A 57,671-nucleotide genomic window follows, 5' to 3' on the forward strand; every position below is an offset into this window, starting at 1 on the left:
TGGTAGTTTAATCTCTTTTGTTTCACCATTAGCTGTTACATCAACAGTTAACATTCCCATTTTTGCAGTACCTTTAGTTGCTAACATATAGTTTTTATAGTCAACTACTACATTTTTGTCATTATAAGTAATTGTGTGAGAAAATTCATTAATAGATTTCATTAATGTAGCAAATTCCATTTGATACTCTTTAAAGTACGTTTTCCCATCTTCTTTGATAGTTACTTGTAAATATGGTTCTAAAGAAATCATTCTATTTTCAGTAGAACCTTCTTTAATTTGCATAACACCTTCATATCCAACATATCTAGTAACTCCTGCACCTATTAAAATAACTACAAATGCACTATGAAATAAAAATCTTGGAGTATTTTTCCACATTTTAAATTTGTATATAATACCTGCAAGATTAACAGTAGTTAAAACTAAAGCTGTTTCGTACCAAATATTATTATAAACTAGAACCCTAGCTGTAGATGTACCAAAATCATTCTCTATAAATGTGGCTACTCCAGCTCCAATTGCTAATATAGCAAGTAAAATTAGTGTTGTCTTAAAAGAAAATAAGACATTTAAAATTTTCAATAAAAATCCTTTTTAGTATATTGTTTTAATTATAATCCCAAGTAGTTAACTCAACGTTAACAAACTATTAGTATTTATTTAAATTACAAAATATTTTCAATAAATATTACTTATAACTGTTAAAAATGAGATTATATCTAAAGATGGGTTTATTTCTTATTGATTTAAGATAACATTTTAATTAAAAGCCTTATAATTACGCCATGGATTTAATTACATTACAAAAAAAGAAAAACGAGTGTAGAACTTGGAAAAATGTTGAACCTTGGCATACAAAAATTCAAGAAATTGCACAAAAGATTAATAAAGATAATTTAGAACTTGATTATGGTGACTGGTTTAGTGTAGGAAAACGTGAAGATTTAAGTGATGAAGAGTTTAAGCTACTTGAAGAAACTGCAAAAATATTAATACCTTGGAGAAAAGGCCCTTTTAACTTATTTGGATTAGAAATAGATAGTGAGTGGCAAAGTAATATTAAATATAATTTAATAAGACCTTTCTTTAATCTAAAAGATAAAGTAGTTGCAGATATTGGTTGTAATAATGGATATTATATGTTTAGAATGCTTGAAGATAAACCAAAAAAACTTATTGGTTTTGACCCAGCTCCATTAACACTTCATCAATTTGAGTTTGTAAACCATTTTGTAAAATCAGATATTGAATATGAAATGCTTGGAGTTGAGCATTTAGAGTATTATAATCATAAATTTGATTTTATATTCATGCTAGGTGTTTTATATCATAGAGCAGATCCTGTTGGAACTTTAAAATCTCTTGCACGCGGTTTAAACTCAAAAGGTGAAATTTTAATAGATACTTTTATGATTGATGGAGATGAAGAGATTTGTTTAACACCAAATAAAAGATATTCAAAAATACCAAACATATATTTTATACCAACAATACCTGCTTTAACAAATTGGTTAAGTAGAGCAGGGTTTGAAGATATTGAAGTAATTGCTACAACAGTTACAAGTAGTGAAGAACAAAGAAAAACTCCTTGGTCTTTTGATCAAAGTTTAGAAGATTTTTTAGACCCAAATGATAGTTCTAAAACAATTGAAGGTTATCCAGCTCCCAAAAGAGTTTATATGAAAGCTAAAAAGATACAATAGATTAAAATAAATCTATTGTATCTTCTTCTTTTAAGTCTGCAAATTTAAATAATTGACTTCTTCCAAGATTTTTTGCTTCATATAATGCAATATCTGCATTTTTAATAGCATTTGTGATTTCTTCATCTTTACTTATATGTAAAGTATCAAAACCAATACATGTTGTTTTCAATAAAGTTTGATTAGTTTCATCATTAACTATTATTTTTTTCACAGAAAAGTCTTTTATAATCTTTTCAGCAATTTGAATAGCTTCAAATTCAGAAGAAGAACTTACAATTGTTACTAAAAATTCATCAGCATTAAGTCTTGCTACCATATCAAATTCATTAATATTAGAATGAATAACTTTTGCTAATTCTATTAAAACTCTATCCCCAGCATCATAATCAAACTCATCAATTACAGCTTTAAAACGATCAACACCTACCATAAGAAAATAAATTTCATCTTTTTTATTTTTACTTAGATTAAGATGTTTTGTAAGATTTTCGATTAAGTAGTTTCTATTATAAACTTTTGTAACAGAATCTAAAGATGATGATTCTATAAAGTTCTTTTTTATAATTCCATTTTGAATAATTGGAGATATTTGAAAAAATGCAGCCTCTATAGTTGCATATTTAGATTGCATTATTTGATAATGTACATTTGAAGCTACACTAAAAGATACTGTAGCATTTAAATTTGTATGTGTATTAATGATGAAAAAACATGAATGTTCATCATCTAAATAAAAATCTTCACCTTCTACAAGTAACTCTTCTCTTTGATTTGTATTTATATCAAATAAAGCAAAAACTACATTATCAATATTAAACTCTTTTTTTAACCAAAGAAATATATCTTCTGCCATTTGATTAATATTAGTAGCGTATTGTAATTGTTCATGTAAATTAAATATACTATTTAAAGCATCAAAATCTTTTTCATTATTTGCTGATGATTTAATTAACTCTAAAATTTTATTTTTCAAAATTTCCACCTAAAAAAAATCAATTGTATTTACACTTTCTTCACTATATTTGTAGTATTTACTTCTTCCCATATTTCTTGCTTCATATAAAGCAACGTCTGCTTTTTTAATTGCATCATCGACATTTATTGCATCATCAGGATAGATAGACATTCCTACACAAATAGTTTTTTTAAGTGTCTGTTCTGTATCTTCATCAACTAAAACTTTTTTATCTGAAAAGTTATTAATTAATTTCTCTGACACTATTGTAGCATTATTTTCATTAATTACATTCAATAATATAACTAAGAACTCATCTTCTGACATTTTAATTACAATATCTGATATTCTTACACTTTCTTTTAATGTATCTGTTAATTTAATTAAAACCTTATCGCCAATAGTGTAATCAAACTCATCAATTACAGCTTTAAATTTGTCAACTCCTACTTTTAAGAAACCAACTTTTTTCTGCTCTCTATTTGAAATACTAAGTATATTATCAACATATACATCTAAGTAAGACCTATTAAAGGCACCAGTAACTGGATCAACAATTGATAACTCATGTATAGATTTTTCAAGATATTTATTATATAAAGATGAAGAAAAGAATTCTAAGGAAAGTTTTAATTTAGGCTTATTTTCAACAATAAAATCATTTTCTTCTTGTATTTTTGAATATATTATAAAATGTACTTGTGTATTTTCATTTTCTACAAATTTTAAATTATTTAGAAATTTATCGAAAATATTATCATTTGATTTAAATAGAGTATCTGTTTTATCAATTGTTTTTAATAATATTTCTAATTGATTTATTTTAAATTCTTTTTTTAAATAGTGAAATATTGATAAATATATATCTTCCAAATTACTTAAAAGTTTTAGTTCTTCATTTTTTCTTATTATATCTTCACAAGTTTTATTCAAATTTATCCCTTTATATACTTTGTTCCCATTGTCTTAATGTATGGATTTCACTTTTTAATGTAGTTTTATCTCCATGACCTGGATAAATATGAAAGTCCTCTTCCCATTTTAATACTTTATTTATACTTTGTTTCATTTTTGATGCATCTGACATAGGAAAATCAAATCTTCCAATAGTTCCTTTAAAAATAAAATCTCCTGTAAATAAATGCTCATTTATCTGAATAGCAGAGCATCCTGGTGTATGTCCTGGGAAATGATGAAATTTTATTTTTATTCCTTCAAGTTCAATCTCTTCATCAGGATTGATTAATACATCTGCACATGAAGGAGGCATACCCATTCCATACGGATCTTTTTGTAACATGATATTGTCATCTTTAGGAGTGTATATTTTTAAATTATACTCTTTTTTAACAGCAGTGTTTGACCATACATGATCAAAATGCCCATGAGTATTTAATATTGCTATTGGATTTTTAACTTTGGTTTTAATCCATCTTAATGCATCGACACCTGGATCAATTATTAAATCTTTTCCATCAATTGTTGCAATATAACAATTTGTTTGATAATCACCCATTGGCTGTACTTTTATATCCATTTTAAACCTTAGTTCGCTAAAATTACTAAATTATATCAAGAAAGAGGTTATGTATGGATTATTTTTTTACACTAGAAGAAGTTTTATTAACAAGTGAACCAAAAAATAAAATAGAGAAATTTGAGAAGTTTTATAAAAAGTTTTTAGATAATGATTTTACTTTTAATGATTCTTATGAACCTTGTGTTTTAGAAGTACCATCTTATGAACCTTTTTTAAAAATTGTAAAACCAACTAGTCTTCCAAAAATTAAAAACTTTAACACAGATGAAGGTAAAAAATATTTAATTCATACCGTTTTACATATTGAATATTCAGCAATTGATTTAGCTCTTGATGCAGCTTTAAGATTTAAGAATATGCCATTAAAGTATTATCAAGATTGGTTAGAAGTTGCTAGTGATGAAATTAGACATTTTTTAATGCTAGAAGATTTATTAGCACAACTTGGAGGAAAATATGGTGATTTTCCTGTACACAAAAACTTATTTGAAGCCTTACAAGATACACCAACTTTTTTAAGAAGAATGGCTGCAGTTCCTAGATATTTAGAAGCAAATGGTTTAGACCAAAACCCAAAAATTATGGAAAAATTAAAATCAAATAATGATCCTTTTAATAGAAAAATATTAAAGGTTTTAGGAACAATTTTAGAAGAAGAAGTCGACCATGTAACAAAAGGGGATGTTTGGTATAAGTATGCTTGTGATTTAGAAAACCTTCCATATGATTCTACATATTTAGAAATCATTGAAGATGTATTTCCTGGCTCTACAAAAAGAAAAATGGATTTAAATTTTGAAGCAAGAAAACAAGCAGGTTTTTCTTGTGATGTATTAAAAATATTATCAAAAAAAAGTGATTGTGCATAATATTAAGAGCTAAAGGATTTTAAATGATTACATCAAATATAAATGAGATATTGTTAAAAAATGAAATTACAGAATCAAATAATAATGTAAATTCTTCAAATGATTTTTTGAATACTTTGACTTCAACTAAAATAGAAAATAGTAGTGATATTACAAGAGATAATTCTTTAACTTATTCAAATATTAAAGGTATTTCATTAGAAGAGATTGATACATTATTTGAAGATGAAGAGTCACGAAACATGGCTAAGAACCTTAGGTTAGCTACATTATTTACAGAAGATGAAACCTTAGGACAAGCACTTTTTAACACAGTTATGGGTGAACCATTTGAGCTTGGTTATTCTTATCTTTATGATAGATATGAAGATAAAAATAGTTTTTTTAATACTGATTCATCTTTAGCAGAATTATTGCACAGTTCTATTTCAAATAAATTAGACACAGGCAATAAAAAAACTAGTGATGTAATATCACAAGATAGATTAGATGAAATATTAACAACAGTTAACTCATTTAATTTTGTAAGTGCATTATCAACAACATCTAAAGACCAATATGGTAAATACAAAGATGATGAAGACAATGATTATTCTTTTTTATATAACGACTATGCATTAAAATATCAAGAATTAATTTATAAATATGAAGAAATAGATTTATATAATAAAAATATTATAAAACAGTTTTAATTTAAGATATTAAAACTATTTCTTTTTTTCTTCTTTTTCTAGTTCTTTATAATATGAACTATGTAAAATCTCAACTTCTTCTTTTTCTTTATATCCATTTATAATACTTTGTAACGCACCTTTAATTGCAAACATTGACATATAAACATGAGTAAAAAATAATGCAGTTATAGCTAAACCAACAGCATTGTGTACAATTATAGACCATCTTAAAACTTCAATTTGAGTAAGTCCTAAAGTATGTAATATTTGTATATCTAGATCTTGTACATAAAGTGTTGCTCCTGTGTAAATCATAGCTACACCACCAATTGTACATACCCAAAACCATATTTTTTGGCCAGCATTAAATTTTCCAGCAGGTACTGGTTTTTTAATTTTTGATAAATAACCACCTACTATCATTAACCATTTTATGTCATCACCAGTAAAAAGCATATTTTTAAACCACATTATAAACATAGGAATAACACTTATTATAAATAAAATTGTAACAACGGCATGAATGTCTTTACAGGCAATTACAAAAGCTCCACCACCAAAATATGTACCAAACATCATAATTAAACCAGTTGGAATTAATAACATAAATGACACAGCTGCCATTCCATGAACAATTCTATTAAATAAAGTAAAAAAATAATACTTCTTACCTTCATGTGAGAATTGTTTTGGTCCTATAATTAAATAATGCACTAAAAAAACTAATGGAACAATTACTATAATTCCTAAATATGCATTTTTAAAAATCTTTGTCTGTAAAGCAACAAAAATCTCATCTAAATAAACACTACCTTCTTTTCCATAAGCTAGCATTGTATAAATAAGATCTTGATTTGCATCACTTACAGTTGTTGAAGCAAATGAAATTATACTAAACCCTAAAAAAATCAACAACGATTTTAACATCTTGTTCTCCTGTAATAAATTATATAAATTTATATCCTTGGAGAATGACTTTAGTATGACATTTTATAAAAAAGTAAAAAATATTTTACTAAAATTTTGTATTTGGTATAGGATGATTTTCTACAATAAAATCAATATCTTTATCCCCTCGACCTGATAAATTAACTAATATAGTTTTATCACTAGGTAAAGTTTTTGCTAACTTCATTGCATAAGCAACAGCATGAGCAGATTCAAGTGCGGGAATAATTCCTTCAAGTTGTGATAATTTATAAAATGCATCAATAGCTTCTTTGTCATCACATAATCCTACTTTTGTTCGTCCACTTTCATTAAGATATGCATGTTCAGGACCAACAGAGGGATAATCGATTCCTGAACCTATTGAATAAACTGGTGCTGGTTCACCTTCTTTATCTTTTAACATTATAGAGTTAAAGCCATGCATTACACCTTCTTCTCCATAAGTTAAACTTGCAGAATGTTCTCCAATTTTTTCACCTTTTCCCATAGGTTCAACACCAATTAAATTTACATCAGTATCATCAATAAATCCTGCAAATATTCCCATTGCATTTGAACCACCACCAACACATGCAACTACATTATCAGGGTTTTTGTTTTCATGCTCTTTAAATTGTTCTTTTGATTCAATACCAATAATACTTTGGAAATCTCTAACCATCATAGGGAAAGGATGAGGACCTACAACTGATCCAATACAATATATTGAATCTTCAACTTGCGAAACATAAGATTCAAATGCTGAATCAACAGCTTCTTTAAGAGTTTTTAATCCATGAGTTGCAGGAATAATTTTAGCTCCTAATATTTTCATTCTAATTACATTTGGATGCTCTTTAGCAATATCAACTTCACCCATATGTATTTCACACTCTAATCCAAAATATGCAGCAGCAGTAGCAAGTGCAACACCATGTTGACCAGCTCCTGTTTCAGCAATTACTTTTTTCTTTCCAAGATGTTTTGCAAGTATTACTTCTGCCATACAATGATTTAATTTATGTGCACCAGTGTGATTTAAATCTTCTCTTTTTAAATATATCTTAGCACCACCACAATAATTTGTAAGATTCTTTGCAAAAGAAATAGGAGTAGGTCTACCTTGATAGTGTTTTCTTACATATTTTAACTCATCAATAAATTCAGGAGATTTCTTTAGTTGTTCATAAGCATTTTTTATATCTTCAAATGGTTTTTCAAGAATAGGAGGAATAAAAGAACCTCCAAACTTTCCAAAATAACCATTTTTATCTGGCATTGTTTCTAAATATTCAGATTTCATATTTTTCCTTAGCAAGTATTTATGAAAGTATTCTACATTATTTTTTATGTAAAGAAAATAATAGATGTGATAGTTATAATTTAATAGGTATTAAAATATTAACTTTTGTACATTTCTCGTAGTTTTTGTAAGATATATTATTTATACTTATTTGTCCTTCTAAACTCTCTGTAATAATTTTATGTGTCATATATAAACCAAGACCCGTGCCTTGAGATTTATGTTTAGTAGTAAAGTAGGGTTCAAATACTTTTTTTATAATATCTTCTTTTATTCCACCTGCTGTATCTATTATTTCAATTAATGCTTTATTGTCTTTTTTTAAGACATTTATATAAATGTTTCTTTGATTTTCTTCTATATTTTTTAGAGCATCTTTTGAATTATTTATAATATTTAGAATAGCTTGATTTAATTCATTTTCATAAGAATAAAGCTCTATCTCTTCTATATCTTTTTCAATATTAATAAAATAGTTTTTTAAAGAACCTTTTACGATTGACAGCACGGTATTTATACTATTTTCAATAGTAAAGTTTTGTTTTATTTTATCTTTTCTCATATAATTTTGGAAATCATCAATGGTTTGTGATAAAAATTGTGTAGTATTTGTAATACTATCAACACTATCAATAAATATTTTATCTGTTAATAATCCAAACTCTTTTTGTACTTTAAGTCCTGAAGCTGTTGTTGTAATTGAGCTTAAAGGTTGTCTCCATTGATGTGCAATATTTGCAATCATTTCACCTAAGCTTGCCATTTTTGATTGTTGTATGATTAAATTTTCTTTGTTTTTTATTTCTGTTAAATCTACTACAGAAATAATATATGAAGATAAATTATCATAAACAATTTTTTTAGCATTTACAAGTAATGGCACATTTGTTCTATCTTTCGTTATTCCAATAACTTCATGTTCTTTGTCTTTTTCTTCTGTTTGTCTAATAATTTCAACTATATCTTTTTCTTGTAGAAGCATAGAAATATCTTTATTTACTAACTCTTCGTATTTAAAAATATTTAAGGTTTCTTTATTTGCATAAATTATTTGATAATCTTTGATAATTAATATACCAGCTAAACTTAAATCAATTACTGTTTCGAAGTTCTTTGTTGTATTTTCTAGTCTCTTTTGATATTTTAATAATTGATTGTTTTTATATAAAATTAGTAATAAAATAATTATAAAAATAAGAGCTACTTTCCAAAATAACGAATAATCAAAAACTTTTTCATATTCGATATTCAACCATTTATTATAAATAAGTTCTTTTTCTTCGGGAGTTATATTTTTAAGCACTTTATTTATTATTGATTGAAGAAGAGTATAATCATTTCTAATCAAGATATTCATATTAAAATCAATACCTGTTACACCTGTGATTTTAATATTATTAAAGCCCTTAGATTTAATATTATGGATTAAAACAGGCATTATATCTACAACAGCATAAACTTCATCTTTTGATAATAAGTCCAATGCTTCACCTATGTTTTTTACTGGTATTAGATTAATACTAGGGTAGGCTTCTTTTATTAGTTTATGTGCTGTATAATTTTCACCTACTGCAACTTTTTTACCAATTAATTTACTTGCATCAGGAATATAATCTTTATCTTTTAACGTTGCAATTCCTATTGGAGCTTTAAAATATGAATCAGAAAAAATAGCAAATTTTTCTCTATCTTTTGTTTTTGATGTTGTTACTAGAACATCATTTTCTTTTAGTTCTATTTTTTTTAATGATGAAGAAAACTTATCATCAAAATGATTTTTAGTTTTTAAATTTGCTTTATCTATGATAAGGCTCCAAAAATCATATCCTAATCCATAGGGTTTTCCATTATTTTCAAATGCAAAAGGAGCCCAAGTTTTAACTAATGAGATATTTATAATAGTGTTTTTAATAAAGTCAAGCTCTTTTTTAGTGAAATTAATATTTTTTGTATGATTGATCCACTTATTATTAAGATTTTTTTGCTCTTCGTCACTTATTAAAAGCATTGCTTTATTAATAATATCTTTTAATATTTTTGTATCTTTATGAACTCCCATTGACAACATTGGATTAAAGTTTTTAATATGAGCAGTACCTGTGATATGAAGTTTATGGATATACTTTGATTTAATATAATAGTTTGCTGATAGCTTATCTAAAATAGTAGCATCTGCATAGTTATTTGCAACTGCATCTAAAAATTCTGAGACAGTTTTATATTCAATTACCTTTATCTTTGGATGGTGTTTTTTTACAAGTTTTGTCATATTCCAATTTTTTGCTAAAGCAACAGTTTTACCATCTAAATCATCAATATTGATTAAAGAATTATTACTCTTTTTTGTAATTATTGACATGTTCTGATTAATATAAGGTTTTGAAAAACTTATATATTCTTCTCTTTTTTTATTTTTTGTAATTATGGGTAATATGTCTATTTTTCTTTCTTTGAAATCATTAACTAATAAAGACCACTCTTTTGCTTTAAAAATAGGTTCTATTCCAATTTTAGAAAAGAGTAATCTTATATAATCAATAATATAGCCTTTTGGCTCTCCTTCTTCATTGAAATCATAAGGTTTATAAGCCAATTCGTTTGCAATAACTAGTCTTTCATTTTTCTTTATAAAATTTATTTCTTCTTTAGTAAAAGTAAGAACTTTTTTATTTTCTATATTTCCTAACCACTTAGAAGATATTGTGTTTTTTTCATTTTGAGTTATTGAATCTAATGCTTTTTGAATAATATTAACCAAAATATTTGTCTGCTTATTTGTAGCCATAGATAATTTATTTTCAATATCATTTAAATGAAACTTTGGATAAATTTTAGATAAGTTCTGTTTATTTGTCAGATAATTTATAATTGGAATATTCGAGATTAAAAAATCTGCTTTTTTTGTATTTATAGCATCTATTGCTTCTAAAACATTTTTTACTGTTAAAACTTTTACTTTTGGATGATTCTTTTCTATATATTCTTCATGTGAAGACCCTTTAGGTATTGCTATTGTTTTACCTACAAGATCTTTTGTACTACTAATTTCTACATCTTTAAGTGTATAAGCATAAGCTCTAATTGTTAAATAATCACGTGTGAATAAAAGATATTTTTCTCTTTTTTGAGTTTTTTTTAAAATTGGAAGTAATTGAATTTTATTTTGTTTTATCTTTTTAAGTAAGTTATTCCATGAATCAATATCATATTCGAATTTTAATGAAGTTTTTTTCTCAATTATATCTAGATAATCTCTAGCTAAACCCTTGTATAAACCATCTTCTGCAAAATCAAAAGGTGCCCAGTTTTTTTCTGCTCCAACTTTTATAGTAGGATTGTTTTTTATATATTGTATTTCTTCTTCTGTTAAATTTATATTTGAATTAGCATAAGATATATTTGAGAAAAAAATTAAAAAAAATAATAGAGATTTTATTACAGACATGTACAACCTTTTTTATGATTATATCATTAAAAGGTTGTATATTATAATTTGAATTATATAAATTTTATGAAAACCATTTTTTTGCTTTTGCAAACATGCCTTCAAAACTTGATTCATGAGGTTTACTTTCAAGACCAAAACTTTCTTGTAGTTTTTCTAATAATTCTTTTTGTTCATCATTTAATTTTTTAGGATATTCAATTTTAATTTGTACTACTAAATTTCCTTTTCCATATCCTTGAACAGATTTTACACCTTCATCTTTAAATGTAAATTGTTGTTTATCTTTAGCTCCTGCAGGAATATCAAGTTCTAACTCACCTCTTAATCCAGGGATTTTAATTTTTCCACCAAGTGCTACTTGAGTGAAGAAAATTGGAGCTTCATAATAAATATCATCATCATGTCTAACAAAATGTGAATCTTCTTCAACAGAAACTTCTAAGTATAAGTCACCTCTTGATCCATCTGGAGCTATATTACCTTTATTTGATACTCTAATTCTCATTCCATCATTAACACCTTCTGGAATATCAACTTTAAAGTTATCTTTTATTTCATCATAACCAGTTCCACTACAAGATTTACAAGATGAACTTGCAGCTTGTCCTGAACCTTGACATGTTGGACATGTTTGCGCAAAAGTCATAAAACCTTGTCTAGCATGAACTTGACCTTGTCCTCCACATGTTGAACATGTTGACAGCTTTCCATCTTTAGCCCCTGTACCTTTACAAGGTTTACAAGCAGTTTTATATTTATATTTTATATCTTTGTTACATCCAAAAATTGCTTCATTAAACTCTAATCTAACTTCAACTGCAACATCTAAATTATAATTGTATGATTTTCTTTGTCTTCGTGAACTTCCTCCACCACCAAAGGCAGAACCAAACATTTCTTCAAAAACCGAGCCTAAGTCATCAAAACCACCTGAGAATCCACCTCTTTGTTGTCCATGACCTTCAAGTCCTGCTTTTCCGTGTCTATCATAAATTGATCTTTTTTCTGCATCACTTAATACTTGGTATGCTTCATTAACTGCTTTAAATCTTTCTTCAGCTTCATTATCTCCTGGGTTTTTATCAGGATGATATTGCATTGCCATTTTTCTATAAGCTTTCTTAATTGTACTTTTTTCAGCATCCCTGCTTACTTCTAATAATTCATAATAATCTATTTCAGTCAATTATTAACTCCTATATAATTATATTTAAGACGCGATTTTATCTAAAAGTAACTAAAATTTAAATGAATTAATTTTAGTTACTTTTTGTTATAATTCGCGTATGAAAAAAGGCTTAGAAAAATTTTATGATTTAGTTGAAGCATTTGAATCTTTACCTACAATTGGTAAGAAATCTGCTTTAAGACTTGCATATCATGTTGTTATGAATGATAATTATTGTGGTATTAAAATTGCGCATAGTATTGAGAATGCTCTAAAAAATATTACAAAATGTGTTAAATGTGGTTCTATGAGTGAACACGAAATATGTGAAGTATGCTTAGACGATTCACGTGATAATACAAAAATGTGTATTGTTCAAAGTGCAAAAGATATTTTTATTATTGAAGATTCAAAACAGTTTGATGGTAAATATTTTGTTATTGAAGAATTAGACCAATATGCAATTGATTCCTTAACTCAGTTTGTTGAAAATAACGAAGTGCAAACTGTTCTTTTTGCAATAACACCATCAATTGCAAATGATGCATTTATTTTATATATTGAAGATAAACTAAAAAGTAAAGATATAAAATTCAGCAAAATTGCCCAAGGTGTTCCAACAGGAGTAAGTTTAGAAAATGTTGATATCTTATCTTTATCAAAAGCAATACAAAGTAAAGTAGAGGTTTAAAATGAGTACTCAAAGAATTGTTTGCCAAAAATGTACTTATTATTATGTTACTTGGGAACAGGGTAAACCACATGGTTGTAATGCTTATGGTTTTAAATCTCAAACAATACCATCTATTGTTGTAAGAAACTCTAGCAAAATGGATTGTACTTTTTATAAACAAAAGCAAAGATGATTAACTTATGCAATTAAAAAAGCAAATTGATGATTTAAAAAAAAATAAATTAGTTATTATTCGATATTGGATTAATAATGAAGAAGTTAAATTTATTTTAAATACTCGTAAAATTGATAAAGAACTTTTTATAAAAAGATATGCCTTTGGTTTATTGGATTATTATATTGATTTAATATCAGAAAAGATAACGCTTAATCAAACTTCATCAATAAATGATTTTTTAAAGTATTTAAGTAAACAAGGTGTTAAACCAGAAGAACTTTATATCTTATTTATATCTTTAAAGAATTCAATGCTTGAACATCTAAATAAATCAAATGTTATTTCTTTAGAAATTTCCAATGAATTAAATCAGCTTTCTGAAAAAATATTTATAAAATTTTTAGAAATTTATAGTCAAACAGTAAAAGATATTGAAAAAGCTTTAAATAAATCAGCAGATATTGTTGATAAACAAGTGATTTTATCTAGAACTGATGCAAAGGGAAAGATTTTAAAAGTATCATCAGCTTTTTGTAAAATAAATGGATATAAAAGTACAGAATTAGTTGGAAAAACTCATGCTTTATTAAAACATCCTGATACTTCAAAAGAATTAATTGATAATTTATGGGAAACAATAAGTGCAGGAAACATTTGGACAGGTGAACTTAAAAATATCAAAAAGAATGGTGATTTTTATTGGGTTGAAACTAGTATTCATCCAAACTTTGATAATATGGGACAAATAATAAGTTTTGATGCAATCAGTCAAGATATTACTTCTAAAAAAGTAATTGAAAGTCAACAAAATTTATTAATTGAACAATCAAAACATGCAGCAATGGGTGAAATGATTTCTATGATTGCACATCAATGGAGACAACCTTTACAAGCAGTTTCAATTTTAGTTCAAAAAATACCACTTACAAAAATGATGGGTACACAAATAACTGATGAACTAATTGATAGTGTAGTAAGTGATGTTGGTGTACAACTTCAGTATATGTCTAAGACTATTGATGATTTTAGAGATTTCTTTAAACCTAATCGTCAAAAAGAAGTTATTGATATTTCTGTTGTTTTAAATAAGTCTGTAGATTTTTTAGGATATTTATTAAAAGCTAACTCTATAAAATTAAATATTGAAAACAAGATGGAAATTGAAGTTTATGTATATTTAAATGAAATAGTTCAAGCTTTAATAAATATTATTAAAAATTCTTGTGATGCCTTAAATGAAAAGGCTATTGAAAATAAAATTATAAATATTAGTACTAGAAAAGATAGTGAATTTATTTATATTATTATTGAAGATAATGCAGGTGGGATACCAAATAATGTAATAGGAAAAATATTTGAGCCATATTTTTCAACAAAAACAAATAAAAATGGAACAGGTTTAGGATTATATATGTGTAAAACAATAATAGAACAGCATAGTAATGGATTTATTTTTGTTGAAAACTCAGATATAGGCGCGAAATTTACAATTAAATTACCATTAAATTAGGAGAGTTAAGTTTGTTATATAAAGATTTTAAAACTAGTATTAAATCATTAGGATTTTTATCAATTGAAGATTTTATGAAATACATTGGAGTTACATCATCGGATGTTTTAGAATGGGAAGAAAAAGATGAAGTTCCTTATACTGTATCTTTAATTGTTCATTTATTAAAAGGTGAGGGTGAACTTCCAAATAACACCGCTTTAGATAGTGTTGTTGAAGAGTGTTTACCATTAGCTTCTTTACTTGAAGAAGCTTCATCTTTTCCTCATAAATTAGAAGAAATGTTTTTATTACAAAAAGAGTTAAATGACTCAACAAATGGTAAAAACTGGGAATTAGGTGTAAATAAGTTTGGAAAAGAGATTAATTGGCTTCGATGTATACATATGGAAGTTGCTGAGTTAATTGATTCTGCGCCTTGGAAACATTGGAAAAATATTTCAGCTGATCCTGATATGAAAAATATTCATGTTGAGTTAGTTGATATTTGGCACTTTTTAATGTCTTATATTTTACAAGAAACAAATGTTCCAAAAGGTGTATCTTTAGTTAATACTCACTGTATTTATGAAGCAGTTGAAGATGTTGATGTTAAATTAATGATTAAAGAATCTGAAAAGCTTTCTTATATTTCACTAGCTATTGAAACTGGTAATATGCCATCATTTTCAGGAATTGAAAGATTTATTGATCAATTCTTTAGAACATGTAAAATTTCTGGTCTTTCATTTACTTGGTTACAAAAACTTTATATTGGTAAAAACTGTTTAAATAAATTTAGACAAGATAATGGGTATAAAGAGGGTACTTATATTAAAGAATGGAATGGTAGAGAAGATAATGTTGTTATGATAGAAATTATTGATACTATGGAAAATGTAAGTTTTGACATCTTAACTGAAGAGTTAACAAAAGCATATAGCAAGTGTAAATAGTGTAAAAAATAAAGTTTAGTTTTAAAACTAAACTTTATAAATAAAATATATTAACTATAATCGTTTTTAAAATCTACATAATGAGCAGCATGATTAATCAAACCTTGCTCATCTTCACTTGTTAATTGTTTTACAACTTTAGCAGGACTTCCCATAATTAAAGAATTTGGTGGAAATACTTTTCCCGCAGTTACAAGTGAATTTGCTCCAACAATTGAACCTTTTCCTATAACTGCATTATCTAAAATAGTTGCACTCATTCCAATTAAACAATTATCTTCAATTTTACAACCATGAAGCATTACTTTATGTCCAATAGTAACATTATCACCAATAATTGTCTGAGTATTTACATCTGTATGAATCATAGATAAATCTTGAATATTAGAATTCTTACCAATAATCACTTTATTAACATCTGCTCTTAATACACATTGAAACCATACGGATGAGTTTTCACCAATACTTACTTGACCAATTACATCAGCACTTGGAGCAATCCAAGCACTTGATTCAATTTGGGGATAAAATTCTTTAAATTTTAAAATCATAGTTTTTCCTACTATTTTTTGTTTTGTGTTTGCCCTGCAATAATGAACCTTAATGCATTAAGTCTAATAAACCCTTCTGCATCTTTTTGATTATAAACTTCATCTTCTTCAAAAGTTGAGTGAGCTTCTGAGAATAATGATTTTGAAGATTCTCTTCCTACAACTGTTACATTACCTTTATAAAGTTTAAGTTTTACAGTACCTTCAACATTTTTTTGAGTTGCATCAATTGAAGCTTGAAGCATTTCTCTCTCAGGTGAGAACCAATAACCTTGGTAAATTAATTTTGCATATTTAGGCATTAATTCATCTTTTAAGTGTGCAGCTTCTCTATCAAGAGTAATAGATTCAATTGCTCTATGTCCTTTTAACATGATAGTTCCACCTGGAGTTTCATAACAACCACGAGCTTTCATACCAACATATCTATTTTCAACAATATCAATTCTTCCAATACCGTGTTTATTCCCATATTCATTTAATGTTTTTAAAATAGTAGCTGGTGACATTTCTTCATCATTAATAGAAATTGGATCACCGTTTTTATATCCAATTGTAATATATTCAGCTTTATCAGGTGCATTTTCAGGAGAAACTGACCATAGCCACATAGCTTCTTCTGGTTCTGCATTTGGATCTTCTAAGCTTAAACCTTCATAAGAAATATGTAAAAGATTAGCATCCATTGAGTATGGACTAACTGCTGGATTTCCATTTTCATCTAAGTGCTTTTTATCAATTGTAATTCCATGTTCACTTGCATAAGAAAGTAATTTTTCTCTAGAATTTAAATCCCATTCTCTCCAAGGAGCAATTACAGTAATTTCAGAATCTAAACCTAAGTAACCTAATTCGAATCTTACTTGATCATTTCCTTTTCCTGTAGCTCCATGAGATACTGCATCAGCACCCATTTTATGTGCAATTTCAATTTGTTTTTTAGAAATTAAAGGACGTGCTATTGAAGTACCTAATAAATATTCACCTTCATAAATAGCATTTGCTCTAAACATTGGGAAAACATAATCTTTTACGAATTCTTCTCTAATATCTAAAATAAAAATATTTTCAGGTTTAATACCCATTGCAAGTGCTTTTTCTCTTGCTGGTTCAACTTCTTCACCTTGACCTAAATCTGCAGTAAATGTAATTACTTCTGCATTATATTCATCTTGTAGCCATTTTAAAATAACTGAAGTATCAAGCCCACCACTATAAGCTAATACTACTTTTTTAACTTCTTTTTTACTCATGAATTTATCCTATGATTATCATTAATTTTAAGCGCATATTTTAACTAAATTTTGTTATAATCTTTATTATGAGAATAGATAAATTTTTAAATGCAGTTAATATTACTAAAAGAAGAGCAGTTGCTGAAGATATGTTACAACATAAAGTTGTATTTATCAACAATCAAAGTGTTAAAAAAGCTAAAGAAGTTAAACTTGGGGATATTATAGAAATTAGATATCTTGAAAAAAGTGACAAATTTAAAGTTTTACAAATACCAACAGTAAAATCAACGCCTAAATCAAAAATGGCAGAATATGTAGAAAAGATTGAAGGATAAATTATGTTTAATACAGCAAAAATGAAATTTGATGATATTTTTGAAAATAGGCTACCACAAGATGAAGTAAGAGAGTATTTAATCGAACTTTATGAAAGAGGTGAAACAGCTGCTGAAATTGCAGGAGCTGCTAGCGCTATGCGTGATCATTTAATTCCTTTACCAATTCATTATGATTTAAAAGAAAAAATCATTGATAATTGTGGAACTGGTGGAGATAAATCAAACTCTTTTAATATATCAACAACAGTTTCAATTCTTTTGAGTGCTTGTGATTGTTATGTTGCAAAGCATGGTAATAGAAGTATTACTAGTAAAAGTGGAAGTGCTGATATGCTTGAAGCTTTAAATATTAAACTTGATTTATCTTTAAAAAAATCTGCAAAGATGCTTGAAGAAACAGGATTTACTTTTATGTTTGCACAAAATCATCATCCTGCTATGAAATATATTATGCCAATTAGAAAAAGTATTCCACATAGAACAATTTTTAATATTTTAGGACCTTTATCAAACCCTGCTACTGTTTCAAAGCAATTAATTGGTGTTTTTGACAAATCATATATAAATAAAATAGCAACTGCTTTAGATTTGTTAGATACTAAAAGATCAATAATTGTTTCATCAAAAGATGGAATGGATGAAATATCTATTTCTGATATTTCTTATGGTACTTCTTTATTTAATGGAAGAATAGAAGACTTTGAGATAAATCCAGAAAACTATGGATTAAAACTTGCACCAAAAGAAGAGATTATTGGTGCAGATGCTTTAACTAATGCAAATATTACAAAAGATATTTTGTCAAATAATATTGAAGGTGCAAAACTTGATATTGTTTTAATAAATACAGCAGCAGCATTAATTGTTGATGAAAAAGCAAGAGATTTTCAAGATGGTATACAAATAGCACAAGAAGCTATTCTAAATGGAAAAGCGAAAGAAAAACTTGAACAAATTATCAAAGTTTCAAATCAATTATAGGTAAGAACTTTGGTAAAAGAATATAATTTAGCATTAGAAGAAATTGATATTTTAACGAATGAGCTTAAAACAATTATAAATGAAGATGTAATTGTGATTTTGCGAGGTGATTTAGCAAGTGGCAAGACTACACTTGTTAAAAATTATGTAAAATCACTAGGATTAGATGATTTAGTTACATCTCCTACTTTCTCTTTACAAAGTGTTTATTCTGGTGATATTTATCATTATGATATTTATAATAAAACTTTAGAAGAGTTCATTTCTTTAGGAATGTTAGAAGAGTTTGAAAAAAGTGGTACTCATTTTGTAGAATGGGGCGATGAAAAATTACAAAATTTATTAGAAGATTATGGATATAATGTAATTTTAATAGAAATAGAAAAATGTGAAAATAAAAGGCAATATAAAATAAATGCATAAATTAAAAATTACAGATATTACAAAATCAATTAAGAAAACTCAAATATTACATGGAATTTCACTAGAAGTTAATTCAGGTGAAATTGTAGGGTTACTTGGACCAAATGGTGCTGGAAAAACTACTACTTTTTATACAGTATGTGGTCTTGTTAAACCAACTTCAGGTCAAGTATTTTTTGATGATAAAGACATTACTTCTTTGCCTTTACATAAAAGAGCATTAAGCGGAATTGGATATTTACCGCAAGAGTCTTCTATTTTTAAAGATTTATCAGTAGAAGATAATTTAATGTTAGCAGCTCAAATTGTAACTGATGATAAAGCAGAACAACACAAAAGAGTTGAAGAATTACTTGAAGTATTTAATATTGAACCAATACGTCAAAGAAAAGGTGTCTCTTTATCTGGAGGTGAGAGAAGAAGAACTGAAATAGCACGTGCTTTAGTTTCTCATCCAAAGTTTTTACTTCTTGATGAACCTTTTGCTGGTGTTGATCCAATTGCAGTAAAAGATATTCAAGAAATTATTGCACAACTTACAAAGATTAATATTGGTGTTTTAATTACAGATCATAATGTTAGAGAAACTTTAGAAATTTGTGATAGAGCTTATGTTATGAAAGCAGGGGCATTACTTGCAAGTGGAACTAGCGATGAAATTAGACAAGATAAAAAAGTACGTGAACACTATCTTGGAGAAGATTTTAATTTCTAAATTTAAAAAAAGTAGTTATGATTATTTCACTACTACTTTATTTCTTCCTGTTCTTTTTGCTTCATATAAAGCTTCATCTGTTCTTGAAATAAAACTGCTTCCTGTATCATCCTCTTTTATAGCACAAACCCCAAAACTTGCCGTAACATTTAAGTTTAAAGCTGTTAATGAATTTTCATAAATAGTACTTCTGATTTTTTCTGCAACAACTCTAGACCCTTCAGCGTTAGTTTCTGGAAGTAGTATCAAAAATTCTTCACCACCCCATCTAACAACTGTATCATGCTCTCTTACACTTTTACTTACAATATTTGCTATTTCTTTTAATACTTCATCACCAGCTTGATGACCATGTTCATCATTAACTTTTTTAAAGAAATCAATATCAAATAATACTAATGATAATTCATTATCATATCTAATACCTCTTCTTATTTCTTTTTCAAATAAAGAATTAAATTTATTTCTATTATATAAACCAGTTAAATTATCATGTGAAGCTTGATATTCTAATAGATTAGATTTTTCTTTTAATTCTGTAACATCAGTTAAAGATAAAACATAAAAATCATTTACATCATCATAATTATCTATATTTATTGTAAATATTCTTTCTTCGTCATTTAAGTTTTTCATCTTTACGATTCTATTAACTTCTTTTAAACTTTTAATATATTCATAGTAACAAGGATAATCTTTTAAGATACTTTTAGAAATAAATCCATAATCTTCTATAAAATAATCAAATATATTTTTTGAGGTATTTATAAACTCTTCTATTGAAGTAATATTAAAAAATTCTAAAAATCTCTTATTTACATTTTTTATAGTTGTTTTATTTGATAATAAAACAATATTATCTTGAGAGTCTAATATAGATTTTATTTTTTGTATTTCATTATCAACTCTTGTTTCTAAAGATATATTCATCTCTTCTAGTTTTCTTTTTAAATAAATTGGTTCAATAGCTTTAATCATGCTTTCAACTAATTGATATAAATCTATTGGTTTCATTGCATAAGTACTAACGCCCACATTTATAGCTTTTTTAAGAAAACTTGGATCATTATGTGCACTTGTAATTACTATAGGAATGTCTTTATTTAACTCTCTTATTAAAGAACACATTTCAAGTCCATCCATTTTAGGCATATTGATATCTGTTACAATTAAATCTATTTCATTAATATTTAGTTTAAATAAGTCAAGTCCTTCTAAACCATTTTCGGCAGAATGAACTTTTTTAACAAGAGATGATAAAAGTTTTGATGTAAACTCTCTAACTTCTATTTCATCTTCTACATATAAAACGGATATGTTTTGTAGTATTTCTTTATTCATCTAAATCACTCTCCTTAAAGTCTATTAATGATGGGTTTTCTATTGGTGCTGAAAAATAATAACCTTGAGAATAATCAACCCCTAATTCTTTTGTTAATGCAAATATTTCTTTATTCTCAACATACTCTGCAATTGTTAATAACTTTAAACTTTTTGCAAATTCTACAATCGTTTTAGTGATTTTATAAGAGTTGTCATCTGTTGCAATATTCTTAATTATAGATGCATCAATTTTTAAATAATCAACATTCATTTTTAATAAGTGTTCAAAATTTGAATATCCAGAACCAAAATCATCAATAGCAACCTTACAACCTAAGTTTTTAATTTCATCAATAAAAGAAATTAAAAGATTATAGTTTTTAACATTTTCATCTTCTAATATTTCAAAGACAACCTTTTTGGCTACATCATATTTGAGTAACATCTCTTTTATAAAAATTAAGAAATCTGGATCTTCAATATCTTCATAAGATATATTTACTGAAAATTCAAAAGGTAAGTTATCGAATTTTTTAAAAGATTTCTCAATAACAATTTTTGTTAACTTTGTATATTGATTAGATTTTTTTGATATATCTAAAAAGAAAAAAGGAGCTATAATTTTACCATCATCTTCTATAAGTCTTACTAGACATTCATACTTATCAACTTTTAAAGTTTTGTTATTAACTATGGCTTGAAAGTATACTTCAATATGGTTTTTTAAGAAAGCAGACTTTAATTTCTTTGTCCATAGCATATTGTTTTCATATTCTTGAAACTTATCTAGTTCATCATAAAAAACTACATAATCTTTATTGTCTTTTTTCGCTGTCTGTAGTGCAATATCAGCAGTTATTAATTTATTGTTTTTATTTGAAAAAGATATACCAGCTGTTAATCTAATATCAATTTCATATTGATTAAAATTAAAAACTTTTTTATATGAGAACTCTAATATATTCTTTATAACTTTTAGAAATTCATTTTTATCATTTTTAACATTTGTAATACAATAAATATCTGAAGGAAATTTATAAAATTCTAAATTATCAAATTTATCAGTCTCTTCTTTTATAAGATAACTAAGTTCTTTTAAAATTAAATCGCCTGCTTTGTGACCATAGAAATCATTTATTTCTTTAAATGAATTAATATCTAATATACAAATTGAGCTTAGTTTAATGCTTTTATCTTTTTGTAATTCTTTTATTAATTTAGCTCTATTTGGTAAGTTAGTCAAATTATCTGTATATAAAACTTCAAATAATTTCTTTTTGTGATTGATTTCATGAGTAATGTCGTTTAATAATATGATATTTGTGTCATTATGATTTAAAGATATTTTTTGTAGTCTAAAAAAACTATCTTCTTCTTTTTCATTTACAATACATACTTTTAGGTTGTTTTTTGAAGATTTTTCTAACCAATTGTTGTTTACATTACTAAAACATTTTTCATGCTTAATAAAAATATCACCAATTTCATTATATTTTTTATTTATATTTTCAAGTGTGTTACATGAAGTCAATTTATAGAAATAATCATTCGCAAATAACACTTCTTTACCATTAGTTGAAAAGATAGGATTTGAAATATTGTGAATAATCGAGCTTGATATTTCTTGTTCACGTTTAAGGAGTAGGTCTTGTTCTAAAATACTTATGTAATGATTGATTTTGTATATAAAGTTATTAATATTAATTGGTGCATACAAATAATCAAGATGATTTGACTCTTTGATTAAATCTATATTATTTTTGATTAAAAGTATTACATAAATATTATTTTCTATACTTTTTTTTATTAGCTCTTCATAATTGTTTATTTCAATATTTAAAAAAAGTATATTTAAATGTTTAATTTTATCAATGACTTCTTCAAAATTTGAACAATAGCTAATAGTAGTGTTTTCTATTTTTTTATTTGAAATCTTCTTAAAATCATCTAAATAAGTAGAATTTGTATCAGCTATTAATACATTAAAACGCATTTCTCACCTTAAATTTTATTATAGTTTTACATAAAGTAGCTTCAATATTACTTATTGTCTATATGTACTACTACATAGAAATAAAAAAATTATTTATTAAAAATTTTAAGTGCATTGTTTAAATCTTCTTGAGTATCAATACCAAAAGACCTAGATTCTACTTTAACCATTGCAATATGGTATCCATTATCAATAGCTCTAAGCTGTTCAAGCTTTTCTACATTTTCTAATTTTGATGGTTTTAGTGAACAAAATTTATTTAATGATTTTTTTGTAAAGCCATAAATACCTAAGTGTCCATTATAAATTGAGTTCTCATAATGGTCTCTATGATAAGGCACTTTTGCACGTGAGAAATAAATTGCATTTAAATTTTCATCAAGTATAACTTTTACATGATTTGGATCATCAGCTAATTCAGAGCTTATTTCTTTATGACATGAAACAATCATTATATCTTCATTGTTTTCTTTTACTTTTGAAACTCTATTTATTACAGCTTGAACAACTTCTTTTTCAATAAAAGGCTCATCTGCTTGAACATTTACAATTATTTCGTTTTCATCTAAATTTAGTTTATTAACTGCTTCATTTATTCTATCTGTTCCACTTTGGTGTTCACTTGAAGTCATTACGGCATCAAAACCATGCTCTTGCGCTAAATCAATCACTTCTTGAGAATCTGTAGCAATTACAACTTTGTCTAATGAGCTTACTTGTTTTGCTGTTTTTATAACCATAGGCAAACCTAAAATATCTACTAATATTTTATTTGCAAATCTACTTGAATTTAATCTTGCTGGGATAATAATCATTTATTTGTTCCTTAGGTTATCAAACCTTGTTTAAAGTGTATGTATTATATTATAAAATCTTTAAAGAAGAATATGAAAGAAGAATTTTATGAAAAAAACTATTACAGTTATTGATACCTTTGGCTTTTTATTTAGAAGTTTTTATGCACTACCACCGTTAAAATCAAAAGATGGTTTTCCTACAGGATTATTAACAGGATTTATGAATTTTATAGCAAATGTTGGAAAAGATTTTCAAACAGATTATATTGTTTTTGCTCTTGATGCAAAAGGACCTACATTTAGAAGTGATATATATACTGAATATAAATCACATAGACCTGATGTTCCTGAAGATTTATTAAAGCAACTTCCAATTGCAATTGATTGGATTGAAAGAATGGATTTCAAAACTGCAATTAGAACAGGTTTTGAAGCTGATGATATTGTTGCCTCAATTGCAAAAGATGCAAAAGAAAAAGGTTTAGAAGTTAGAATTGTTTCTCACGATAAAGATTTATACCAATTAATCGAAGAAGACATTTATTTATTTGACCCAATTAAAAAAAGTGTTATTGATGAAAAAACATGTTTTGATAAATATGGTGTTTATCCAAAACAGTTCACTGATTATCAATCATTATTAGGTGATAGTGCTGATAATGTTCCCGGAGTTAAAGGAGTTGGTGCTAAAACGGCACAAGCTTTAATAGAACAATATAATGACTTAGATAATATCTATGCAAATTTAGAAAATATTGAAAAGAAAAGATGGCAAACACTTTTAACAGAAGGAAAAGAATTAGCTTATATTTCAAAACAGCTTGTAACTTTATCAAAAGATTGTCATTGTATTGATAATTTAGAAGAATTCCATTTACCTGTTGAAAACCCAATTTTAAAAATTTCTGATACCTTATTAGAATTTGGTTTAAATAGAGTAATTGATAGAGTTAATAAAGAAGGACTAAATTATAAAACTGAAATGCCAAAACCAAAAGAAGTTTTAAAAACTGAATATATACTTTTAAACGATGAAAAAGAATTATTCGAAGTAATTAACAAAATACCAAAAGATACTATTGTAGCTTTTGATACAGAAACAACAGATGTAGACACTTTAAAAGCGCAAATTGTAGGTTTTTCTTTTGCCTATGAAGAAGATAAAGCATATTATGCTCCAATTTCGCATTTTTATTTAGGTGCACCTGAACAAATTTCTATTGAAGCAGCTAAAAGAGCTATTAATGAATTAAACAATCATAAATTAGTATTACAAAACTTCAAATATGACTATGAGATAGTAAAATTTAATTTAGATATAGAATTAAAACTATACGCAGATACAATGATTTTAGCGTGGCTTTTAAATACAAGCCAAAGAGTAGGTCTTGATTTCCAAATAGAAAAATATTTTGACCATAAAATGATTGCATTTAAAGATGTTGTAAAAAAAGGTGAGAACTTTTCTAATGTTGAAGTATCTAAAGCTTGTGAATATGCAGGTGAAGATGCATTAATGACTTTAAAACTTTATAAAAAACAGTTAATTGAGTTTGATAAAGAAGAAAATAAAAAACTCCTTGATTTAGCAAAAGAAGTAGAGTTTGATTTTATATATGTATTAGCAAATATGTTTGAAAAAGGAATAAAAGTTGATACTAAAGTTCTTGAAGAGTTAAAACATAGTAACAATGACAATATACAAAGTTTAATTACAAGAATTTATGAAGCTGCAGGAACGGAGTTTAATATTAATTCTCCTAAGCAATTAGGTAGTATTTTATTTGAAACATTAAAGTTACCACCATCAAAGAAAACAAAAACTGGATATAGTACTAATGAAGTTGTTTTACATAAACTATATGATGAACATGAAATTATTCCTTTATTACTAAAATATAGAGAAGCTTTTAAACTTCAATCAACTTATATAGAACCATTATTAGAATTAGCTTTAAAAAATGACGAAAATAGAATTTATACTTCTTTCTTACAAACAGGAACAGCTACAGGAAGATTAAGTTCTAAGAACCCTAACTTACAGAATATTCCTGTAAGAAGTGAGGCAGGGGCATTAATAAGATCAGCATTTATACCAAAAGATGGATATAAACTTGTAGGAATTGATTATTCACAAATAGAGTTGAGACTTCTTGCTCATTTTAGTCAAGATAAAGCATTAGTTGATGCATTTAATTCAGGAGATGATATTCACTATCAAACATCAGTGAAAATTTTTGGTGAAGAAAAGGCAAAAGAGAAAAGGGCAGTTGCAAAATCAATTAACTTTGGTTTACTTTATGGAATGGGAAGTAAAAAACTTGCTGATACTTTAGGAATAACAACTAAAGAAGCTAAGTCATATATTGAATCATATTTTGAAGCTTTTGTTACAGTAAAAGATTATTTAAAATCAATTGAAGAGTTTGCTTTTGAAAATGGATACATTGAAACGCTTCTAAAAAGAAAGAGATTATTTGATTTTGATTCAGCAAATGGAATGCAAAAAGCTGCATATTTAAGAGAATCTGTTAATACTTTATTTCAAGGATCTGCAGCAGATTTAATAAAATTATCAATGATAAAAATATATGAAAAATATAAAAATAATGAAAAAATGAGTATGTTATTACAAATTCATGATGAATTAATCTTTGAAATTGAAGAAAATGAGGTAGAAAAAATAACTAAAGACTTAGAAAAGATAATGGAAAGCATTTTTAGCTTAAACGTCCCATTAAAGGTATCTTGTTCAATTGGAGAGTCTTGGCAAGACTTAAAATAGACTTAAGAAAACCTAATATTGTAAAATATACTAGATATGTTTTGACTTATTAAGTTTTTTTTGTTATTATTATGGCTTAAATCAATATTCAAAGAGTAAAAAATGTTAAAAACAGTAAGAAATATAAGAAAACTTTATAACGCAAAATTATTATTCGTAAGTAGTGATGAAACAATTCATGAAACAATTGAAAATGAATTTGATGATTATTTTAAAGAATTAAAAATAGCAAGTAATATTAATGATGCTTTAGAATTAGCATGTTCAAATACATATGATATGGTAATCATTGATACAAATATTAAAGGTGTTAGTTTTTCTGAATTATGTTCAGAATTAGCAAATTTGGCACCAACATTACCAAAAATTATTATTTCAGATTCAGATGATAATGAAGACATTGTTACAGCTATTAATTATAGTGCATATACTTTTCTATCAAAACCATTGAGACCAAAAGATATTAGACTATCTGTAATCATGTGTCTTAATCAAACAAAAAGAGGTGATAAAATTGAATTCCAAGGTGGAATTTATTTTGATGAATACAGAGATCAGTTTTTTAAAGCTGGTGGAACTTTAGTTGATTTTACAAGACTTGAAAAAGCATTCTTGAAATTACTAATTTCAAAAAGAAGTGATATAGTTGATTATGATTTAATCAAAGAAGTAGTTTGGAAAGGTAAGGATATGTCTATTTATACAATGAGAAATATTGTAAATAAAATTAGACAAAAAACTTATTATGAAATTATTAGAAACCATTCTAATAAGGGATATACAATAGATAATTTTAAGAACTCTTAATCTTATCCATTTGCATAATATTAATAAAAAAGTTATAATATGGAAGAATTGATCGTTTCTAAAGAAGAACTTGTACAGATGTTTGATACTCAAGAGTTAATAGACACTGGTAAATCTTGGTTGATGGACGGTAAAGAAATAGATATTATAGCTTTACATGATGTAGATCCCAAATTTCTTCAAGATATAACAAATGCTAAATTCTACAAATTGATAACCAAAGGTAATAAATAATGTCCCATTGTCCTTTTTGCAAAAAAAAGATAGCTATGAGTAAAGCTTTTTGCTCAAGAAGTTGTAAAGAAAACTATTTTCAACTAATCGCAATTCAAGTACCAAAACCATTTTTAAAACGAATATTTGTTTTTTGTACTCCAGAACAAAGAGAAGTGGAAATTGAAAATTTTGCTAGCAGACATGGTTGGAGATTAGATTTATTAAAAAATAAAATTAATGAATTAGCTATTGAAGCTGGATTTATAGAAGAAAATAGTTAACTTTAAAAGTTAACTATTTTTATTTAGACTTTTTCTTTTAATCATAAAATAAATAATTACACAAACTAATAATACTACTCCTGATTGTAAAATACCCATAGTTAACCAATCACTATAGATAAATCCTAGTTGAATATCAGGTTGTCTAAAGAACTCTGCTACTATTCTCATAAATGAATATAAAATACCATACATAAGAGCTAGTTGACCGTTAAAAGTTTTTCTTTTTCTAAAGTAAACTAATATAGCAAACACAACTAAACCTTCAAGAATTGCTTCATAAAGTTGTGACGGATGTCTTAAAGTCTCTCCTACATAAATTCCCCAAGGAACATCAGTAACACGACCTACTAATTCTTGGTTAAAGAAATTACCGATTCTACCAAAAACGTATGCTGCTGAAATACCAAGAACTGCAATATCTGTTATAAACCAGAATGAAACTTTATTCTTTTTACAGAATAATATTGATGCAATTATAAAGCCTATTAGTGCTCCATGATAACTCATTCCTGCAATTCCAGTATAAACACCATCTACATAAGGATTAAATATTTGCCAAGGGTTTTTTAAATAATACATAGTATTTGTATCATAAAATAAAACGTATCCTAATCTAGCACCTAAGATTACACCAATTTCAGCCCACCAAATATATGAGTCAAATAATTCATTTGAAATATTTAATTTATCATGCTTGATAAACCATTTAGCAATAAAAATTGCTGAAATTAAAGCTAATGCATACATAATCCCGTACCAGTGAACTGGTACAGGTCCTAAATTTATTGCAACTGGGTCAAAATTTGAGTAAATATTTTGCCAAAACTCCTGCATTTTAATCAAGTGCCTCTGCAATTAATTCTATTGGATTTTTAAACTCTACATCTACATCTGAAAGATATAGTGAATTTGTAATTTGCATTCTACATGCAGAACACTCAGCACTTACAACTTGTGCTTTTGTTTCTTTAATCATTGCTGCTTTTGGAAGTCCAGCTGCTTTTGCAAAATCATATTTTTCAGTTTGCATAGTAACTCCACCAAAACCACAACATCTATTTGAATCACTCATTTCTGTTAAAACATAGTTTTGTTTTAGTAAATTTCTTGGTTCTTTCCAAACACCTTGCATTTTTTTAGCGTGACATGGATCATGATATGTAACTGTTGTATCAATAGTTTTTTTACTTTGTGCTAATAAATCTCTTAATTGAGTATTATCATCAAGCCATTTTGTAGCCATAAATATTTTTTTAGATAATTTAACTGCACGTGCTTGCCATTCTGGCTGGTCATGTAAGAAATGTTCCCAATCTTGATTAATCATTGCAGAACATGTTGCTTCTGGGATAATTACAGCATCTACATCATCTATCCATGTTTCAAAATATTCAATATTTTTCTTTGTTAAATAATCAACTGTATCAAAAGCACCAGTAAAATATGCAGGTGCTCCACAACATAGTTGTTTTTTAGGAATCATAATATCAAGCTCAAGCTTTTTTAGAATTTTAACAAGTGCATCACCTGTATTTGTATAAGTATAGTTACTCATACATCCAATAAAAATCGCAACTTTATTCTTTTTATTCTCTTCAACTTTTTTATTTTTTGCAAAAATATTTTGAGGATATTTATTTAAAAAACTTCTCATATCTGCAAAAGGTAAAACTCTATCTTTTTTCACAATAGGAAGTGAAAATCTAGGTTCTGCTGATTGTTTATCTTTATCTAGTTTTAAAGCACATGTCTGGAACATCCATCCCATTCTTGAAAGCATATCCATAGTTTTTCTGTGTCTTAATAGCCAAAAGAATAATCTTTTATACCAAGCTATTCCATATTTTTTAGCAATATCTGCTCTTACTTGTTCAATTACCATATCAGTTGGTAAATCAATAGGACACTCTTCAACACAGTTTGTACATAAGAAACATGATTCAAAAATATCTTTTGCATTTTGATCTAGTTCTAATTCATCTCTTTCATAAGCACCTAATAAATCAATAAATCCTCTTGGACTTGTTGTTTCATCTTGGTTTATATTAAAGATTGTACATACAGGTTTACATTTTCCACATTTAACACAGGCATCAGATACAGCTGTGTAATTAAATTTATTTATTGACACTTTTATATAACCTTTTGTTTAAAATTTATAATATTTATAATAAAAAATTAATATACTAAAAAGTTGGTTAATAGTTGATAAAAAGGGAAGAGGTTAGAATTAAATAGAGTAGTTTAAATAAAGAGAAGCTAAGACTAAATAGTCTTAGAAAATCTTCTTTTATCTTCAGGTATTTTATTTAGATATGCATCAAAAGGCATACAAATATTTCTAATTAACATAGTTCCTGTTTGTGAAACTTGAATTTTTTCATCAGATATTTCTACAAGTTGCGCTTCAACGAATTCTTGTAAGGCTTCAATTGCATCAGCGAAATATTCTTTAAAGTTTACATTAAATTGCTCTTCAACTCTTTTTATATTTAATGAAAAATTAGACATTAATTCCATAATAACAAATTGTCTTAATTGGTCATCATCACTTAATCTATAACCTTTAAATACAGGTAAATCACCATTATCTAGTGCAGCTTCATAAGTAGGAATATCTTTAAAATTTTGAGCATAATAATCAACACCATTTCCAATTGAAGTTAAACCAATACCAATTAGATCAGCTCCACCTTTTGTAGTATAGCCTTGGAAGTTTCTATGTAATTCGCCTTTTTCAATAGCTTTAAATAACTCATCTTCAGGTTTAGCAAAGTGATCCATTCCAACCATTTTATAACCATTAGATGTAAAGAAATCAATTGTATCTTTTAACATTTCTAGTTTTTCTTCTGGTTTTGGAAAAGTAGATTCATCAAACTTTCTCATAGTTTTCATAAGCCATGGAACATGAGCATAATTAAAAACTGCAAATCTATCCGTATCTAAAGTAATCATTTTTTCTAGTGTTTTTCTAAAACTTTTTTTAGTTTGATGAGGAAGTCCATAAATTAAATCAGTATTTACAGAATGAATTCCTGCATCACGTGCAATTTTGATTACATTTTGTGTTAATTCAAAAGGTTGAATTCTATGAATAGTTTTTTGAACTTGTTCATCTAAATCTTGTACACCAAAACTTAATCTATTACAACCTCCAGCTTTTAAAACGTCCATATGCTCTTTTGTAAAGAATCTTGGATCAACTTCACATGAAACTTCAGCATCTGCTCTAAAATTTGGAAATACTTCTTTTACAGCATTTATAACCTCTTCTAGTTGCTTAGGAGAGAAAAAAGTTGGTGTTCCTCCACCAAAGTGCATTTGAGTAACTTCTCTGTTAGTATTCAAATGCTCTTTTAATATATTTAATTCTTTTTTTAAGTATGTAATATATTCAACTTTTTTTTCTTCTTTTGAAGTAAAAATAGTATTACATCCACAAAAATAACAAGCACTTCTACAAAATGGCATATGTATATAAATAGAGATTGCTCTATCATCACTTTGGTTTTTGTAGTAAGCTTTTAAATCATCTTGTGTAAATTCTTCACTAAACTCTGGAGCTGTTGGATATGATGTATATCTTGGTCCTGGTCTTGAATATTTTTCAAATTTTTTAAAATCAATCATATTAAGAGTTTCTCTTTCTATCTAACCAAACCATTACACCTTTTTGTGCATGTAGTCTGTTTTCTGCTTCTTCAAAAATTAAACTTTGAGAGCCTTCCATTACTTCCTCACTTACTTCGTAACCTCTGTATGCTGGTAAACAGTGTAAGAAAATAGCTTTATCTTGAGCTAAATTCATCATCTTTTGGTCAACAATATAACCATCAAAGTCTTTAAGTCTTTGCTCTTTTTCATCTTCTTGTCCCATTGAAACCCAAGTATCAGTTGTAACAACTGTTGCATCTTTTACCGCATCTTTAGGATTATTTCCAATAGTGATTTTAGCACCTGAAAGTTTTGCCATCTCTAAAGCTTTTTCTAAAATCTCAGCATTAACCTCGTAACCTTTAGGTGTTGCAATTCTAAGTTCAAATCCTATTTTTGCACATAAGTTTAACCATGAATGAGCAAGATTATTTCCATCACCTACATATGCTACTACTAAGTCTTTATCCAAACCTGCTTCTTGAATTGTCATATAATCAGCCATTAATTGAACTGGATGGTACTCTGTTGTTAAACCATTTATTACAGGAACTTTTGAATACTTTGTAAATTCTTCAATTTTTTCATGTCCAAAAGTTCTAATCATAACCATATCTACCATACTTGAAATTACTCTTGAAGTATCACTTAAAGGTTCACCACGTCCAAGTTGTATATCATTTGATGAAAGGAAAAGTCCTACTCCACCTAATTGGTAAATACCAGTTTCAAAAGATACTCTAGTTCTTGTAGAACTTTTTTCAAATATCATTCCTAAAGTTTGCTTTGGCATATACTCTTTGAAGTCTTTGTTTTTAGTCTCTTCTTTGATTTGCTTAGCAAGTTCTAATATCTCAAGAATCTCTTCTTTTGTATAATCTGCTAATGTTAAGAAATGTCTCATAATTATTTCCTCTGTAATTAATAAAAGCTGATATTCTATATGAATTAGCATTATTACTAACTTAAATTTGACTTTATTTAAATAAAAGTTTAGAGATTTAGGTAATAAAAAACTCAATAAAAAGCCCATATAATGACACTTTTGTGACAAATTGTGTTATTTGGGATTAAGAAAATCTCATCTATACTTACGAATATTTTTAAGGAAAAGTAAATGATTGAAGAGATTTTAAAAAGAGATGGTTCAAAGCAAAAATTTGAAGCATATAAAATAGAAGATGTAATAAAAAATGCATTTAAAAGTGTTAATATTGTTTACTCACAAGCAGTTTTTTTTAATGTTATTGAGTTAATTAAACAAAAAAGAGTCGTAGCAGTTGAAGATATTCAAGATATTATTGAAAAAGAGTTATATAAAGCTAGATATTTTGAAGTAATGAAATCTTTTATTGTTTATAGACATTTACATAAAATACAAAGAGAACAAGTTTTACAACTTGAAACAGATACTACATATATAAATTCAAGTCAAACTATACAAGAGTATATAAATGGTTCTGACTGGCGTATTAAAGCCAATTCAAATACTGGATATTCACATGCGGGACTTATAAATAATAGTGCAGGAAAAGTTATTGCAAACTATTGGCTTGATAAAGTTTATTCAAAAGAAGAAGGATATGCACATAGAAATGCTGATTATCATATACATGATTTGGATTGTTTAAGTGGTTATTGTGCGGGTTGGTCTTTAAGGGTTTTACTTGATGAAGGTTTTAATGGTGTTAGAGGTAGAGTTGAAAGTTCTGCTCCAAAGCATTTTAGAGAAGCTTTAGGACAAATGGCAAACTTTTTGGGAATATTACAAAGTGAATGGGCAGGAGCTCAAGCTTTTTCTTCTTTTGATACTTATTTAGCACCTTATGTTTTTAAAGATAAACTCTCATACAGTGAAATAAAAAAAGCTGTTAGATCATTTATTTATAATTTAAATGTTCCAGCACGTTGGGGACAAAGCCCTTTTACAAATATTACAATTGATTGGACAGTTCCACAAGATTTAAAAGATCAAATTCCTACTTCAAATCAAGAACATCTATTAAAAGATGTTAAAGATGATGAACTATTAGAAGCAATTAAACAAAAAGGCTACTCTACTTTTGAGCAATTAACATACAAAGATTTTCAAAAAGAGATGAATCTTATTAACAAAGCTTATTATGAAGTAATGACTCAAGGTGATAAAACAGGTCAACCTTTTACTTTCCCAATTCCAACAGTAAATATTACAGAAGATTTTGATTGGTATGGTGAAAATACTGATATATTATTTGAAAACACTGCAAAAATAGGGTCTTCATATTTTCAGAATTTTATTGGAAGTCAATATATAAAAGATGAAAATGGAAAACTAATACCAAATGATAAGGCATATAAACCAGGTCATGTAAGATCAATGTGTTGCAGATTACAGCTTGACTTAAGAGAGTTACTAAAACGTGGTGGTGGTCTTTTTGGAAGTGCTGAAATGACAGGAAGTATTGGTGTTGTAACTATAAATATGGCTAGACTTGGCTTTTTATATAAGCAAGATATTAATGGTTTATTAAAAAGATTAGAAGAGTTAATGTTTTTAGCTAAATCAACACTAGAGAAAAAAAGAGTATTTGTTCAAGATATGTATGATAGAGGACTTTTCCCTTATACACAAAGATATCTACCTGGCTTTAATAATCATTTCTCAACAATTGGTGTAAATGGTATGAATGAGATGATTAAAAACTACTTTGAAAATGACACTGATTTATCAAGTGAACTTGGAAATACTTTTTGTAGTGAAATTTTAGATTTTATGAGAGATAAAATGATTGAGTTTCAAGAAGAAACTGGAAATCTTTATAATCTTGAAGCAACACCTGCTGAAGGGACTACTTATAGGTTCGCAAAAGAAGATAAAAAAAGATATGAAAATATTATTCAAGCAGGTAGCGAAGATAATATTTATTATACAAATTCATCACAATTACCAGTAGATTTTACTGATGATCCTTTTGAAGCCTTAAGCTTACAAGATGAACTACAGTGTAAATACACAGGAGGAACAGTTTTACATCTTTATATGAATGAAAAATTGTCTTCAATAGATGCTTGTAGAAAATTTGTAAAAAATACAATTTCTAATTTTAAATTACCATATATAACAGTTACACCGCTATTTTCAGTATGTGAAAAACATGGTTACTTAAATGGAGAACATGAATTTTGCCCAAAATGTGATGAAGAAATCTTAGCAAAGGAGAAAAGTAATGAACAAACAAGAAGTGCTTGATGCAAATGAAAATAAAAGAACAAGATGTATGGTTTATACAAGAGTTATGGGTTATCACAGACCTGTTGAGAGTTTTAATATTGGAAAAAAAGCTGAACATAAACAAAGAGTAAAATTTGTTGAATCAAAGAATTGTTTATAATCTAACTAAGTTTACAACAACTGATTACGTAGGACACTTGTCTTGCGTAATTTGGTTTATAAAGTGTAACTTTAGATGTGAGTATTGCTATAACGATGATTTAGTTTACTCTAAAACTGGTAACTACTCATTAGATGAATGCTTAGAGTTTTTAAAAACTAGAGTAGGGTTATTAGATGCAGTTGTATTATCAGGTGGTGAAGCTAGTATTCATAATTTAGTTGATTTTTGTATTGAGCTTAAAAAGCTTGGCTTTAAAATTAAACTAGATACAAATGGAACAAACCCAAAACAAATAAAAAAATTAATTTCTTTAAATTTGATTGATTATATGGCCATTGATTTTAAAGCAACAAAAGAAAAGTTTTATGAAATTACTAAAACTAATATGTATGATGAATATATAAAAACTATAAAATATTTAATAAAAATTAACTTTGATTTTGAAATTAGAACGACGGTCCATTCACAACTTTTAAACAGTGATGATATAAATGAGATGATTACTGTATTAGAAAATATTGGATATAAAAATACTTATTATTTACAAAACTTTTTACAAACCCCTACAAATATAGGAGATATTAAAGAAGAAAGTATATTTAATAAAGATGATATTAAATCAAATACTTTAAATATTACTTGGAGAAATTAAATAACCCTGACCAGAAGCATTTTGTATTAAGTCTCTTGAAGTTTTTAGTCTTAATCTTTTTATAAAGGTTCTAAGCCTTTCATCATTTACTTCTTCTTCCCAAATCGTTTCTTTTATTGTTGAAGCTTCTACAACTTCATTTTGATGTTTTAATAATAAGTAAAAAAACTCTTTTTCTCTTTTCGTTAAACTTATCAATACCCCGTCCTTATACAATGTAGTGGAATTATTATCAAAAACAAAACCATCTTTTAATTTAACTTTTCTTCGTTTATTTAATGTTGGTGCAATTTTATTAATATGCTCTAATACCTCATCAGGATCAAAAGGCTTTATAAAATATTTATTTATTCCTATATCAATAGCTTTTAGCAGTTTTTCTTTATCTGAATGTGCACTTAGAACAATAATTGGAGTTAATTCATCTATTTCTTTTATTAAAATAGTCATTTCTAAGCCATCAGTTATTGGCATCATAATATCTGTTATTACAATATCAGGTTTATTTGTCTTAAATCTTTTTAAACCCTCTTGCGCGTCTTTTGCAATAAATACTTTATGAAAGTAATCATTTAATGCATCTTTTAATAAACTTGCAATTTTAACTTCATCTTCAACAATTAGTATTTTTAGTGTTTTTAATAAGTTTAAATTCATTTTCAAATTATCTTACTTTAATTATTTGGTATTAAAATACTAAATTTTGAACCATCTTTAATATTTTTATGTTCTATTCTTCCATTTAAACTTTTTTCAATAATCATCTTTGACATAAAAAGTCCTAACCCTATACCTTGTGATTTATGTTTACTAGTAAAATAAGGTTCGAATATTTTATCAATAGATTCTTTATTTATTCCTAAAGCATTATCTTCTACATAAATACAAGCATAATTTATATTATCAATAATTTCATCTTTTAAAACTATACTGATTTTTTTATTTATAATGTTATTAACAATAAATGCATCTTTTGCATTTTGAATTAGGTTTATGATAACTTGAACTAACTCATTTGATACCCCTAAAGCTTTACAATCTTCAAAAATAGTAATCTTAATATCAATTTGCTCTTGTATTATTACCTTATTTAATATATTTACAGCTTCGTTTATTGCATCTTTTATTATAAAAATTTCTTTATCTTTTTTAGGATTGAAAAAATTTGTAAAATCTTCTATTGTATTAGACATATTTTTTATTAAAGTAATGCTATCTTTGTAAAGCAAATCAACTTTTTGTTCATCTTTTTTTAATGATGCTTTTTTCATATTGTATAAAGTAAGATTTAACTCAGTTAAAGGTTGTCTCCATTGATGTGCTATATTTGCAATCATTTGACCAAGTGAAGCCATTCTTGATTGCATAAAGAGAATTTTCTGTTTTTCTTCTAAATCTTTTTGAAGTTGTTTTTCTTTTGTAACATCATATCTTATTGCTATAAACTCTTTTATATTTGCTTCATCATCTAAAATAGGAGTAATTGTAGTATTTAAATAAACAGTGTTGCCATTTTTACAAAGATTTTTAACAGTTGCCTTGTAAGATTGCTTTGAAAGTATTGTTTTCCATAATGCTTCAAAATCTGAACAGAGTGCATCTGGATGTCTTACTATATTATGGTTTTGACCTAGAAGTTCATCTCTTGTATATCCGCAGATTTTACAAAACTCATCATTTACAAAAGTGATAATTCCGTTAATATCAGTTTTTGATACTATATTTGAATTTTCAATTGCGTCTTGATAAGTATTGCTCATTTTATTTAACTATGCTTTTTTCATTAACTCACAAGCTTCTTTAGCATGGTAAGTTATGATTATATTTGCTCCAGCTCTTTTAAAGCCCATTAGAGTTTCCATCATAACTCTTTCATAATCAATTAAACCTGCTGCTCCTGCATTTTTAAGCATTGCATACTCTCCACTTACGTTATATACACATAATGGTAATTTTGTTTCATTTCTAATATCTCTAATTACATCTAAAAATGCAAGGGCTGGTTTAACCATTAAGATATCAGCACCTTCTTTTTCATCTTGTAATGATTCTTCAATAGCTTCAAGTCTATTTGCTGGATTCATTTGATAAGTTCTTCTATCTCCAAAAGATGGTGTTGATTCAGCAACATCTCTAAATGGTCCATAATAACCACTTGCAAATTTAGTTGAATAAGCCATAATAGGTAAGTTTTCATATCCATTCTCATCTAATGCAGTTCTAAGTGTTGTGATAATTCCATCCATCATTCCTGAAGGTGCAATCATATCAGCACCTGCTTTTGCATGTACTATTGCTTGTTGAGCTGAAATTTCTAATGTTTTATCATTATCAACTGTTTGTGTTTTAGGATCTAGTATTCCACAATGTCCATGGTCTGTATATTCACAAAAACATAAATCAGTTACAACAAACATTTGAGGGAACTTTTCTTTTATAGCTCTTATTGTTCTAGAAATAATACTTTCATTACATAAACACTCACTTCCTACTGAATCTTTTACATCAGGAATTGCAAAAAGGATAATTGATTTTAAATCAATACTAATTAAGTACTCACACTCTTTTAGTATTTCATCAATACTCATTTGAAATACTCCAGGCATTGAAGATACTTCATTTTTAATGCCAACTCCTTCGCGTACAAACAGTGGATATATAAAGTCATCTGGTGTAACTGTAGTTTCTTGCACTAGATTTCTTAAAGTTTCATTTATTCTTAGTCTTCTAAATCGTTTAAACATTCTATTTACCTCTTTTGGTTATAATCTGCGAATTATAACAATAATAAGGTTTAAAGACAATGAATATAATACAATCAAATATTGCAAACCTGCCTACAAAACATGGAAATTTTAGAATAAAAGCTTATACACAGGACAATCAAGAACATTTAGCAATTATGAGTGAGGATTTTGAAAATATACAAATACCTTATGTACGAGTTCACTCAGAATGCTTAACAGGTGATGCACTAGGAAGTTTAAAGTGTGATTGCCAGAATCAATTAAATTTATCATTAGATTTTATAGGGGAAAATGGTGGTTTAGTAATATACCATAGACAAGAAGGAAGAAACATAGGCTTACTAAATAAAGTGAATGCTTATTGTTTACAAGATAAAGGTAGAAATACTATAGAAGCTAACTTAGAGTTAGGCTTTAAAGAAGATGAGAGAAATTATAAAATAGTAAAACATATTTTTAATGATTTAAATATCAAAAAAATTAAACTAATTACTAATAACCCTCATAAAATAGAATATATAAAAAGTATTGGGGTTGAAATAGTTGAAAGAATTCCTGCTATTACAGAGGTTAATAAACACAATATTGATTACCTAAATACAAAAAAAGATCAAATGGGGCATATGCTGTAATGAACTTACAAGAACTTTTAGAACAAAACGATTTTAGTTTTGATAGTAAATTTTACAAAGATTGTAATATCTTTGTAGGATTATTACAACAATGGGGTAAAGTTCATAATTTAAGTGGACGATTAAGTACTGAAGATATTAATGAAAATATTTTAGATTCGATATATCCTTTAAAATTTATTGCAGAATATAAAAGCTTTGCAGATATAGGAACAGGGGCTGGTTATCCTGGACTTTTACTAGCTATTGCAAATAGAGACTGTAAAGCTTATTTAATAGAACCAAGAGTTAAGAGAGTTGCATTTCTAAATTTTGTAAAAGCTTCTTTAAAACTTGATAATCTAACTGTAATTTGTGATAGAGTTGAGAAGGTAGAAGATTTAAAAGTAGATTTGATTACTTCAAGAGCTGTTACAAATACAGCACTTTTATTAGATATTACAAAAAATATTATTAACGAGAATCCTTCATATTTATTTTATAAAGGTAGCATGTTAAACGAAGAATTAGAAGTAGCAAAAGTTAATCAAAATTATAAAATAGTCAATAGAAATGATAGAAACTATTTATATATAAAAGGTAAGTAATGATTTTAAAAATATTAGCAATAGCGGCAGTTTTATTTTTAGTATATATAATCTTTTTTAAGAAGAACAGAGAAAAAGATATTATAAAAAAGAAAGATGTTAAATATGAAGATGAAATGGTTGAATGTCCAACATGTAAAACATATATTTCAACAAAAGAATCAATTGTAAGTAATGGAAAATATTACTGTTCAAAAGATTGTTTAGCTAATAAATAGGAGTTTGTATGATACTTATTGGGGATAAACTTATTCCATTTGATGATTTAGTAAACATTTCTTCTCTTGAAGAAATAAAAAACACTAAAGCAAATAGTATTATTTCATTTCGTTACAACGAAAATTTATTGACTTATTCATCGAAAAATGAACTTGATTTTGCAGTAGTAATTAAATCAATTAAAGAAGCAATTTATGCAAACTGTTTAAATGCTAGGTATATAATTTGTCAAAAAGATTTAAGTAAAGATGTACAAAAAATAGCAGACAATTATATGTTTGATTCTAAAGTATTAGCTATTATAGAATCTTGTGATGAAATAGAAGAAATAGCACAAAATGAAATAGATGGAATCATCTATAAAGAAATAATAAAATAAGCAAATCTTAATAATTAAGAGATTTTTAGATAAAATGTCTGCTTTTATTAAGAAAATATTAGGATAAATATGAAAGATATATTAGATACAGTAATACTTATTATGTTTATAATTATGGTAGCAATGTTTATCATTAATTTTAATAGACAACAAATCAAGAAACATACAGATAAAGTTGAAGAAAACGAAAAAAGAAACAAACAGAAGGAAACTATAGATGAATAAACCATTACTAATTGAAATTGGTGTAGAAGAATTACCAGCCATTCCATTTTTAAAAGAGTTACCAAATATTGAAAAAAAATGGTCGGATATATTAGAAAAGAATAGATTATTATGTGATTTTGAATTTTATTATACTCCAAGAAGATTAGTATTATGGCATAAAGAGTTTCAATTAGCTCAAGAAGATTCAGTAGTTGAACAATTTGGAGCTCCTGTTAAAATAGCTTTTAAAGATGGTGAACCAACAGGTGCTGCACTTGGATTTGCTAAAAAATGTGGTGTTGATGTTTCAGAACTTGATAGAATTGATCAAGGTAAAGGTGAAGTTCTTTACTTTAAAAAAGAAGTAAAAGGAAGTGCTGCAAAAGATTTACTAAACGATATGGTAAATGAATTTATGAAATCACTTAACTTTGGAAAATCTATGAGATGGGGAGATAGAAGTGATTCTTTCATTAGACCTATTAGATCTTTATCTATTGTATTAGATCATGAAGTAGTTGAGGGTGAATTATTTGGTGTTAAATCATCAAACTTCTCATTTGCTCATAGAATGGTTTCTTATGAGCCATTCTCATACTCTTTTGCAGGTGATTATTTTGCTAAACTTGATAACAATGGTGTTATTTTATATCCTGATGAAAGAAAAGAAAGAATTCTTTCTCAAATGAAAGATATAGAAACAAAACACGGTGTTAAAATTGATATTGATGAAGAACTACTTGAAGAAGTAGTTGCTATTACTGAATATCCAACTGCTTTAATTGGTAAGTTTGATTTAGAGTTTCTTGAGCTTCCTGAAGAAGTAATTGTAACATCTATGAAAGAACACCAAAGATACTTTGCAGTTTATAAAGATGGTGTTTTAACAAACAATTTTATTGTTGTATCAAATTCTAAAACAGAAGACTTTGGATTTATTATTGAAGGTAATGAAAAAGTATTAAGACCAAGACTTGCTGATGGAATGTTCTTTTACAAAAACGATATTGCAAATGGGTTATCTAATGAAGGACTTAAAAAGCTTACTTTTGTTGAAGGTTTAGGTTCAATGTATGAAAAATCTCAACGTGAAGCAAAAATTGCAAATCATTTAGCTATTTTATTTGACGAAGAAAAGAAAGAATTAATTGAAAAAGCTGTAATGCTTTCAAAAGCTGATCTTATGTCAGAAATGGTATTTGAATTTACTGAACTTCAAGGTTTAATGGGTTACTACTATGCAAAACTAGCAGGTGAAGATGAAGCAGTATACACAGCACTAAAAGAGCAATATTTACCTGATGGTGAAGACTCAGAACTTCCATCAAGTACTTTCTCTTCAATTATTGCACTTTCATATAAACTTGATAACTTAATGGGATTATTCTCTGTTGGAAAAATTCCAACAGGTTCAAAAGATCCATTTGGTCTAAGACGTGCATCTGCAGGTATTGTAAAAATTGCAATTGAGCATAAATTACCAATAGACTTATCAAAAATCATTGATGCATTAGCTTCTAATTATGAAGGTTTAGATAAAAAACAATTAGTTGAATTCTTTAATGATAGACTATTTAAAATCTTTGAAGTTAATCCTTCTGTTTTAAAAGCAGTTTTAGGAAGTGGTGAAACTGACATTTACGAGATTTCACAAAAATTATGTGCTTTAAATCCAATTGTACAAAGTGATTCATTTAAAGAGTATTCTTCAACATTTAAAAGAGTTGCAAATATCATTAAAGATGTTAACTTAGATGTTACTTTAACTATTAATGAATCATTACTAGAAGATGATGCAGAAAAAGAGCTTGTGTCTAAATACAATGAAGTAACTTCAAAATCATATGTTACATATGATGAAGAACTAGAAGCATTATTTGCAATGAAGCCTGAACTTGATACTTTCTTTGAAAAAGTTTTTGTAAATCATGAAGATGAAGCAATTAAAGCAAACAGAAAAAATACAATTGCTCTTGTATATCAAGCATTCAAAAAAATTGCTGATATTAAAGAAATTACAATTTAAATTAAAAAAGAGTCAAACTTTATGAAGTACTTGACTCTTTTCCTTAAAATTATAGCTTATGCTATAACACTTCCCTTATTTATTATATGGTTACTTTTTTGTGCAATTATTGCACTAATTGGTGCTTTTCTTCCTAAAAAGAATATTGCTATAAATCTTGATAATGTAAAAAGAAAACAGACCGTTTGTAGTGTCTTAAATAAAAAAGGTCTATTAAGTAATGAAGAGTATAATTTTGAAACAAATGAAGTAGCTTCACAATATGAAGGTACAGCTTTTACAGGTTATTTACTTATTTTAGCACCAATAATTTTTTTATTAAAAAATACAAGTTTTGCAGATAGTTTTGTTTTGATTATTGTTCATAAATGGATGGATGTTCATAATTTTAAGAAACCTACTGGATATAAAGCTAATAAGTTTTATTTAGGATTAGCAAATACTTGTGTAGCAATTGCAGCTAATGTTGGGCAATTTTTACATTTACTTAAATAAAATAAATTAGTTTTAAAATATTTATATTATAGTAATTCTATTTTTACCTTCTTTTTTTGAATGATACATAGCTTTATCAGCTCTTTCTAGAAGTTTTAATATGGAATCATTTTCTTTATATGAGGAAATTCCAAAACTTGCAGTTTTATATTCTGCTATATTTAGTTTATTTCTTTCTATCTTAGTTCTTAATTTTTCTGCAATCTTAAAAGCTTCCTCTTCTTTTGTTTTAGGACAAATTATAACAAATTCTTCTCCACCCCATCTTCCAACTATATCTACTTTTCTTGTATTCTTTTTTAATATTTCAGATATATCTATTAAGACTTTATCTCCAACTAAATGACCATGAACATCATTAACATTTTTAAAATCATCAATATCTAATAAGATTAAAGAAAATGTATCTTTATATCTTTTAAAAAATAGTTCATTTGTTTCTAATATTGAATCAATTTCTTTTCTATTATTTAATTTTGTTAAATGGTCTAAAGTAGAGATAATTTTCAATTTATTTTTTTCTTTTTCTAGATCATCAGTATAGTTTAGCTTATTGATTATTGAATAAGATAAAAGTAATAAGCAAGAAAATATTGCTATCTCTCCTGGTACTTCATTCCAAGTTATAATTCCTGATGCTACTAAATAAGAATAAAGCCAATAAATTGAAATTATAAAGAAACTAAAGGTAATAATTTTAGTTTCTTTATCTCCTTTATAAAAGAAATAAATCATAAAGAAAGTTAATATAGGAAGAGATAGAAAATTATATAAAATATCAAAATACTCATACGTTGAAGGCAGTGAATAAAATCCAAGTAAAGAACCAGCAATAGCGCAAATAAAATAAACTACATGAATTTGCCACAATCTTCCTATAAGATTAAAGGGCACTTTTTCCTTTATAGTTTTATCCATATACAAAGCCATTCCAATTGGAAAGAAAAAGAACACAGAAGCTAGTATATATTGTTTTAATAAGGGAAAGTATAAATATAATTCAATAATTTTTGCAGAAATAAGTAAATCTGCTCCTTGTGCTAAAAATAATAAACCTAGTATTAATAATTCTACTCTTTTCCATCGTGATAAAAATGATAAAAATAGTATTACACCTACAAATATAGAAACAGAACCTACCATGATTTTTGGCATACTAGTATTAAGTAGTTTTTTATATAAATCACTTTCTGATAATATTAAAATTTCTCCCCATAATCCTATATCAAGATAATTGGAGTAGACTCTAATATATAAATATTCTCCTGAGCTATTTTGCGGTAAAGAAATTTTATGCCAAGGCCATCCGCTAAATTTTCCTTTTCCTTCTTCATTAAAATTTCCAAAGTGATATATTTGCTCTTTTTTATAATAAAATTGAGAAATCAAATCAATACTTGAAATATATAAAATAGGGTTGTTCATTAAGTTATCAGGAATTTTAACTCTAAACCAGGCATTTGTTTTTAAAGCTCTATTTGGAGGATTACTTGGAAACTTAATCTCTTTCCATTCTTTAGAGTTTTCATTTTCTATAGTCCATTTTGGAATATCATTTTTAAAATCAGAATCTCCCCATCTATATTCCCATTTACTATTTGTTAGGTCAATAGTTTGTATTTCATCTGCAAAAGAAGAATTGATATTTAATATGATAATACATAGGATTATAAATAACTTTTTCATTACTCATTATAGTCTTATCTTATAAATAATAATATTAAACCATAAAGAAGATTTTCTTTATGGTTTTTATTTGTATTGTTTATTGAAGAAATGATCCAAATCTCTCTGAATGGCATGTATATCCATTAGGATTTCTTACTAAATAATCCTGATGATCTGCTTCAGCAGGCCAAAATGTATCAAAAGGTTCTAATGTTGTAACAACTGGAGCTTCCCATTTTCCTGATTCATTTACGATTTTTATAATCTCTTTAGCTGTTTTTAGTTCTTCTTCATTTTGTATGAATATTGTTGAACGATAGCTTGATCCTATATCATTACCTTGTCTATCAATAGTTGTAGGATTGTGTATTCTAAAAAAATAATCAAGGATTTCTTTAAAAGATGTTATCGTAGGATCATAAGTAAGTTCAATACCCTCCGCATGTCCAGGATGGTTTCTATATGTTGGGTTGCTATTTTCCCCACCTTGATAACCAACTTCTGTATCAATGATACCTTTTTGATTTCTGAATAAATCTTCCATTCCCCAAAAACAACCACCTGCAATATATGCTTTCTTATAATTTGACATTTAATTTTCCTGTATTTAAAATTTTATAATATTTTGTAAATCACTTTTATAGTAATCAAGATATTTTACATCATTTACTTTAAATTTTCCTATAGAATAAGTTTGAGTAGCTAATGACTAAGAAAACTTAGTTATGTCTCTTTTGCTACATATACATCTTTAAGAACAGAGTCTACTTTTAATGGCTTTGAGGTTTAGTAATAAGTCATATTTATTTCCGTATTCTAACAATGAAATAATTAATAGAAAAAGGGAGGAAAATAAATTAATGCACTTTACAATAATTTAGTTTATAACTAATTTATTGTAAGATAATTAATAAAATAATATTTAGATAAAATGAAATAAGTAATTTTAACAATGATAAATATGAATTGTCAATAAGTAATAAAATTTTTATTTTAAGATAGATAAAAAGGAAAATAGTGGAGATTGTGTTATATATATTAATTGGTATTACTGTAGTTTTAGTGGGGATAATTATTTATTTAATTTATAGAAGAAAAAAATATACACGAGAAAGATTTGCTTTTTTCTCTTTATTTTTACTTTTTTCAATGGCTACTTTATTTTCAGCACATGTTTTTACAAATAATAGTTTTATTATAATAGTATATAAAATACTAAACTATTATTTTAATTTAGAGTTGGAAATACCTTATACTGACTGGAGTGGTAAAATTTGGTCAGGATTGATATATTTTATTTTTGCATCAGTTATTATTTTTATTTCGAAGAATTGGCATGGAGCTAAAAGTAGTCAAGATGTTAAACTTGAAGAAATTCATAAAGAAATGGATTTTATCAGTGCTGCATTAAAGGGCTTTAAAAGTTTTAATATACCTATAGAAAATAAAAAAGATATTGAAAATCAAGAAATAGCTACTGATTTGACGTTTTTTAATACATCAAAAGATTGGCATACTCAAGTAAAAGAGTTTTTTATATTTATTAGTTCTCAATATAAAATAACATCAAAAGATTGGTACAGTGAAGAAAACTTTTATATTGGAAAATATGGAAATATTGATATTGTTATAGTATGTTTCTTAAATAAACCATCTCTTGAAGAAATTAATGAAAAAATACTTTTATCTAAAAAAAACTGTCCTGATAGGTCTTTTAAAAAATATATAATTGCAATACAAAATGGTGTAGCAGAAAATAAAACTATTGATCATACTGATTATACTATTGATTATAGATATAAAGAAGAACTACTAAAAAAAATTGTTAATTTTGATGAATATTTTGATTTCTTAAAAAAAGAATTTTATGAAAAAGAAATAACATCAGGTGATAATTTAAAACTTATGGATACTTATGTTAATCAAAAATCTTTTTTACATTTACCTGAAGGTAGTAAAAAGAAAAAACAAAAAAATATTGATAATACAGAAGAGTATATAATGAAATGGGTTAACAATAAACAAGTTGGAAAACATATATCTTTATTGGGTGAATATGGACAAGGTAAAAGTAGTTTATCTTTAAAAATTGCAAATAAATTAATTGAAGATGAGAAAAGTAGAATACCAATCATTATTGAATTAAGAGGAAAAAGCCCTAAAAATGAGACTTTATTGGATGTTTTAGCTAGTTGGGCAACTAGTTTTAATATTAATGCAAAAGCAATTGAAAAGCTACTAGAGGAAGGTAAATTATTAGTTATACTAGAAGGTTTTGATGAAATGGATCTTGTTGGAGATAAATATATCAGAAGGTTACATTTTAAAAGACTTGTTGAATTTATGAGGTATGAAAAGTCAAAAGTCTTAATTACTGGAAGACCAAACTTATTTTTAGATAATCATGAAATGGAAGAATTTTTAGAGTTAAATAAAGATAATAATAATTTGTTCTACTGTAATGCTTTAATATTAAAGCATTTAGATTTAAAACAAATAGAAGATTCATTACGAAATATTGATAGTAAAACTAAAAATGAAATGCTAAATGTTTTAAAAAATGAAAATGAGAATGTTAATTTCAAAGAATTAATATCTCGTCCTTCCACGCTGTATCAAGCCAGTATTATATGGAATGATTTGGATAAGAAAAATATTAATTCAGCTTCAATAATTGATAAATTTATAAAACATTCATACTTAAGACAAGAGGAAAAATTTATTACTATAGGAAGGACCGGTGTTGAATCTATTTTAACAGTTAAGGAAAGAGAATACTTTACTCTTGGTATAGCTGTCTCAATTATTAAAAGAGATAGTTATTCAAATCAAATTAGTAATTATCAATTACATAGGACGATTACTGAGCTATATGTTAATATTCCAGATGAAGTTAGTAATGATCATATAAATGGAATTTTATTAAAAAGAAGATTAGAAGATGATCTACATAAAATAGAATCTATTTTTAATGATGTACGAGCGTCCGGAATTTTTGTAAAAGATTTAAGTAAAAATAATTATTTTAAATTTGCACATAAGTCATTTTTAGAATATTTATTTGCATTTTATTTTACTCACTATAAGTACCAAAATGAAATTTATTATACTAAAGTTGTAAACTGTATAACAAATTCTTTTAAAGTACAGGATATTTACAAAATAAAATTAACTGATGAAATTATTCAATTTATATCAGAATTATTATCTAAACAAGATAACTTAAATATTTCTGATGATGTATTAGCAAGAAAACTATTAAAAACAATACTTCCTAATAAAGTTTTTAATCTTTCACCAAATTTATTCCTTAATAAGTATTTTAGGTATTTTAATGATTTTATAATATCTATATTTATTAGTATAATCTTGTATCATTTATTTACTTATGATCATACTCAATTATCAGGAGTTTATATTTTAATAGTATTATTAATAGGTACTCCTTTTATATATATAAAAAGAATTACTAGTTTAAATAGGATTAATCAACCTCTTAAAATATGGTATAAAACATGTAGTGTAAAAGTCCCTTATACTTGTATTTATTCAGTTATATGCGAAAAATCAATTGAATCTATTCTTGATGACAGATATCTAAATAAAACTAAAGAATTAAGTAAAATTTTTAATGATTTAAAAAATAAAGAGATAAGCAAAATAATTAACAATACATCTGAGTAAGTAGGTATAAAACATGAAAATATTTTTCATTAATCTATATAAAAAAAGAGTATTTCTATGTGTTTATACTTAGAGTATCTTAGAGTTATTTAGATTAACAGATAGATAATTTTCTAACTATTATAATATAATATCAAAATACACCAACTTAAGAATTAGAGAGATAACATGAATTCATACTCAGAATTAAAAGATTGTTTACTTAAATATTCTGAAATTGAACAATAGGTTGATTTATGCAAGAATATTACTTAATTTATAATTGGTTTAACATTGTTAATTACAATATCTAAAACTTCATTTTTCTTTTTATTTATCCAACCTGTTGTTTCATCATTGTAAATGATTATATTTGCACTGTTTTTATTTTTAAATGGTCTCATAGCTCTTCCTATGATTTGTTGTAAACGTGCTGTATCTTCAAAAGGAGGGTAGGCAGGACTTGCGCAAAATACATTTTTAATAGAAGGAATATCAGTACCTTCTCCTAGAAGTTTTGAAGTTCCTATTAAAACATAATCTGTAATTTTGTTTTCTGTCAAATCAGAAAATATCTCATTTCTTTGTTTTGCTTTTGTACTTGCATCAATATATAATACATTATAAGAAGATGATAATTCTTCTTTCAATGTTTGTCCCAATTCAAGAGTATTGACTAAAACTACAGATTGATTAGACTTAAACTTGTTTCTTTCGAACTTTAGAGAATTTTTAATATCATTTAGTATAAATTCTTTTCTCTTTTTTGATTTATCAATATTTTTCTTAAGCATTCCTAGTTTTATATTAAAATCTAATGTTCGCAAGTATTCTTGTTCTATATCGATTTTATAATTTGTATTTTTAAATCTTATATTGGGTTGTACTAAAAAGCCATTTTTATATAAATCAATAATATCAACACTTGCCCTCTCTTCTCCAACTAAATCATAAAGTTTTTGTTCATTTTTGATATTATTTCTATATGGTGTTGCAGTAAGACCATGTTTATACATAGCAGGAATTGAAGATACAACGTCATAATAAACACTTGCACTAGCTTTATGCATCTCATCACAAATAATCTGTGAGTATTTATCTTCTTTAACTCTTTGTAATGTTGCTTCATTGTTTAATGATTGCCATGTAGTGATTAATATAGGAGCTCCAAACTCTTTTTTTGAAGAGCTAAGTTCACCTATCATTGATGGGTCAATATCTAAAATATCTTGAAATCTTTTTTTTGTTTGCTTTACTAAATCATATTTAGGAACAATAAAAAGTGTTCTTATATTTCTTTTAGCAATTAAATATGCAGCTATGTTTGTTTTTCCAGAACCTGTAGGAGCGTAAATATAGCCTGTAAGTGTAGTTCTTGTAAATTTATCAATACAAGCTTGTTGGAAATCTCGTGCTTGAAAATTCTTAATATTAATAGTTGCTTGATTTTTTATAATTTGACACTTATCTCTAGCGGGTACATTTACGTTCCATTTTATATCAGTACAAATATTCTTAAATTTACTTAACAATGACAAGACTTCGCCATAAGGGAAGATTTTTTCAATAGTTCCATCTATTAGTTTAACTTGTGAGCCTATTATTAATTGCATCATATCTCCTAAGAATATTTCATTTTTAAGATTATATGTAAAAAAATTCTAATATTTCAAAATGATAACAATTTGTAATGTTTTTAAAAGTCAAAGAGTGATTCTTGGCTTTTATTAAAGGGTTCTATGAGTTTATAAGCTTCTTTTACATAATAATTAAAGTCTAAAAACTCGTATGAAAAATCTTCTATATTATTACAAAGTTCTACTTTGTATCCTACGTTTATTCCTATTACTCTTTGTTCTGAATCTTTATTTAAAGGTGGTAGAATCTTTTTTAAAGGAAATCCATTTTTACTTATAAAATATCTAATAGTATTAGATAAAGGTATGTAAGTCTTTTGTAGTGAGTATACTTTTTCAAGGACTAAGTCTATATTTTTTGTAGCTTTAAAGTTTAATAAAAAGTCATATTTATTTCTATGATTATGAATAAACTCTTCAATTTTAATACCTTTTATTAAATATGCTTCTACTGCTTTTTGAACTACTAAAGAAGAGTGATTTTGATTCCATGCTAAGTCATATTTGTATGTACCTATTTTTTTAGCTTCGCCATTTTCTTTCAAAGCTACATAGTTATTAACATCTCTAATCCAAAGCTTTTCATATATTATCTCTTCTAGTTCTAATCCAGTAAAATCTTGCCATTTTTTTGAGATATCTTCATATTTTGATTTGTCTTTCTTTGCTATTTTAAAAGTAAGACCATCAGTATTTGCTTGTATTAAAGTTACTGTTTGTATTTGCATTAGTTTTTCAGCAAGCATACACAACATCAACTGCCCATTAATCGTAATATCCAAAGTCATCTTGAAGTCATAAAAAGGACTAAACTGATTGTTTGTATCTCCATATGTTGAGTTTAGAGCTAGTTTTAGCATTTTGTTTTGAGAAGTACCTTTTTTATAAGAAAATCTCAAATCTCGAATTTCTTTATATATATCAACAAACTCAATTCCAAGATGTTCTGGATATAAATTATTTTGAATTACAATAGATGGATAGTAACTAGCAACATCAACATCTATTATTAAAAAATCATTACTTTTATCATAGAACTTACTCTCTACACTTCCATGTAAACCCCCAGTTCCAAAATAGAAAGTAAAACCTTTATAGTTTAAATGTAAAGATTGAGCTTCATTTTTAGAGTTTAGTGTACAATAAGAGCCAAGTTCCCCTAGATTGTCTTGGCTAATATTTGAAAAAACTTCATTCATAGAATTTGAATACTGCTTTTTTAGATACTTAAGTAGACTTTGAAACTCTACTGTTTCAAAATTAATATAGTCAAAGATAATTTTGTTAAAGTCCAAGAAGTTTCTAATAGTCTGTTTTGGTTTACCATTTACATAACATATATCTTTTCCAAGTTTTTCTTCAAGATTACGAATAAAGTATCTTTTACCTATTTTTGTATCACTGTAGTTGAGCATATTTTCATTGTATTTTAAACTTAAGTCTTCTCTAAACTCTATGGCTTCTTTTGAGTGCTCGAAGAATAATAGCGTAGCTTCTACATCGTGTTTATTATACTTAATTAGATTGTCAAAGTCATTTGGTTTTATATCTTCACCTATTTTAAAGTCCAAATCTTCAATAGAATCCATACGCATATTTACTTCTAATACTTTTAGGCTAACTCTCGTAGCTTTATAGTCAAAATTGTGTATTTTCATAAGATCAAGTTGATTGATTTTTAAAGTATTTTTATCTTCTTTGTAAATGATATTGTTTTTGATAAGTGAATCTGCAAAAAGAAAAACTTTATAAACTAGTTCTTTTATAGAATAACTCTTTGCATTTTTATAAATAAACTGTAGTACTGCATAATCAAAGTTTAGGTTATTGTATCCTACTAATATCTTTTCATTTTTACTAAGCCACTCAAGTGTTTTTAAAAACTTTGTTAAGTCGTTTACTCTGGAGCTTAGTTCAAATACTCTTAACTCTTTATTTTGTGCATTTTGAATAACACAAGTGAATATATTAGGAAAGGTTTCTACATCATAAATATAATATTTCATAGTTTTGTATTAACTTTAATTAAATAAATACCTATTTTCAAGGTGTTCTTTAAAGTATTTAGGATTTAAAGACTCACCAGTAGCTTTACTCATTAATTCATCTGTAGAATAAATACTTGCATTACTCCAAATATTTTCTTTTAGCCATGATTTAATTTGAGATAAATCTCCATTTGCTATTGAGTCATTTATATTTGGATGAACTTTTTTAACAGTATTAAATTGTTGTGCTGCATACATAGCTCCTAAGGTATATGATGGAAAATATCCAAATAAACCTTCACTCCAATGAACATCTTGCATACAAGCATTTTTATAGTTATCTTTTGTATTTAATCCTAGAGCTTCTTGCATTTTATCATTCCACATATCTGGAATATCTGAAGTTTGAATTTGTCCATTTATTAAAGCTTTCTCAATTTCATATCTTAAAATCACATGTGAAGCATAAGTAACTTCATCAGCATCTACACGAATCAAAGAAGGTTCAACTTTTGAATAAATTTTTACTAAATTATCAAGAGCAAGTGCTTCATCATTTCCAAAAGATTCAATGATATATGGATGAATTGATTTTAAAAACTCACCACTTCTTCCCATTTGCATTTCAAAAAATAGACTTTGACTTTCATGTATTCCCATAGACCTTGCTTGTCCAACTGGAAGAGCTAATAAGTCTTGTGGCAAATTTTGCTCATATAAAGCATGTCCTGTTTCATGTATCGTACCCATTAAAGATTGCACAAAATCATTTTCGTCATATCTTGTAGTTAGTCTTACATCTTCAGGAACTCCTCCACAAAAAGGATGAGCTGAGATATCTATTCGACCTTTGTTGAAATCAAATCCTAAATGTTTCATTACTTTAACACCAAGTTCTTTTTGAGCTTTTATTTTAAATATACCTTGTGGCTTTATAAAAGTTTGTGATTTTTGCTTTTCTACAATATTTTGAATAAGTTCTGGCAGCCAAGTTTTTACATCTGCAAAAATACCATCTAATGTTTGGCTTTTCATTCCAGGTTCAAATAAATCTAGTAAAGAGTCATAAGCACTTAATCCATTTATTTCAGATCTAATCCTTGCTTCTTCTTTCGATAGCTTTATAACTTCATTTAGCCTTGGTTCAAAACCTTTCCAATTATTATTTGCTCTTTGCTCAATCCAGGTATGATTACATTTTGAGTGAGCTAAACTTTGTGCTTTTACAAGATCGCTTGGAAGAATGGTATTACTTGTATATGTTTTTTGCATTTCTCTTAAAGATGCTTTTTGTATTGCGTTTAAATTTTCACCCATAGCATCATTTAAAAGTAGGGCTATTTCTTTATCTACTGATGCTTCATGAATAATCACACCAAACTCTGCCATTGCTTTTGCTCTTGCATCGCTTGAACCACTAGGCATCATACTTTGTTGATCCCAATAAACAATAGATTGCATATGAGATAAGTGATGTATTCTTTCATATTTCTCTACAAGCTTTTTATATGCTTTCATCAATATCCTTAAGATTAAAATTAAAAAGATTTTAGCATAAAAAGTTTTTAATAAGCTACTGTTTATTTATTCAAAGTATTCATAGGATAAAATTACATTATATAAATAATATTAAGATAAAAGTTTAAAATGAATCTATTTAGTGATTATAAAAATAATGATAATTTACCTTTTCTTATTCCTTTAAAAGACGGTTATAGCATAAAATGGAATGATAGTTTAAAAGGCTATGATATAAAAATTCCCCATGGCGAGCTATTTTATGCTGAAGATTTTTTTAATAAAAAAATAAGTGACAGAAGTGTTGAGTATTTTTTAGAAAATGATACCATTGATTCTAATATTAAAAACTACAGAGAGTTTGAAAAAGATAAATTGCAATCTATCCAATTTAAAAATATATTATGGCAACATGATAAAATACTTATGTTTGGTAAGGAAATATATGTACCACGATATTCAGCATGGTACGGTGATGAAAATATATTATATACATACTCAGGCATTACATTTCAAGCTAAAAAATGGAATAAAGGTTTATTGTATATCAAACAAAAGATTGAAGAAACTCTAAATCTTAAGTTTAATAGCGTATTACTAAATTGGTATAGAGATGGTGATGACCATATGGGTTGGCATGCTGATGATGAAAAAGAACTTGGTAAAGACCCAATTATTGCTTCTGTAAATTTTGGTGAAGAAAGAGACTTCTTAATAAAATCTAATAAAACAGATGAAAAGATAAAAATACCTTTGAAACATGGCACTCTTCTAATTATGTCTGGGGAAATACAACATCATTGGAAGCATTCAGTTCCAAAAAGAAAAAAAAGAAAAAATGCAAGATTCAATTTAACTTTTAGAACTATAAAATAGCTTACTCACCAAAAAGAACATTTTCTTTTTGATGAATCATTCTAGATGTAAAAAAGCTTACAATCAATAATGTTAATATTGGAATAAAAAAGAAATATGCAAATAATATATCAGGTCTAAAATCCCAATATGAATCAAAAAGTAGGGCACTTATAAAATATGAACCAATACTTCCTAATATTATTCCAAAAGTACTTGCAGTAAATGATATAAGACCAAACTCTAATAAAAATGAGTTTCTAATAGTATGGTTTTTAATACCAATCATTTTTAATCTTAATATATTATTCTTTTGTAAATTCATTTGGTATTGAATAATTATAAAGCTCATAAGTAAACCTATTGTAATTGAATAGATACTCATTTTATCAGTAATTGAAGTAACATTTTTTACAAGGTTTGCAAAAGTTTCAAATAAATCTTTTACATCAATAATGCTTAAAGATGGAAATGAATCTGTAAGCTTTATAAGTACTTGTGTAGCATCATAATCTCCAGAAGATATAGTTGCTAACATAGTTTTAGGTGCATCATTTAAAGCTCCTTCTTGCAATATAAAGAAGAAATTAGGAACAAATTCAGTCCAATTTACACTTCTTATATTTACAACCTTAGCTTCAAGTTCTAAACCTAAAACATCAAATACAAGTGTATCATTTAATTTAATACCTCTTCTTTGTGCATATCTTTTCTCAACACTAACTTCAATTGCTTTTGAAAAATCAGGTGAATTATAAACACCTGAAAACTCTCTTCCTTCAACTATTTGCTCACTATTTTTTAATTTATTTCTATATGATAGGTTTATAGCTCTATTTTGTAGTTCATTTGCATCTGCTTTAATTTTTTTATCAGCGTTATTAATAGAGTGCTTTGTAAAATCTAAGTCATTTACTTTTACAATTCTAGCTCGAATCATTGCTGAAACATTTTCTAATTTTGCACCTAAAGTATTTACTTGTTTTTCTAAATCTTTGATTTGCTCTTCTTTGGCATTTATAACAAAAAATCTAGGTCTGTCGTTTACACTAAGTGTTAAAGCATTTGATAGTGATGAACCAACTTGTGGAATTAAACTAAAAAACGTAGTACATAAAACAATAGCAGTAAACAAAGTCAAAGAAGTTTTCTTTTCTCTTGTAATATTTTTAATAGCCAAAGATAAAGATAGGTTTTCTATATGTCCTGAAAAATCTAATTTCTTTAATATAAAAGAACCTATTGTAAAAAACAATATAATTACTATTAAAACTGCCAGTGCAAAAAATAGACCAATATTTCTTGCAGGTGATACAAAGTGAGAGATAAGTAATAATAGAACTAAAAAAGGTACAAAAGAAAGTACAACTTTAAATAAGTTTTGCTTTTGTCTTTGAAGTAGTGGTAAAATCAAAGGAAAACCTACACTAATACTCAAAGCAAATAAAATAAGCGATGATTTTAAGAAAAATATATAATCTAAAGTAAAATCAAAATCTATATCAATAAGTTTTTGAACAATTGGTGCCAAAAACTGTGCAGATAAACCAATAAAAGTAAAAACAACAATACTTGAAATACTAACAAGTACAAATAAATGTAATAAATAAGTAAGCATTAAACTTTTTTTATTAAATCCAAGGTCATTTAGTACGTTTATATCTTTTTGGTGCTTGTTTAAAAAACCTGAGTATAAGTATATTAAACCTACTAAACCTAAAAAGAATGATATAAGAGAAACTAGTGATAAAAAGTTTGTAACAAAATTTAAAACACGTAATAATCTATCTCTTCCATCATTAGGAGAAAGCACTCTTAAGTTTTGGTCAATACTTTTTTCTAGGGTATTCTCTAAGATTTCTAATTTATCATTTTCAATATTTTCTTCAAATAAAAAGTTTAATTTATAAGAAGCAGTTGAACCAAATTGTAATAATTCAGTTTTATCTAGTCCCTCTTTACTTATGTAAATTTTAGGCATAAAACCACTAAAACTTATTGCTTTTAAACTATCATCAACTATAACTTTTTTGATAATAAAGTTTTCTTTTCCAATTTTTAACTGATCATTTTTCTTTAAATCAAGTAAATCTAAAACTTCTTGATAAACCCAAACTTCATTGCTTTTAGGTGGATTTATTCCCTTTGGATAAATAGAATTATCTTTAAATGTCATTCCTCCATAAAAAGGAAAGTCTTCATTTATTTTAACAAGTTCCATAAGTCTTGCACGCTTAGAAGATGAAATCATACTAACAGTAGAAATTCCCTCATTAAAACTTTTTATTTTAGGAAGTTTTGTTTTTATATCTTCTATTTGTTCATTTGTAATTGCAAATCGTGAAGACACAACTAAATCTGCACCCAATAAGCTCTTTGCTTTTGTCTCAAGTGAGTTATCTATACTTCCTTTAAAAAACTGTAAGTATGATAATGCAGCAATTGCTAAGGCAAAATTTAAAATAAAGATTAAAGAAAAAGACTTAGATCTTGCAAGTGCTTTTAAAACTAATTCAAAAATAAGCATTAAACTAAATTTCCTTGTGAAAGTTCATAAGTTTTTTCGCATCTTAGTGCAACTTCTTTAGAATGTGTTACAAGAACTAATGTTGTGTTGTTTTTATCAATTAATTCAAAAAGCTTATCCATAACAGCAATTCCTGTTTCTTCATCTAAATTTCCACTTGGTTCATCTGCTAAAATAATTTTAGGGTTATGTATAAGTGCTCGTGCAATTGCAACACGTTGTTTCTCACCACCACTTAGTTGTGAAGGAAGGTGATCTAATCTATGCTCTAAGCCAACGCTTTTAAGTAATTCCTTTGCTTTTTCCTTTGGATTTGAAATATTACAAACTTTTGCAGGTAACATTACATTTTCTAAAGCATTTAAATAAGATACTAAATGAAAGTTTTGGAAAACAAAACCAATATTTGAAGCCCTAAAGTCATTTATTTGGCTTTCTTCTAATTGTTTATAAGAAGTGCCATCTAATAAAATATCTCCATCATCTGCTTTTAT

Annotated in this window: 54 protein-coding genes (2 of these 54 running past the window's edge); 27 read left to right on the forward strand and 27 right to left on the reverse strand. The window is 26.5% G+C overall.

What is annotated here, in order from left to right; all coding sequences use genetic code 11:
* Positions 1 to 585: the 5' end (the start) of a cytochrome c biogenesis protein CcsA gene (gene ccsA / locus LPB137_RS06915; protein WP_076086192.1), read on the reverse strand. The gene continues 2,190 nt to the left of window position 1, outside the view; only the first 585 of its 2,775 coding nucleotides appear in the window; its start codon is at positions 583 to 585; the stop codon falls past the left edge of the window.
* A gap of 203 nt (positions 586 to 788) precedes the next feature.
* Between ccsA and cmoB the strand changes: the two genes are divergently transcribed.
* Positions 789 to 1,706, forward strand: a complete 918-nt coding sequence (gene cmoB / locus LPB137_RS06920; RefSeq protein WP_076086195.1) for a tRNA 5-methoxyuridine(34)/uridine 5-oxyacetic acid(34) synthase CmoB — start codon at positions 789 to 791, stop codon at positions 1,704 to 1,706.
* A 1-nt stretch (position 1,707) separates the two neighbouring features.
* Here cmoB and LPB137_RS06925 read toward each other — a convergent pair whose 3' ends face one another.
* From LPB137_RS06925 to LPB137_RS06935, 3 genes are read right to left on the reverse strand one after another with little or no spacing between them, the layout of a single operon-like run.
* Complete coding sequence (locus LPB137_RS06925; protein ID WP_228144700.1) at positions 1,708 to 2,691, reverse strand: GGDEF domain-containing protein; 984 nt, start codon at positions 2,689 to 2,691, stop codon at positions 1,708 to 1,710.
* On the reverse strand, positions 2,692 to 3,597 hold the full coding sequence (locus tag LPB137_RS06930) for a GGDEF domain-containing protein (protein WP_076086201.1): 906 nt from the start codon (positions 3,595 to 3,597) through the stop codon (positions 2,692 to 2,694).
* A gap of 10 nt (positions 3,598 to 3,607) precedes the next feature.
* Entirely contained in the window at positions 3,608 to 4,201 is a 594-nt protein-coding gene (locus LPB137_RS06935; protein WP_076086204.1) for an MBL fold metallo-hydrolase, read from the reverse strand.
* 53 nt (positions 4,202 to 4,254) lie between these two features.
* Between LPB137_RS06935 and LPB137_RS06940 the strand changes: the two genes are divergently transcribed.
* Positions 4,255 to 5,073, forward strand: a complete 819-nt coding sequence (locus LPB137_RS06940; protein WP_076086207.1) for a ferritin-like domain-containing protein — start codon at positions 4,255 to 4,257, stop codon at positions 5,071 to 5,073.
* 23 nt (positions 5,074 to 5,096) lie between these two features.
* Positions 5,097 to 5,765, forward strand: coding sequence for a hypothetical protein (locus LPB137_RS06945; protein WP_076086210.1), 669 nt, complete (start codon positions 5,097 to 5,099; stop codon positions 5,763 to 5,765).
* 15 nt (positions 5,766 to 5,780) lie between these two features.
* On the opposite strand, the gene LPB137_RS06950 is transcribed toward LPB137_RS06945, so the two are convergent.
* The 4 genes from LPB137_RS06950 to dnaJ all read right to left on the reverse strand — a co-directional run bounded on the left by LPB137_RS06950 (position 5,781) and on the right by dnaJ (position 12,614).
* A complete protein-coding gene (locus LPB137_RS06950; RefSeq protein WP_076086213.1) occupies positions 5,781 to 6,674 on the reverse strand; it encodes a formate dehydrogenase subunit gamma in 894 nt (297 codons plus the stop codon).
* Between the two features lie 88 nt (positions 6,675 to 6,762).
* On the reverse strand, positions 6,763 to 7,980 hold the full coding sequence (trpB, locus tag LPB137_RS06955; protein ID WP_076086216.1) for a tryptophan synthase subunit beta: 1,218 nt from the start codon (positions 7,978 to 7,980) through the stop codon (positions 6,763 to 6,765).
* Between the two features lie 73 nt (positions 7,981 to 8,053).
* Positions 8,054 to 11,425: a transporter substrate-binding domain-containing protein gene (locus tag LPB137_RS06960; RefSeq protein ID WP_076086219.1), complete on the reverse strand. Its 3,372-nt coding sequence runs from the start codon at positions 11,423 to 11,425 to the stop codon at positions 8,054 to 8,056.
* A gap of 64 nt (positions 11,426 to 11,489) precedes the next feature.
* On the reverse strand, positions 11,490 to 12,614 hold the full coding sequence (gene dnaJ, locus LPB137_RS06965; protein ID WP_076086222.1) for a molecular chaperone DnaJ: 1,125 nt from the start codon (positions 12,612 to 12,614) through the stop codon (positions 11,490 to 11,492).
* Positions 12,615 to 12,714: 100 nt separating this feature from the next.
* On the opposite strand from dnaJ, the gene recR reads away from it, so the two are divergent.
* From recR to LPB137_RS06985, 4 genes are read left to right on the forward strand one after another with little or no spacing between them, the layout of a single operon-like run.
* Positions 12,715 to 13,287: a recombination mediator RecR gene (gene recR, locus LPB137_RS06970; RefSeq protein WP_076086225.1), complete on the forward strand. Its 573-nt coding sequence runs from the start codon at positions 12,715 to 12,717 to the stop codon at positions 13,285 to 13,287.
* A gap of 1 nt (position 13,288) precedes the next feature.
* Positions 13,289 to 13,462 carry a uracil-DNA glycosylase gene (locus LPB137_RS06975; protein ID WP_076086228.1) on the forward strand — a complete coding sequence of 58 codons (174 nt, stop codon included), beginning with the start codon at positions 13,289 to 13,291 and terminating at the stop codon, positions 13,460 to 13,462.
* 7 nt (positions 13,463 to 13,469) lie between these two features.
* Positions 13,470 to 14,957 carry a PAS domain-containing sensor histidine kinase gene (locus LPB137_RS06980; RefSeq protein WP_076086231.1) on the forward strand — a complete coding sequence of 496 codons (1,488 nt, stop codon included), beginning with the start codon at positions 13,470 to 13,472 and terminating at the stop codon, positions 14,955 to 14,957.
* Positions 14,958 to 14,968: 11 nt separating this feature from the next.
* Positions 14,969 to 15,892: a dUTP diphosphatase gene (locus tag LPB137_RS06985; protein WP_076086234.1), complete on the forward strand. Its 924-nt coding sequence runs from the start codon at positions 14,969 to 14,971 to the stop codon at positions 15,890 to 15,892.
* A gap of 50 nt (positions 15,893 to 15,942) precedes the next feature.
* Here the strand turns inward: LPB137_RS06985 and LPB137_RS06990 are convergent, their stop codons facing one another.
* Both LPB137_RS06990 and LPB137_RS06995 read right to left on the reverse strand, forming a co-directional pair.
* Entirely contained in the window at positions 15,943 to 16,443 is a 501-nt protein-coding gene (locus tag LPB137_RS06990; protein WP_076086237.1) for a gamma carbonic anhydrase family protein, read from the reverse strand.
* Positions 16,444 to 16,454: 11 nt separating this feature from the next.
* Positions 16,455 to 17,696, reverse strand: a complete 1,242-nt coding sequence (locus tag LPB137_RS06995) for an argininosuccinate synthase (RefSeq protein ID WP_076086240.1) — start codon at positions 17,694 to 17,696, stop codon at positions 16,455 to 16,457.
* A 68-nt stretch (positions 17,697 to 17,764) separates the two neighbouring features.
* Here LPB137_RS06995 and LPB137_RS07000 point away from each other — a divergent pair, with 68 nt between their 5' ends.
* The 4 genes from LPB137_RS07000 to lptB are packed head-to-tail and all read left to right on the forward strand — an operon-like array spanning position 17,765 to position 20,138.
* Positions 17,765 to 18,016: a S4 domain-containing protein gene (locus LPB137_RS07000; protein WP_076086243.1), complete on the forward strand. Its 252-nt coding sequence runs from the start codon at positions 17,765 to 17,767 to the stop codon at positions 18,014 to 18,016.
* 3 nt (positions 18,017 to 18,019) lie between these two features.
* Positions 18,020 to 19,000, forward strand: a complete 981-nt coding sequence (gene trpD / locus LPB137_RS07005; RefSeq protein ID WP_076086246.1) for an anthranilate phosphoribosyltransferase — start codon at positions 18,020 to 18,022, stop codon at positions 18,998 to 19,000.
* Between the two features lie 9 nt (positions 19,001 to 19,009).
* The gene (gene tsaE / locus LPB137_RS07010) at positions 19,010 to 19,423 is read left to right on the forward strand and encodes a tRNA (adenosine(37)-N6)-threonylcarbamoyltransferase complex ATPase subunit type 1 TsaE (RefSeq protein ID WP_076086249.1); all 414 of its coding nucleotides are present in this window, start codon (positions 19,010 to 19,012) and stop codon (positions 19,421 to 19,423) included.
* Complete coding sequence (gene lptB, locus LPB137_RS07015) at positions 19,416 to 20,138, forward strand: LPS export ABC transporter ATP-binding protein (RefSeq protein ID WP_076086252.1); 723 nt, start codon at positions 19,416 to 19,418, stop codon at positions 20,136 to 20,138. The genes tsaE and lptB overlap by 8 nt, the downstream gene beginning before the upstream one ends.
* Positions 20,139 to 20,159: 21 nt before the next feature.
* Here lptB and LPB137_RS07020 read toward each other — a convergent pair whose 3' ends face one another.
* The 3 genes from LPB137_RS07020 to kdsB form a co-directional block, all read right to left on the reverse strand.
* A complete protein-coding gene (locus LPB137_RS07020; RefSeq protein WP_076086255.1) occupies positions 20,160 to 21,479 on the reverse strand; it encodes a GGDEF domain-containing response regulator in 1,320 nt (439 codons plus the stop codon).
* On the reverse strand, positions 21,472 to 23,454 hold the full coding sequence (locus LPB137_RS07025; protein WP_076086258.1) for an EAL domain-containing protein: 1,983 nt from the start codon (positions 23,452 to 23,454) through the stop codon (positions 21,472 to 21,474). The genes LPB137_RS07020 and LPB137_RS07025 overlap by 8 nt, the downstream gene beginning before the upstream one ends.
* An 89-nt stretch (positions 23,455 to 23,543) precedes the next feature.
* Positions 23,544 to 24,269 (reverse strand): 3-deoxy-manno-octulosonate cytidylyltransferase, encoded by a 726-nt coding sequence (gene kdsB / locus LPB137_RS07030; RefSeq protein WP_076086261.1) that lies wholly within the window; start codon positions 24,267 to 24,269, stop codon positions 23,544 to 23,546.
* Positions 24,270 to 24,357: 88 nt separating this feature from the next.
* On the opposite strand from kdsB, the gene polA reads away from it, so the two are divergent.
* From polA to LPB137_RS07050, 4 genes are all read left to right on the forward strand, one after another.
* The gene (gene polA, locus LPB137_RS07035; RefSeq protein WP_076086264.1) at positions 24,358 to 27,036 is read left to right on the forward strand and encodes a DNA polymerase I; all 2,679 of its coding nucleotides are present in this window, start codon (positions 24,358 to 24,360) and stop codon (positions 27,034 to 27,036) included.
* Between the two features lie 102 nt (positions 27,037 to 27,138).
* A complete protein-coding gene (locus tag LPB137_RS07040; RefSeq protein WP_076086268.1) occupies positions 27,139 to 27,843 on the forward strand; it encodes a response regulator transcription factor in 705 nt (234 codons plus the stop codon).
* A gap of 39 nt (positions 27,844 to 27,882) precedes the next feature.
* On the forward strand, positions 27,883 to 28,077 hold the full coding sequence (locus LPB137_RS07045) for a hypothetical protein (protein WP_076086271.1): 195 nt from the start codon (positions 27,883 to 27,885) through the stop codon (positions 28,075 to 28,077).
* 35 nt (positions 28,078 to 28,112) lie between these two features.
* Complete coding sequence (locus LPB137_RS07050) at positions 28,113 to 28,340, forward strand: hypothetical protein (protein WP_237671629.1); 228 nt, start codon at positions 28,113 to 28,115, stop codon at positions 28,338 to 28,340.
* Between the two features lie 9 nt (positions 28,341 to 28,349).
* Here the strand turns inward: LPB137_RS07050 and lgt are convergent, their stop codons facing one another.
* The 4 genes from lgt to argF all read right to left on the reverse strand — a co-directional run bounded on the left by lgt (position 28,350) and on the right by argF (position 32,904).
* Complete coding sequence (gene lgt, locus LPB137_RS07055) at positions 28,350 to 29,177, reverse strand: prolipoprotein diacylglyceryl transferase (protein ID WP_076086277.1); 828 nt, start codon at positions 29,175 to 29,177, stop codon at positions 28,350 to 28,352.
* Between the two features lies 1 nt (position 29,178).
* Positions 29,179 to 30,474, reverse strand: coding sequence for a (Fe-S)-binding protein (locus LPB137_RS07060; protein WP_076086280.1), 1,296 nt, complete (start codon positions 30,472 to 30,474; stop codon positions 29,179 to 29,181).
* A gap of 134 nt (positions 30,475 to 30,608) precedes the next feature.
* On the reverse strand, positions 30,609 to 31,976 hold the full coding sequence (hemN, locus tag LPB137_RS07065; RefSeq protein ID WP_076086283.1) for an oxygen-independent coproporphyrinogen III oxidase: 1,368 nt from the start codon (positions 31,974 to 31,976) through the stop codon (positions 30,609 to 30,611).
* A 1-nt stretch (position 31,977) separates the two neighbouring features.
* Positions 31,978 to 32,904: an ornithine carbamoyltransferase gene (gene argF, locus LPB137_RS07070; RefSeq protein WP_076086286.1), complete on the reverse strand. Its 927-nt coding sequence runs from the start codon at positions 32,902 to 32,904 to the stop codon at positions 31,978 to 31,980.
* A gap of 213 nt (positions 32,905 to 33,117) precedes the next feature.
* Between argF and LPB137_RS07075 the strand changes: the two genes are divergently transcribed.
* The 3 genes from LPB137_RS07075 to LPB137_RS07085 are packed head-to-tail and all read left to right on the forward strand — an operon-like array spanning position 33,118 to position 36,029.
* A complete protein-coding gene (locus LPB137_RS07075; protein ID WP_076086289.1) occupies positions 33,118 to 35,232 on the forward strand; it encodes a ribonucleoside triphosphate reductase in 2,115 nt (704 codons plus the stop codon).
* The gene (gene nrdD, locus LPB137_RS14750) at positions 35,210 to 35,374 is read left to right on the forward strand and encodes an anaerobic ribonucleoside-triphosphate reductase (protein ID WP_076086292.1); all 165 of its coding nucleotides are present in this window, start codon (positions 35,210 to 35,212) and stop codon (positions 35,372 to 35,374) included. Before LPB137_RS07075 ends, nrdD begins: the two co-directional genes overlap by 23 nt.
* Positions 35,352 to 36,029 carry an anaerobic ribonucleoside-triphosphate reductase activating protein gene (locus LPB137_RS07085; protein ID WP_076086295.1) on the forward strand — a complete coding sequence of 226 codons (678 nt, stop codon included), beginning with the start codon at positions 35,352 to 35,354 and terminating at the stop codon, positions 36,027 to 36,029. Before nrdD ends, LPB137_RS07085 begins: the two co-directional genes overlap by 23 nt.
* On the opposite strand, the gene LPB137_RS07090 is transcribed toward LPB137_RS07085, so the two are convergent.
* From LPB137_RS07090 to hemB, 3 genes are read right to left on the reverse strand one after another with little or no spacing between them, the layout of a single operon-like run.
* A complete protein-coding gene (locus LPB137_RS07090) occupies positions 36,006 to 36,686 on the reverse strand; it encodes a response regulator transcription factor (RefSeq protein ID WP_172802471.1) in 681 nt (226 codons plus the stop codon). The genes LPB137_RS07085 and LPB137_RS07090 overlap by 24 nt on opposite strands.
* A gap of 17 nt (positions 36,687 to 36,703) precedes the next feature.
* The gene (locus LPB137_RS07095; protein ID WP_076086298.1) at positions 36,704 to 37,789 is read right to left on the reverse strand and encodes a PAS domain-containing sensor histidine kinase; all 1,086 of its coding nucleotides are present in this window, start codon (positions 37,787 to 37,789) and stop codon (positions 36,704 to 36,706) included.
* 9 nt (positions 37,790 to 37,798) lie between these two features.
* Positions 37,799 to 38,773 (reverse strand): porphobilinogen synthase, encoded by a 975-nt coding sequence (gene hemB / locus LPB137_RS07100; RefSeq protein WP_076086301.1) that lies wholly within the window; start codon positions 38,771 to 38,773, stop codon positions 37,799 to 37,801.
* A gap of 59 nt (positions 38,774 to 38,832) precedes the next feature.
* Between hemB and ribA the strand changes: the two genes are divergently transcribed.
* The 7 genes from ribA (at position 38,833) to LPB137_RS07130 (ending at position 43,321) form a co-directional block, all read left to right on the forward strand.
* Complete coding sequence (gene ribA, locus LPB137_RS07105) at positions 38,833 to 39,408, forward strand: GTP cyclohydrolase II (RefSeq protein ID WP_076086304.1); 576 nt, start codon at positions 38,833 to 38,835, stop codon at positions 39,406 to 39,408.
* The gene (gene rsmG, locus LPB137_RS07110; protein WP_076086307.1) at positions 39,408 to 39,995 is read left to right on the forward strand and encodes a 16S rRNA (guanine(527)-N(7))-methyltransferase RsmG; all 588 of its coding nucleotides are present in this window, start codon (positions 39,408 to 39,410) and stop codon (positions 39,993 to 39,995) included. Before ribA ends, rsmG begins: the two co-directional genes overlap by 1 nt.
* The gene (locus LPB137_RS07115; protein WP_076086310.1) at positions 39,995 to 40,213 is read left to right on the forward strand and encodes a PP0621 family protein; all 219 of its coding nucleotides are present in this window, start codon (positions 39,995 to 39,997) and stop codon (positions 40,211 to 40,213) included. Before rsmG ends, LPB137_RS07115 begins: the two co-directional genes overlap by 1 nt.
* An 8-nt stretch (positions 40,214 to 40,221) precedes the next feature.
* Positions 40,222 to 40,593, forward strand: a complete 372-nt coding sequence (locus LPB137_RS07120) for a hypothetical protein (protein ID WP_076086313.1) — start codon at positions 40,222 to 40,224, stop codon at positions 40,591 to 40,593.
* Positions 40,594 to 40,662: 69 nt separating this feature from the next.
* Positions 40,663 to 40,818, forward strand: coding sequence for a hypothetical protein (locus tag LPB137_RS14285; protein WP_164707189.1), 156 nt, complete (start codon positions 40,663 to 40,665; stop codon positions 40,816 to 40,818).
* Positions 40,811 to 42,826: a glycine--tRNA ligase subunit beta gene (gene glyS / locus LPB137_RS07125; protein WP_076086316.1), complete on the forward strand. Its 2,016-nt coding sequence runs from the start codon at positions 40,811 to 40,813 to the stop codon at positions 42,824 to 42,826. Before LPB137_RS14285 ends, glyS begins: the two co-directional genes overlap by 8 nt.
* Before the next feature lie 21 nt (positions 42,827 to 42,847).
* The gene (locus LPB137_RS07130) at positions 42,848 to 43,321 is read left to right on the forward strand and encodes a hypothetical protein (protein ID WP_076086319.1); all 474 of its coding nucleotides are present in this window, start codon (positions 42,848 to 42,850) and stop codon (positions 43,319 to 43,321) included.
* Between the two features lie 21 nt (positions 43,322 to 43,342).
* On the opposite strand, the gene LPB137_RS07135 is transcribed toward LPB137_RS07130, so the two are convergent.
* Both LPB137_RS07135 and msrA read right to left on the reverse strand, forming a co-directional pair.
* The gene (locus LPB137_RS07135) at positions 43,343 to 45,007 is read right to left on the reverse strand and encodes a GGDEF domain-containing protein (protein ID WP_076086322.1); all 1,665 of its coding nucleotides are present in this window, start codon (positions 45,005 to 45,007) and stop codon (positions 43,343 to 43,345) included.
* 79 nt (positions 45,008 to 45,086) lie between these two features.
* Entirely contained in the window at positions 45,087 to 45,581 is a 495-nt protein-coding gene (msrA, locus tag LPB137_RS07140; protein WP_076086325.1) for a peptide-methionine (S)-S-oxide reductase MsrA, read from the reverse strand.
* Between the two features lie 434 nt (positions 45,582 to 46,015).
* Here msrA and LPB137_RS07145 point away from each other — a divergent pair, with 434 nt between their 5' ends.
* Entirely contained in the window at positions 46,016 to 48,673 is a 2,658-nt protein-coding gene (locus LPB137_RS07145) for an NACHT domain-containing protein (protein WP_156981730.1), read from the forward strand.
* 251 nt (positions 48,674 to 48,924) lie between these two features.
* Here the strand turns inward: LPB137_RS07145 and LPB137_RS07150 are convergent, their stop codons facing one another.
* The 3 genes from LPB137_RS07150 to LPB137_RS07160 form a co-directional block, all read right to left on the reverse strand.
* Positions 48,925 to 50,265 carry a DEAD/DEAH box helicase gene (locus LPB137_RS07150; protein ID WP_076086331.1) on the reverse strand — a complete coding sequence of 447 codons (1,341 nt, stop codon included), beginning with the start codon at positions 50,263 to 50,265 and terminating at the stop codon, positions 48,925 to 48,927.
* 83 nt (positions 50,266 to 50,348) lie between these two features.
* A complete protein-coding gene (locus LPB137_RS07155) occupies positions 50,349 to 52,295 on the reverse strand; it encodes a hypothetical protein (protein ID WP_076086334.1) in 1,947 nt (648 codons plus the stop codon).
* A gap of 15 nt (positions 52,296 to 52,310) precedes the next feature.
* On the reverse strand, positions 52,311 to 53,795 hold the full coding sequence (locus LPB137_RS07160; RefSeq protein ID WP_076086337.1) for a carboxypeptidase M32: 1,485 nt from the start codon (positions 53,793 to 53,795) through the stop codon (positions 52,311 to 52,313).
* Positions 53,796 to 53,924: 129 nt separating this feature from the next.
* Here LPB137_RS07160 and LPB137_RS07165 point away from each other — a divergent pair, with 129 nt between their 5' ends.
* Positions 53,925 to 54,671, forward strand: coding sequence for an alpha-ketoglutarate-dependent dioxygenase AlkB family protein (locus LPB137_RS07165; RefSeq protein ID WP_076086340.1), 747 nt, complete (start codon positions 53,925 to 53,927; stop codon positions 54,669 to 54,671).
* 1 nt (position 54,672) lies between these two features.
* On the opposite strand, the gene LPB137_RS07170 is transcribed toward LPB137_RS07165, so the two are convergent.
* Positions 54,673 to 57,177, reverse strand: a complete 2,505-nt coding sequence (locus LPB137_RS07170; protein ID WP_076086343.1) for an ABC transporter permease — start codon at positions 57,175 to 57,177, stop codon at positions 54,673 to 54,675.
* A protein-coding gene (locus LPB137_RS07175) for an ABC transporter ATP-binding protein (RefSeq protein ID WP_197682246.1) crosses the window boundary here: on the reverse strand, positions 57,177 to 57,671 show its 3' portion. 162 nt of this gene lie beyond the right edge of the window; only the last 495 of its 657 coding nucleotides appear in the window; the start codon falls outside the window, past its right edge; the stop codon is at positions 57,177 to 57,179. The genes LPB137_RS07170 and LPB137_RS07175 overlap by 1 nt, the downstream gene beginning before the upstream one ends.

The organism is Poseidonibacter parvus (assembly GCF_001956695.1).
GTDB lineage: Bacteria > Campylobacterota > Campylobacteria > Campylobacterales > Arcobacteraceae > Poseidonibacter > Poseidonibacter parvus.

Coding starts and splice junctions, on each gene's coding strand:
- cmoB (WP_076086195.1), top strand. CDS start 789: ATGGATTTAATTACATTACAAAAAAAGAAAAACGAGTGTAGAACTTGG.
- LPB137_RS06935 (WP_076086204.1), bottom strand. CDS start 4,201: ATGGATATAAAAGTACAGCCAATGGGTGATTATCAAACAAATTGTTAT.
- LPB137_RS06940 (WP_076086207.1), top strand. CDS start 4,255: ATGGATTATTTTTTTACACTAGAAGAAGTTTTATTAACAAGTGAACCA.
- LPB137_RS06945 (WP_076086210.1), top strand. CDS start 5,097: ATGATTACATCAAATATAAATGAGATATTGTTAAAAAATGAAATTACA.
- LPB137_RS06950 (WP_076086213.1), bottom strand. CDS start 6,674: ATGTTAAAATCGTTGTTGATTTTTTTAGGGTTTAGTATAATTTCATTT.
- trpB (WP_076086216.1), bottom strand. CDS start 7,980: ATGAAATCTGAATATTTAGAAACAATGCCAGATAAAAATGGTTATTTT.
- LPB137_RS06960 (WP_076086219.1), bottom strand. CDS start 11,425: ATGTCTGTAATAAAATCTCTATTATTTTTTTTAATTTTTTTCTCAAAT.
- recR (WP_076086225.1), top strand. CDS start 12,715: ATGAAAAAAGGCTTAGAAAAATTTTATGATTTAGTTGAAGCATTTGAA.
- LPB137_RS06975 (WP_076086228.1), top strand. CDS start 13,289: ATGAGTACTCAAAGAATTGTTTGCCAAAAATGTACTTATTATTATGTT.
- LPB137_RS06980 (WP_076086231.1), top strand. CDS start 13,470: ATGCAATTAAAAAAGCAAATTGATGATTTAAAAAAAAATAAATTAGTT.
- LPB137_RS06990 (WP_076086237.1), bottom strand. CDS start 16,443: ATGATTTTAAAATTTAAAGAATTTTATCCCCAAATTGAATCAAGTGCT.
- LPB137_RS06995 (WP_076086240.1), bottom strand. CDS start 17,696: ATGAGTAAAAAAGAAGTTAAAAAAGTAGTATTAGCTTATAGTGGTGGG.
- LPB137_RS07000 (WP_076086243.1), top strand. CDS start 17,765: ATGAGAATAGATAAATTTTTAAATGCAGTTAATATTACTAAAAGAAGA.
- trpD (WP_076086246.1), top strand. CDS start 18,020: ATGTTTAATACAGCAAAAATGAAATTTGATGATATTTTTGAAAATAGG.
- lptB (WP_076086252.1), top strand. CDS start 19,416: ATGCATAAATTAAAAATTACAGATATTACAAAATCAATTAAGAAAACT.
- LPB137_RS07020 (WP_076086255.1), bottom strand. CDS start 21,479: ATGAATAAAGAAATACTACAAAACATATCCGTTTTATATGTAGAAGAT.
- LPB137_RS07025 (WP_076086258.1), bottom strand. CDS start 23,454: ATGCGTTTTAATGTATTAATAGCTGATACAAATTCTACTTATTTAGAT.
- kdsB (WP_076086261.1), bottom strand. CDS start 24,269: ATGATTATTATCCCAGCAAGATTAAATTCAAGTAGATTTGCAAATAAA.
- polA (WP_076086264.1), top strand. CDS start 24,358: ATGAAAAAAACTATTACAGTTATTGATACCTTTGGCTTTTTATTTAGA.
- LPB137_RS07040 (WP_076086268.1), top strand. CDS start 27,139: ATGTTAAAAACAGTAAGAAATATAAGAAAACTTTATAACGCAAAATTA.
- LPB137_RS07045 (WP_076086271.1), top strand. CDS start 27,883: ATGGAAGAATTGATCGTTTCTAAAGAAGAACTTGTACAGATGTTTGAT.
- LPB137_RS07050 (WP_237671629.1), top strand. CDS start 28,113: ATGAGTAAAGCTTTTTGCTCAAGAAGTTGTAAAGAAAACTATTTTCAA.
- lgt (WP_076086277.1), bottom strand. CDS start 29,177: ATGCAGGAGTTTTGGCAAAATATTTACTCAAATTTTGACCCAGTTGCA.
- hemN (WP_076086283.1), bottom strand. CDS start 31,976: ATGATTGATTTTAAAAAATTTGAAAAATATTCAAGACCAGGACCAAGA.
- argF (WP_076086286.1), bottom strand. CDS start 32,904: ATGAGACATTTCTTAACATTAGCAGATTATACAAAAGAAGAGATTCTT.
- LPB137_RS07075 (WP_076086289.1), top strand. CDS start 33,118: ATGATTGAAGAGATTTTAAAAAGAGATGGTTCAAAGCAAAAATTTGAA.
- nrdD (WP_076086292.1), top strand. CDS start 35,210: ATGAACAAACAAGAAGTGCTTGATGCAAATGAAAATAAAAGAACAAGA.
- LPB137_RS07090 (WP_172802471.1), bottom strand. CDS start 36,686: ATGAATTTAAACTTATTAAAAACACTAAAAATACTAATTGTTGAAGAT.
- LPB137_RS07095 (WP_076086298.1), bottom strand. CDS start 37,789: ATGAGCAATACTTATCAAGACGCAATTGAAAATTCAAATATAGTATCA.
- hemB (WP_076086301.1), bottom strand. CDS start 38,773: ATGTTTAAACGATTTAGAAGACTAAGAATAAATGAAACTTTAAGAAAT.
- ribA (WP_076086304.1), top strand. CDS start 38,833: ATGAATATAATACAATCAAATATTGCAAACCTGCCTACAAAACATGGA.
- rsmG (WP_076086307.1), top strand. CDS start 39,408: ATGAACTTACAAGAACTTTTAGAACAAAACGATTTTAGTTTTGATAGT.
- LPB137_RS07115 (WP_076086310.1), top strand. CDS start 39,995: ATGATTTTAAAAATATTAGCAATAGCGGCAGTTTTATTTTTAGTATAT.
- LPB137_RS07120 (WP_076086313.1), top strand. CDS start 40,222: ATGATACTTATTGGGGATAAACTTATTCCATTTGATGATTTAGTAAAC.
- LPB137_RS14285 (WP_164707189.1), top strand. CDS start 40,663: ATGAAAGATATATTAGATACAGTAATACTTATTATGTTTATAATTATG.
- glyS (WP_076086316.1), top strand. CDS start 40,811: ATGAATAAACCATTACTAATTGAAATTGGTGTAGAAGAATTACCAGCC.
- LPB137_RS07130 (WP_076086319.1), top strand. CDS start 42,848: ATGAAGTACTTGACTCTTTTCCTTAAAATTATAGCTTATGCTATAACA.
- LPB137_RS07135 (WP_076086322.1), bottom strand. CDS start 45,007: ATGAAAAAGTTATTTATAATCCTATGTATTATCATATTAAATATCAAT.
- msrA (WP_076086325.1), bottom strand. CDS start 45,581: ATGTCAAATTATAAGAAAGCATATATTGCAGGTGGTTGTTTTTGGGGA.
- LPB137_RS07150 (WP_076086331.1), bottom strand. CDS start 50,265: ATGCAATTAATAATAGGCTCACAAGTTAAACTAATAGATGGAACTATT.
- LPB137_RS07155 (WP_076086334.1), bottom strand. CDS start 52,295: ATGAAATATTATATTTATGATGTAGAAACCTTTCCTAATATATTCACT.
- LPB137_RS07160 (WP_076086337.1), bottom strand. CDS start 53,795: ATGAAAGCATATAAAAAGCTTGTAGAGAAATATGAAAGAATACATCAC.
- LPB137_RS07165 (WP_076086340.1), top strand. CDS start 53,925: ATGAATCTATTTAGTGATTATAAAAATAATGATAATTTACCTTTTCTT.
- LPB137_RS07170 (WP_076086343.1), bottom strand. CDS start 57,177: ATGCTTATTTTTGAATTAGTTTTAAAAGCACTTGCAAGATCTAAGTCT.